This is a genomic window from Bradyrhizobium sp. ORS 375 (assembly GCF_000239775.1).
GTDB lineage: Bacteria > Pseudomonadota > Alphaproteobacteria > Rhizobiales > Xanthobacteraceae > Bradyrhizobium.
On the sequence record NZ_CAFI01000032.1, the window covers coordinates 1 to 45,336 of the forward strand.

Annotated in this window: 24 protein-coding genes, 1 tRNA gene and 2 pseudogenes; 12 read left to right on the forward strand and 15 right to left on the reverse strand. The window is 62.4% G+C overall.

The genetic code is table 11. From position 1 onward, the window contains the following. Window positions 1-153: 153 nt before the first annotated feature. From BRAO375_RS02890 to BRAO375_RS02920, 8 genes and pseudogenes are all read left to right on the forward strand, one after another. Window positions 154-228 (forward strand) — tRNA-Glu (locus BRAO375_RS02890). Between the two features lie 740 nt (window positions 229-968). Next, window positions 969-2,052 (forward strand): annotated as a pseudogene (locus BRAO375_RS35975) (IS21 family transposase); the annotation flags it as partial. 54 nt (window positions 2,053-2,106) lie between these two features. Beyond that, window positions 2,107-2,931, forward strand: coding sequence for an IS21-like element helper ATPase IstB (gene istB, locus BRAO375_RS02895; protein WP_035638631.1), 825 nt, complete (start codon window positions 2,107-2,109; stop codon window positions 2,929-2,931). 158 nt (window positions 2,932-3,089) lie between these two features. Beyond that, a complete protein-coding gene (locus BRAO375_RS02900; protein ID WP_009025951.1) occupies window positions 3,090-3,275 on the forward strand; it encodes a hypothetical protein in 186 nt (61 codons plus the stop codon). Between the two features lie 832 nt (window positions 3,276-4,107). Then, on the forward strand, window positions 4,108-5,208 hold the full coding sequence (locus tag BRAO375_RS02905; RefSeq protein ID WP_139031286.1) for a caspase family protein: 1,101 nt from the start codon (window positions 4,108-4,110) through the stop codon (window positions 5,206-5,208). Further along, complete coding sequence (locus BRAO375_RS02910) at window positions 5,205-6,272, forward strand: hypothetical protein (RefSeq protein WP_009025954.1); 1,068 nt, start codon at window positions 5,205-5,207, stop codon at window positions 6,270-6,272. The genes BRAO375_RS02905 and BRAO375_RS02910 overlap by 4 nt, the downstream gene beginning before the upstream one ends. 38 nt (window positions 6,273-6,310) lie before the next feature. Further along, window positions 6,311-6,940, forward strand: a complete 630-nt coding sequence (rpsE, locus tag BRAO375_RS02915) for a 30S ribosomal protein S5 (RefSeq protein WP_283806051.1) — start codon at window positions 6,311-6,313, stop codon at window positions 6,938-6,940. Window positions 6,941-6,959: 19 nt separating this feature from the next. Then, window positions 6,960-8,006 carry a ComEC/Rec2 family competence protein gene (locus BRAO375_RS02920; RefSeq protein ID WP_139031287.1) on the forward strand — a complete coding sequence of 349 codons (1,047 nt, stop codon included), beginning with the start codon at window positions 6,960-6,962 and terminating at the stop codon, window positions 8,004-8,006. 50 nt (window positions 8,007-8,056) lie between these two features. Here the strand turns inward: BRAO375_RS02920 and BRAO375_RS37155 are convergent. After that, window positions 8,057-8,263: pseudogene (locus BRAO375_RS37155) on the reverse strand (hypothetical protein); the annotation flags it as partial. 364 nt (window positions 8,264-8,627) lie between these two features. On the opposite strand from BRAO375_RS37155, the gene BRAO375_RS02930 reads away from it, so the two are divergent. Together BRAO375_RS02930 and BRAO375_RS02935 are read left to right on the forward strand one after the other, a co-directional pair. Continuing rightward, window positions 8,628-16,151: a sacsin N-terminal ATP-binding-like domain-containing protein gene (locus tag BRAO375_RS02930; protein ID WP_009025958.1), complete on the forward strand. Its 7,524-nt coding sequence runs from the start codon at window positions 8,628-8,630 to the stop codon at window positions 16,149-16,151. Further along, window positions 16,148-18,802: a DEAD/DEAH box helicase gene (locus BRAO375_RS02935; RefSeq protein WP_064742404.1), complete on the forward strand. Its 2,655-nt coding sequence runs from the start codon at window positions 16,148-16,150 to the stop codon at window positions 18,800-18,802. The genes BRAO375_RS02930 and BRAO375_RS02935 overlap by 4 nt, the downstream gene beginning before the upstream one ends. A 513-nt stretch (window positions 18,803-19,315) precedes the next feature. On the opposite strand, the gene BRAO375_RS02940 is transcribed toward BRAO375_RS02935, so the two are convergent. The 7 genes from BRAO375_RS02940 to BRAO375_RS02970 are packed head-to-tail and all read right to left on the reverse strand — an operon-like array spanning window position 19,316 to window position 37,999. Beyond that, window positions 19,316-21,451 carry a DEAD/DEAH box helicase gene (locus BRAO375_RS02940; RefSeq protein WP_009025962.1) on the reverse strand — a complete coding sequence of 712 codons (2,136 nt, stop codon included), beginning with the start codon at window positions 21,449-21,451 and terminating at the stop codon, window positions 19,316-19,318. Continuing rightward, a complete protein-coding gene (gene brxD / locus BRAO375_RS02945) occupies window positions 21,451-22,773 on the reverse strand; it encodes a BREX system ATP-binding protein BrxD (RefSeq protein WP_009025963.1) in 1,323 nt (440 codons plus the stop codon). Before brxD ends, BRAO375_RS02940 begins: the two co-directional genes overlap by 1 nt. Continuing rightward, the gene (gene pglZ / locus BRAO375_RS02950; protein WP_009025964.1) at window positions 22,770-25,544 is read right to left on the reverse strand and encodes a BREX-2 system phosphatase PglZ; all 2,775 of its coding nucleotides are present in this window, start codon (window positions 25,542-25,544) and stop codon (window positions 22,770-22,772) included. Before pglZ ends, brxD begins: the two co-directional genes overlap by 4 nt. After that, window positions 25,541-29,242 carry a DUF6079 family protein gene (locus BRAO375_RS02955; protein WP_139031288.1) on the reverse strand — a complete coding sequence of 1,234 codons (3,702 nt, stop codon included), beginning with the start codon at window positions 29,240-29,242 and terminating at the stop codon, window positions 25,541-25,543. The genes pglZ and BRAO375_RS02955 overlap by 4 nt, the downstream gene beginning before the upstream one ends. Then, the gene (gene pglX / locus BRAO375_RS02960; protein WP_009025966.1) at window positions 29,239-33,060 is read right to left on the reverse strand and encodes a BREX-2 system adenine-specific DNA-methyltransferase PglX; all 3,822 of its coding nucleotides are present in this window, start codon (window positions 33,058-33,060) and stop codon (window positions 29,239-29,241) included. Before pglX ends, BRAO375_RS02955 begins: the two co-directional genes overlap by 4 nt. Continuing rightward, entirely contained in the window at window positions 33,057-37,325 is a 4,269-nt protein-coding gene (locus BRAO375_RS02965) for a protein kinase domain-containing protein (RefSeq protein ID WP_009025967.1), read from the reverse strand. The genes pglX and BRAO375_RS02965 overlap by 4 nt, the downstream gene beginning before the upstream one ends. After that, on the reverse strand, window positions 37,325-37,999 hold the full coding sequence (locus BRAO375_RS02970) for a hypothetical protein (RefSeq protein WP_009025968.1): 675 nt from the start codon (window positions 37,997-37,999) through the stop codon (window positions 37,325-37,327). Before BRAO375_RS02970 ends, BRAO375_RS02965 begins: the two co-directional genes overlap by 1 nt. Window positions 38,000-38,423: 424 nt before the next feature. Here BRAO375_RS02970 and BRAO375_RS02975 point away from each other — a divergent pair, with 424 nt between their 5' ends. Together BRAO375_RS02975 and BRAO375_RS02980 are read left to right on the forward strand one after the other, a co-directional pair. Continuing rightward, window positions 38,424-38,795, forward strand: a complete 372-nt coding sequence (locus BRAO375_RS02975; RefSeq protein ID WP_009025970.1) for a helix-turn-helix domain-containing protein — start codon at window positions 38,424-38,426, stop codon at window positions 38,793-38,795. 13 nt (window positions 38,796-38,808) lie between these two features. Continuing rightward, window positions 38,809-39,819: a hypothetical protein gene (locus tag BRAO375_RS02980; RefSeq protein ID WP_009025971.1), complete on the forward strand. Its 1,011-nt coding sequence runs from the start codon at window positions 38,809-38,811 to the stop codon at window positions 39,817-39,819. 904 nt (window positions 39,820-40,723) lie between these two features. Here the strand turns inward: BRAO375_RS02980 and BRAO375_RS35605 are convergent. From BRAO375_RS35605 to BRAO375_RS03015, 7 genes are all read right to left on the reverse strand, one after another. After that, entirely contained in the window at window positions 40,724-41,047 is a 324-nt protein-coding gene (locus BRAO375_RS35605) for a hypothetical protein (RefSeq protein ID WP_139031289.1), read from the reverse strand. Window positions 41,048-41,148: 101 nt separating this feature from the next. After that, the gene (locus BRAO375_RS02990) at window positions 41,149-42,237 is read right to left on the reverse strand and encodes an AAA family ATPase (protein WP_009025974.1); all 1,089 of its coding nucleotides are present in this window, start codon (window positions 42,235-42,237) and stop codon (window positions 41,149-41,151) included. Continuing rightward, window positions 42,234-42,497, reverse strand: a complete 264-nt coding sequence (locus BRAO375_RS37850; protein ID WP_009025975.1) for a hypothetical protein — start codon at window positions 42,495-42,497, stop codon at window positions 42,234-42,236. Before BRAO375_RS37850 ends, BRAO375_RS02990 begins: the two co-directional genes overlap by 4 nt. Next, entirely contained in the window at window positions 42,494-42,802 is a 309-nt protein-coding gene (locus tag BRAO375_RS03000; RefSeq protein WP_009025976.1) for a hypothetical protein, read from the reverse strand. Before BRAO375_RS03000 ends, BRAO375_RS37850 begins: the two co-directional genes overlap by 4 nt. Window positions 42,803-42,889: 87 nt before the next feature. Next, on the reverse strand, window positions 42,890-43,156 hold the full coding sequence (locus tag BRAO375_RS38480) for a helix-turn-helix transcriptional regulator (RefSeq protein WP_009025977.1): 267 nt from the start codon (window positions 43,154-43,156) through the stop codon (window positions 42,890-42,892). Window positions 43,157-43,235: 79 nt separating this feature from the next. Further along, entirely contained in the window at window positions 43,236-43,979 is a 744-nt protein-coding gene (locus BRAO375_RS03010) for a hypothetical protein (RefSeq protein ID WP_009025978.1), read from the reverse strand. Continuing rightward, window positions 43,976-45,336: tyrosine-type recombinase/integrase (locus BRAO375_RS03015; RefSeq protein ID WP_035638628.1), on the reverse strand; the 1,361-nt coding region annotated here is incomplete at its 5' end. The genes BRAO375_RS03010 and BRAO375_RS03015, both read right to left, overlap by 4 nt.

The following is a 45,336-nucleotide window of genomic DNA, read 5'->3' on the forward strand; positions in this document are numbered from 1 at the left end:
CTATCGGATGGATCCCGCCGCGGGCGCCGCGCTGATGGCCCAGCTCCAGGCGCCGTGACGCCGGCGCCGACAACCGTTCCGCAACGCCGGCAATGAAATTTGCATCTCCCGTCTTGCGGCGCGGCGCGTTCAAGGCTATGCGGTTCACCTCACGCTCCCTTCGTCTAGCGGTTAGGACGCGGCCCTCTCAAGGCTGAAACAGGGGTTCGATTCCCCTAGGGAGCGCCAATAAAATCAATAACTTAGCCGACTGCAGAAAAAGTCGTCGAATATCCGTCAAATAAGCGCCCACGAACGGCGGCGGTTATCAGAGATCGGCTCCGAGCAGTGTCGGCTCATCGTGTACTCCTTCCGGCCACCGGTCGACTTCGTGTCCTTGATCGGCCGTCTGCGTTATCTTTCCCGTCCGCGGTGCCGAATAGGGATCGTAAAGGTTCAGATTTCGCCCCACGATGTGTACCGCCTTGTTTGTGACCTCGACGCGCCGGCCAGCGCGCGGAGGTGGTTGCGGCGGAAGCCGCTGATGTCCAGTCGGATGTGCCGGCGGGCGGTGCGGGCGCAGGTTCGAACCAGATCGGGGCTGATTGCCCAGTTGTCGGCATCGTTGAGCGCAGCCTAGCGCGTTCGACGTCAGCGCTGGCTTGTTTCCCGGATTGCCTTGACGCCAGCGAGGCGCTCCTTCAGGCCGGAAGCGTCGAGATCCGCGACGCGGGATTCTATGCTGCGCGGCGACAATCAGGATGAGAGAGCGCCGGCGGGAGCGGGACGAAGGGAGGGCGTAGCCCAAACCGGAGGACCGCTCCCGCCGGCGGCGCGTCCCTTCAGGCCATCTGGCGGCCGGGTGGGGTTAGCGCAAGCTGTTGATTTGTCTCGACAAGAGGGGATCGACGGCTTGCCTGGCCTCCACATCACCGACCACCAGATGAGGCTATACATGAGTTATCGACTGACGTTATCGGCCGAGGCCGCAGCGGCCAAAGCCGGGTTTTCGACGGCAAGCGCCGCTCGGCATCACCATCGCGGGCGTGGCGCTCGACCACCGGCTCTATCACTTCCGGCTGGCGTTCTCCGGCTTCGCGCATGCCCATGTCGTGCTCGGCGGGGAGAGCTTCGTCGCATTGGCCGAGGGCCTGCAGAACGCACTGTGCGCGCTCGGAGGCGTGCCGAGGGAGCATCGCAGCGACAGCCTGTCGGCGGCGTTCCGCAACCTGGCGGCTGATGCGCGCGAGGACCTGACGCAACGCTACGACGCGTTGATGAAGCATTACGGCATGACGGCGACCCGCAACAATGCCGGCATCGCGCATGAGAACGGTTCGATCGAGAGCGCATGGCCATCTCAAGCAGGCGCTGGAAGACGCATTGCTGCTGCGGGGAACGCGCGACTTCGCCGACCTCGATGCCTATCGTGCCTTCGTCGACCTGGTCGTCGGCCGACGCAATGCCCATTGCGTGAAGCGGATCACGATCGAGAAGGAGATGCTGGCGCCGCTGCCGAAGAAGCGCACGAACGACTTCGAGGAGAAGGTGATCCGCGTGACCTCGTCGGGCGGCTTCATCCTGCGCCGCGTGTTCTACACGGTGCCGTCGAAGCTGATCGGCCATCGTCTGCGCGTTCGTATCTTCGACGATCACCTCGAATGCGTCCTCGGCACTACGATGGTTGCGATACTGCGCCGTGGCCGCCCCGTATCGGAGAGCCGGGGTGGCCATGTCGTCGATTATCGTCACGTCATCCACGCCCTGCGGCGTAAGCCGATGGCGCTTGCCAATCTCGTCTATCGCGATCAGCTGTTCCCGCGCTCGGCCTATCGACGCGCGTTCGAGACACTGCGGGACAGATATGACGATCGTCATGCCTGCAAGGTGGTGGTCGAACTACTTGCTCTCGCTCACGAGCTGGCCTGTGAAGCGCAGCTTGCCGAAGCCATATCCGCCGACCTCGATGCGGGACGGCTGCCGGATCTCGTCGCGCTCCGCCTCCGCTTCCGCCCCGAGCAGGCATCAGTCCCCGACATCGCCGTCGAGCTTGCTCCGCTCGCCGTCTACGACGAACTGGCTTGCCTTGGGCTTTGCGCCGATGACCTCGAACACGGGAGATGCAGCATGACCAGCACGACGACACCCGTCGATGCCGCGCGCGTCGAACTGCTGCTCACCGAGTTGCGCCTGCCGAGCGTCAAGGCGATCTGGCCAAAGCTCGCCGCGCAATCGGACAAGGAGGGCTGGCCCGCCGCGCGCTTCCTCGCAGCACTTGCCGAGCACGAGGTCGCCGATCGTGGCCGCCGTAGGATCGAACGGCACATGGTCGAAGCACGCCTGCCTGCCGGCAAGACGCTCTCAAGCTTCGACTTCGACAGCGTGCCGATGCTGTCCAAGGCGCAGGTGATGGCGCTCGCCGCAGGCGATGTCTGGCTCGAGACTGGCGCCAATCTGCTGCTGTTCGGCCCACCCGGCGGCGGCAAGAGCCATCTCAGCGCGGCCATTGGCCTGGCCCTCGTCGAGAACGGCTGGCGCGTGCTGTTCACCCGAACGACCGATCTTGTGCAGCGGCTGCAGACGGCGCGGCGTGAACTAGCGCTGGAAGCCGCCATCGCCAAGCTCGACCGCTACGACCTCCTGATCCTCGACGACATCACGTACGTGTCGAAGGATCAGGCCGAGACCAGCGTGCTGTTCGAACTGATCGCCACCCGCTACGAGCGTCGCTCCCTGCTCATCACGGCTAATCAGCCGTTCGGCGAGTGGGGCCGCATCTTCCCCGATCAGGCCATGACGCTTGCGGCCGTCGACCGCCTCGTGCACCACGCCACGATCATCGAGATGAACGTCGAGAGCTACCGCCGCAAGGCAGCCCTCGGCCGCAAGCGCGGCGCCGGCAGACCGCCGGTTCACGCAACGCCAAAGGAGGTCGAAAGCTCGGCTGATTGACGCCGCGACACCGCTGATTGTCGCCCAGCGTCAATCAGCCCTTGCCAAGCCGGGAGCCGGCGACAATGATCACGGGACCCGGCCCCAATCTTCTCATCCAGATTGGCGCCCAGTTCTCATCCTAATCGTCGCGCTATAATAGCGTCGGAGTGCCTGTTGTGGCGCTGTTCGGTCTCGGTAATGCATTCTACAGTTCGGCCAAGTGCTCAGATCGGCGCTGGGTGCTGCTGGAGGCAGTCGATAATACTGGCGAGAACGGCTTCCAGCCGCTCGAGCTGGAGCAGGCGGTCCTCCGCCCTTATCAGCATGGGAACCGCGCCGGGCCGCAAGAGCAGCTGCTCTAAGAAGAAGGCCGCGAAGCGGTGGCGCGTGCGCTAGCTTTGACGGATGGGCCCCGGTCCGACTCAATTAAGACATCCTCGTAAGGCCGTCGAGTGGCCGACGATGCGCTCGGTGATCTGCTTCCCGTGGGTGGTGTATTGGGTGGGGCTGCGCCCGCCCATGCTTGGGTCGGGCCGCAGGTCGGCAAACTCATTGCTCGCCTTCCGCTCGGCGATCAGCAGTCGGTCGAGACGGGTGAAGCTTTCGCCGCCCGTCTTGCGCTCAAGCTTCGGCCGACTGCTCGGTCTACCGACCCGGCTCCAAGGCGACAATCTCGCTCGCGGATGCTGTGCGGCGGTGTAATCGCGGCGATGTTGGTGATGCGGCTGTCGTCCGTGTCACGCTCGGCGAATAGGTCTACCTCTTCCCGCAGTCGCGGTTGACGCCAAACGCCCGGGCGGACGTTAACAGCGGAGCCGACTTGAAAACGAGCGGCGACAGCCCAGGCATCCCCCGGCCAAATCAATTTATGGTTGATTTTTCGCCAATTCCCGGTTGGGATGGCTTCGACCTTTGACGCCCCGCGGGGACGGTATATTGGGAATGCAGTTATCCACAGCAAAGTGTCGCCAACGGCAACTGATTCATCATCGCATCGAATTCTCCATTACGGCCTTGATGCGGCGCAATGTAGGGTTGCCGTGGAATGATTCGGAAAGCGGGAGACCAGAGGCATGGTCGAGCGGGCTTCCCAAGGGACAGCCGCCTCCGATGTGACGAACAAAGACGCAGCGATCCTTCTGGTCGCTATCGAAGACATTCCGTTCCTCTCCTCACATTTCCAGTCTCGCTTTGATGAAAATCTCTCGCGCTCGATCCGGCGCCTGCCCAATCCACGTCCTCGTGGTCGTGGTCGGCAAGCACGCCGGTCATCCCTTTCAGAACGTCCAGGCATTCTGCGACGACATTATTCCGTTCTGGCTCGACAAGCCACATGACTTCACGCAGGGGATGTTCGTCAGCTCCGTGGAAGTGCTGGCGTCGGAGCCGGGGCGCTCGATCAGTTACTACGACGGGCAGACTGTACAATACGCGCAGGATCCGACGTTCGAGAACATCGCCGCGGCCTTCAAGGCCTGGACCGATCGCATCGTCAAGGAACGCGGAGCCGGCATCCTGCACTGGATAGGTCACGGTGCCACCAGAATGCAGGATGGCCCCGTTCAAATCTTGTTCACGCAGGGGCCGAAATATGATGCTCCGGCCGAGGGTATCCATTGGAGCGCCACAATCAACGACATCAACGCGCTGACGGTCGGCCGTCCTATGTTCTGCTTCATCGACAGCTGCAGAACGGGAGGCGACACGAACTATAGGTTTAATTCCGCATTCCACATGAACAGCGGTCCCGTGATCGACAACGCGACCGTGATCTTCAGCGCCATGGTCACTCAAAAGAGTCTCTGGGACAATAAGATCCACTTGAACGACCGGTTGGCAAAGGCCAAATTTCGGGGAGGACCGCTGGGGACGAGGGCCTTCCTCGAATGCCTCTCAGGGACCGGAGCCGAATTGTTCATCAAGGGATATCCATCGCACGAAGTCACGGCGGCAAAGATCGCCGAGGGCGCGGGTGCGCTCTTTCGGCGCTGGGCTATGCATCTGGGACGATCGTTTCGGCAGCACTGGAACAACAGGGCAGAGGTCTGCTCCGGCGGCGTGCACGATCCGCTTCTCAGAACTCCGAAGCCCGCCACGGTTCTGGATGTGATCGGCGCCAACGCAGGTTCTGCCTGTTCGGTGAAGCTTCTTCCCAACGGCCCGACCACGGCCGGCGACAAAGGCCCGAAGGGCTATGAGTTTCACGTCGAGCGCGGCGATTATGAATTCCTCGTCCGCGGCAAATCATTCAAGAAGTCGATCGTCCGAGCCCATCAAGAGGTGCCGGTTCCATGAACAAGGAGATGCCCGAGCTTCTCGAAGTTCCCCCACCACCTCTCTTTCTGGAAACTGTGGGCGCGGATGGAAAGATGCACAAGTGCATCGTGGAGATGGGCGAAGACGCACCGCCCTGGATCGATAGCAAATCCGACGCTCTTGTCGCCGCCCCGAACGGAGCTTCGGGCCACGGCACCATCTCAGTCGACGAGCTGAAATTCTACGAGGCATGCAGCGCCGTTCTCGGCAATGAAGCCGATTGGACCAATACTTTTCCAGAGGAACCGAACCGGAATGTTTGGTGGAGACTCTGGTTCGACGACAAGCCGGTGGACGATGGCAGCGGTCAGTTGCTTGGCAGGATGTTCAGATTCCATTTGCCCGAAAACATCAGGCACGCCCATCTGGAGCTCTCCAATCCGAAAGGGCCCCGTATTTTTGCTCGGATCGACTACGCTCTGTCCCTTTACGTCGATCTGCAACAGGACAAGGATGGACTTTTCCTTTGTCCACGAATTCTCACCAACTACGACCTTCCCGCCGCCTTCTGGGGGTTCCGCAGAGCGCTCATGCATGACGCGGCCGAGCAGACGGCTTGCAAGATCATCACGCAACTCGAATGCGACAAGAAATGGTCCGTCGACCGATATGTCGCGGCCGCTCACTCGGTCCTGCTGTTTCCGCGGCTCGCGGACGGTCACCTGCAATCCGTCTTTTCCGGGCTGAAGTCGATCTCGAAGGAGGTTTCGGACGCGGGAATCTGCATGGCGCTGCTCGCTCTCATGTACCCCTCGCTCAAGATCGGCGACGCCACCGGCTTAGCGGCCGACGCGATCTCCGCCGCCAACGAGAATCCGCCGCGATACGGCTGCACTATGGAGTTGCTGGACCGCTACATTGAAGCATTGGCCGAAGTGCTGAAGTTCAGAAAGCCCCCAGCGGACGAAGCGATCAACCAGATGATCGCGCGGATCCGGGCTACCTTCGGCAGGGGGGATACCAGCGTCACCCGAGGGACTTCTCCCTACACTCCAGACGAGAGGGCCATCGGGCAAACGGCTCAAAAAAAAAGCCTGATCTGATCCTCGACCATATCGAAACTCGCCTTCCTCTTCCTGCGGTGAGCCAATCGACCGCCGTTGAAGAGATTGAAGCGCCCGCGGAGCACAGGGTTCGGGCGCCCGCGTCCCCTTCCCCCCACCGCCTTCCCCGTAAGGAACGAGACGAGCGCGACTCTGAATTCGTCGACAAACTCGTACACATCAATCGCGTCGCAAAAGTGGTGAAGGGAGGGAAGCGGTTCGGCTTCGCAGCTCTTGTCGTGATCGGCGATCAGAAGGGTCGTGTAGGGTTCGGCCACGGTAAGGCGCGAGAGGTGCCGGAGGCGATTAAAAAGGCCACCGAATCTGCGAAGCGCAATCTGACCAAAGTCGCCCTCCGCGAGGGCCGTACACTGCATCACGACATCTTCGGGAGGCATGGTGCTGGTCGCGTCTATCTGCGTGCAGCCCCAGCGGGCACCGGCATCATCGCCGGCGGCCCTATGCGCGCTGTCTTCGAGACGCTCGGCATCCAGGATATCGTAGCCAAGTCCCTCGGGTCGTCAAATCCTTACAACATGGTGCGCGCCACGTTCAACGCGCTCAAAGGCCAGGATTCGCCGCGCTCAGTCGCAGCGCGACGCAATATCAAGGTATCAACGCTGCAGGCACGTCGACGGCCAAGTGAGGATGAAGCGGTTGCCGAGTGAGGGCGCGACAGTAGAGTCCGTGACCGAAGTCGTGGCCTTCGACGCCCAGGACGGGGATTGCATCCTTATCCGCTGCATCGGTGAGGAACCGTTCAACATCCTCATCGACGCGGGGCGACGCGGGACCGAGCAGGCCATCGAAGCTTACTTCAAGACTTTGGAGCCTACGGAAAGGTCGATCGACCTCTTCGTCGTCACTCACATCGATTCCGATCATCTTGCCGGCGCCATCGGCGTCGCCGAAAGTGCTTTCCTATCGCCGCTTGTGAAGGAGGTCTGGTTCAACGGACCTCAGCATCTTTACGGCAGCACCACAGACGTGACGGAAATGTCGGTCGCCGAGGCTTTCCGCTTCTGCCTTGCCATTCGAGCAAAGGGATGGTCGTGGAACGGCTGGTTCGACGAAGGGGCGGTACAGAGAGGTGCCAGCGTGAGCCCGGTATCCAGCCTCTCGCTCGATATCCTCTCACCAAGCCAGAAACAGCTTCTTAGGCTCGGCAAGCATTGGGAAAGAGAGCTCCGCCGAATGAAAAATCGGACGGTCAAGCAGGTCGTCGAGATGGGCCAGGGTGAGTTCGACGTCGCCGAACTGGCGAACGCGCCTTATTGTCGGGACACCAGTGTGGTGAACGCATCAAGTATTGTCTTGCTCATGCGGCATGGAGACCACCGAATCCTGATGACCGCCGATTGTCCTGCGGAGCTGCTACTGGAAGGAGTACCTTCTCCGGTCGAGGTAGATGTCTGCAAATTTCCTCACCATGGATCGGGTGGAAATTTCAGCCACGAACTGGCTGGTCGTATCAAGTCGAAGTGCTGGATCGTGAGCGCGAACGGTACTAATTCGCATCCGGAACCCGCCTCTATCGCCCGCATGCTCGTTGCGGCTCAAGGAGGAGCAATGGTCTTGTTCAACAACTCGCACGCCGAAGCGACGTTATGGAAAGACCCGTCAGTCGAGCGTCGCCACCTTCTTGTCACTAAGTACCGCGATCCCCAGTCACCTTGGTTGACTCTGATATTGCAAGATGGGGAGCTGTATGTTCGAGATGCGGCGCCTGATTGACGGATCGCGTTCCGCCGAGTGGATGGTGTAGCTGGTATTGCGGGCCACTGCTAATTCCGGTGCGGGCCGAGCTGATCAGCCTGCCACGGTGGGCAGGCCGGCGGTGGAATCGTCGCGCAAGAAGGTGCGATGGTTTCTAACGTTATGTAGCGGTCGCGCTTGACGTTCCGTTCGCTGTTTGGTTCGAGCAGGATGGCGCCGACCAGGCGAGCGATGGCGTCTTCATTGAGGAAGATGCCGACCACCTCGGCGTCTCTTGGTCTCGCTGTTGAATGGCGTCGGGCTGATGATTGACACTGCGCGTTCAGAGCCGGCGTTGATCGAAAAGCTCGGGTGCGGCATGGTTGTGGTCGCCTCGGCGGGAGAAGATAGATGACTTTCCGTGCAATCTGGACAAGGTAACCAATGAAGCGCTTGCGCGCTTCAAGATAGACCAACGTCTGACTGACGCGAACTCGCCGCTATCGGACTGTCGAAGCGTGCGCTTCGGGTATCCGCTTGACGACGTTGGCAAGGCGCACACGCTGTTCGACCGCCAGGGCTGTGCGTTCGTCGCTCTGGAATTAGGCGATCGAGTGTCAGTCCGGGCGCAGGCGCAAACGCAGAAAGAGCCCCCAGCCAATGCCTGACTATATCGACGATCCGATATCAAAGCTGGATCAGATCAAGAGCAATCTGCGAGATCGCTATGAATCTGGTTTTTCGATCCTGAAGGAACTATTGCAGAACGCCGACGACGCTAAAGAAGCCCGACGTTTCAGGCTTGACGCGCTGCCAGGCTGGAGGGCGGCCATGAATCCACTGCTTCGTGGGCCTGGGCTTTTGGTGATCAACGATGGCATCTTTCGCAAGGAAGACGAGCGCGGCATTCTCTCATTTGGCGCAAGCGGTAAGGCCTCCGACAGCACCGCGGCTGGCAAATTTGGTTTTGGCCAAAAAGCCGTGTTTCACCTTTGTGACGCGTTCATTGTCTATGCACATAGGGAAAACGGCGAAACCTTCAGTACTGTTGTAAACCCGTTCCTCCGGGTTAAGATCGAGGGCAATATCAGTGCGCAGTGGGAGCCGCCTGATGGCACGCTTGATTCCGCCGACATCGCCTTCTTGAAGGGCCAGATCGCTTCCGATTTTCCGGATCGCCACCTTGTCCTGTGGTTACCATTGCGTCGAGAAGGTATTCGTCCAGCCCCAGGAGTTGGATTCTCCAGCGACATTCCGTCGATAGAACAGACGCTCGAAGAACTCATCCGACCCGACGAATTGCGTGCCCTTCTGACGGCGCTTCGCCGTCTGAAATCAATCGAGATTCGGGAGAGCAGCAAGCTTCGCTGCGGGCTTGAGCTTGACGACACGCGAGGCCGTCTCCTGGGACCGGATCGTTTGAACGACAGCGTTCGCTCCTTTGGTGGCGCAATTCGAAACACCGCGGACAGGTCGACAACGCTATTCGTCGGGCGTGAGGCGATGGTTTTAGATGGGCGTCTCGCAGAGCTGAAATGCACGCCGCATTGGCCGCGCGCGATCACCGTTCTCAGCCCCCAACCCGTTCCGGAAAAGGGAGAGCCGCACGGGGCAGCGACGCTGTTGCGCATTCCTCAAAGAGAATTTGAGCGCACCACATCTGCGCAACTACGCATTTCCTGGGCTGTGTTCCTGCCGATATCCGATGTGTCCGACATAGTCATCTCGCTCGACGGCAGCGCGCTCGGCCAATTCCGATTGCTGTTGCACGGCTACTTCTTCCTCGACAGTGGCCGACGCCAGATCGAAGGCCTGGACGCTGCCATCGAAACAGGCATACCTGCTGATGCTGCGGCGCTGCGCCGCGCGTGGAATGCGGAGCTTCGTGATTCCGTGCTGCTCCCGCTCCTGCCGACTCTGCTGAGAGACGCCCTTGGTTCGGCGATGTTGACATCAGCCGAGCTCACGCAGCTCGTATCGGCACTCGCTCGTGACAACTGGTTTGGGCGCAACCGTGAAGCTATTTGCCGAGAGCACGCATTGGTGCGTGTGCTCGAAGGGCCAGCCACCGTTTGGCGTGTCATTCCGTCGGGAAACGCCTTGCGTCCGCTGCCGGCCTCGGTAGCGGACGCCCCTCAACGGATTGAGGAATTGTTCGGATCTATCAACGCGTGGGCCGAGGCGAGCGCTGCGCATCTCATTGTCGATGTGGGCGCCGCGCTGAGCGCGCGACCAGTAATTTGGACTCAAGCAGACCTCGACGCAATGTTCTCCGGAATTTCGTCGCGTGCGTTTCAATCGCGCGAGCTCGCGCGACTTCTTGTCGATTTTCTGGAAATGGCGGCGCTTGGCCACGCCGAGCATTCCGCGATCGGGCCGCACATGGTCTCGGCTCTGCGCGCTGCGATGACGGAAATTCAGGCGCTTGCTCCGTCTGAACTCGTTAAATCGGCTCTTGCCCACGTTCCACATGGCGCGTTGTTCCCGCTTCCACCATCCGTCGAGAGCCGGCAAGTCCTGCGTGCGCTGGCATCTACCCCGGCGAAGATCCTTCCAGTTCGTGGCGAATGGCTCGACGATGGCCGACGCCCTCCCCGACTGTTCGACGAAGACCTAAAGACGTTTCTCGCCGCACTTGAGCCGCTGATTGAAGGCAATCAGGCGGATCAAGCGGCTACCTCCGCGTTGGCGCTGCTCGCCCAAGCCGAGCGGAATATCTCCGAACTGGCGCGTGATCGCGATTTCGCATCCATCAAGGTTCTGCGGGTGCGAGATGTCCGTATTCGCGCCCCGATTGTGCTGTCGCTGCAAACGCTTGTTGAACGCTCCAGAGCGGGACTCCTGTTCTCAAGCTCGCCCCAGGCGAACGCATGGCTGCCGTTACTCGTGGAGGCATTGCCAGATGTGTCCCCTCTGATCGTGGATAGCGGCGCGATGCCCCTCCTTCGAGATGAAGCAAAGCTTGAGCTTCAGTCAGCGGGCAAGGAGTCTGCTTTCTCGCTTATCAACAAGGCTATGAGCTTTGGGCCGGCAAACGCCCGCCAACGGCTACTGGATGAGATTGGAATCGACAATGGAGACGATCCCGCGGCTGCCCGGCGCCTCTGCGTCGGTATCCACGAAGCAGGATACGCAGCATCGAAGCTTTGGACGCTCGACCCGAACCAAAAAAGGATAGAGCGCATTGCCACAGCTCTTGTTTCCCGAGGCCAGAACGAGTTTCTGGTCCCGACTACAATTGCAGACGGGCTTTCCAGGACGCAGCGAAATCATCTTCGCATAGAGGTACTCGACGCGACCAATCTGGAGGCTTTGTTCGAGAAGAACATCGCCGCCATTGAGCAACTTAGCGCCGATGCTTCACAGCGAGAAGCGGTGCTTGAGGCAGGGCTGTCCGATGGCTTGTTGATCCGGTTGCCCATCCACGAAAGGATGGACGGAACAGTTGGGGATGGAAAGGGCGTCTTTCGTGAAACGAAGGAATGGCCTGTGCCTGACGCGTTGCGGGCGGCCGTCTCTGTCGTCCGGCCATGCCAAAGCCAAAAGGCGCGGGAACAGCAAAGACAGCTTATCAAAGCATGGTCGCCGCAAAGCCAGATTGAGGTCGCGCTAAGCTGCGAGGATCCATCCCGCTTTCGTGGTGAGATACTCGCCGCTCTTGCGGAGTTGCAATCCTCACCCGATGGACGCTTATTGGAAGAACTGCACGCTAAGTCGTGGCTTTTTGCCGATGGATATCCGGTCAAGCCGCTGGATGTGCTCGCCCTTCCGCCAGCCGTCGATGAAGCGACACGGGCGCTTCTTTTGACGGCTGGAGAGGTACCCCCGTTCTTACCTGCTGCAAGGCTGGCCATCGATGTGCGCGAACATCGCGGCTTCGTTAATCTCAAAGAATGGGTTTTGCCGGACAGGCGCGCTTCGTTCAAAGCCTTGGCGCTGATGGTGGAAGATGCGGGCATAATCGGACGCCTTGGAGCGGCCGACGAGCTTCCAATGGACGATTTTGCGACATTGGCGAAAGACAGCGGCGATGTTGGGCTACCGGGTTGGCGTCTGCTAGCTGCGGTTCTGGCCTCGGATGCTGACGGCGCAGACGCGATGAAGGTTGTCTCCGCTTTCGCGGAGATTCATTCCTCCGCCGCCGATTTGGCTGCAACCCACCTCGACCACCTCGCGGCGCTGGCGAAGGAAAACGGGCGCAAGGGCGAGGCGGCCCGCAAGGCCTATCGATACGGGTTCAACGTCGTCGCCCGTTGGCCGGAAGAATCTCGCCGTCAAGTGTTCGCCGGAACGCTGGTTCCTACCGTGGCTGGAAATTGGCGCAGTGGCCTGGAGGTCGTCCAGGGCGGCGACGGGCTGGATTCGAATTATGTGTTGACGCGAGACTACGCATCCGCGCTTGGAAAGCGTGAGGGGTCACCTGCGGAGAGGCATTCCGCCGGATATGAAGTTCAAGGCTTATCTCCAATCGATCGTCACCGGGGGGAGATCAGGAATGTCGATCTGGCTGCATTGGAAACCCAGTGGGCAGACCAGCATCGGTCGCTCCTCGCCGCATGGCGGGGGCGAGTACCGTCCAATTTGATAATCGTGTATCTCGGCCTGATCGGCCGCAGCGAGCCTATCCGGCACCTTGCTAACGAATGGGCGATCGACGCGACCGCCGAGGTCGATACCCTTTGGGCCGAACTCGACAATCAATTTCAGAGAGAAATCCTCTATCCGAACTCGTTGGCTGATGAGGTCGATCAACGTCGTTTCGTGATCGAACTGGTTGCCGGCGAGCACGTGCAGGCCGTCGCGCTGTCGGGAAATGTGTTCGACGCGCTGTTGGGTGACCCTGGCCAGGGAATCCTCATCGGAAATCTGCACAAGAGCCATGAGGGCATCCGGGCCGCCGATGGGAAAGTGCGGTCATTGATCACGCTGCCAGTCAGGCAACTCGATCCGAGTGGATACGGTCAGAAAGAGGCCAGCGACATCTTTCGGCGTTTTGTCGAGACAGTCGCGGCGGACTGCCTGTGGCTCAACATGGAACGACAGCGTGTAGCGTTGCGGGAGTTAATCGACAGAGCGGTTGAGGTCGATCAATCGACGATCGAGGAAACGGAACGCCTGCTTCGAGACCGACTCCCGACAATTCTTGCTGAGCTGAAGCTCCCCACTGACTACCGCACACAGAAGGCGCTACGCGCATATCAGGCCGAAGAGAGCCGTCTCCTTCACCTTTCTGCGCCGGCGCAAAAGATGGAAGAGCTTAAATGGGACCTATGGCGAAAAATATCCGACAGCAAGCTAGCGACTGAGCTTCTGTCTGCGGTTCGAGCCAAGATCGGGGATCTTGGATATTCGGCCAGCCGAGTTCTATTCGAGCTGTTCCAAAACGCCGACGATGCCTATCGGCAACATGGCGAACCTGCATTGAACGCCCATTTCCGTCTAGAGCCACTGCCGGGCGACCCCGGTGGGTTTCGTGCCATCCATTGGGGCCGCCCGATCAATCACCTGGGGTATGACCCTGAGGAGGGGCGACGCGTCGGTCACGACCGTGACCTGCTCAATATGCTGCTGATGAATTTCTCCGAGAAACGCCCCGGGGACGATCTCACCGGCAAATTCGGCTTGGGCTTCAAGAGCGTCCATGTGCTGTCGGATGCTGTCTGTATCGCCAGCGGCTTCATCGCATTGCGCACGACAGGTGGCTTTTTGCCGAAACCTTGGCCGGAAGGCATCGGCATAGCAGAGGGACGAAAAGCCCCCAGCGGGCGAAAGGCGACAGTTATCGAGGTTCCATTTTCAGCGGAGACGACTGAAAAGGGCGCTGAAGCGATAGCGGCGTTCAAATCCGCCGTGACTTGGCTGCCTGCTTTCGCGCGTACCATCCGCCGCGTCGAAATCGATGACGACGTTCCTATGAGCGTCGACTGCTCCTTTTTGCCGCTCCTCGACGAGAGCCAGGTTAGCGTCGTTTCCATGTCAGCCGGGCTCCGCGAGCGTGCCCTGCGCCTCGATCTGTCGTCCGGTTTTGCTCTTTTGCTGCATATCGGCGCTGCAGGACCGGATAGATTTCCCGACGATCTGAGTCGACTCTGGAACCTGGCTCCGCTTGAGGTGCCGTCCCGCTCTGGCTGGCTACTCAACGGTCCCTTCGCTGTCGATCCAGGACGCACAGGATTGGCCGGCTCCATTGTTGACCAGATGGAGAAGTTCCGAACGCTCGGGCGGATATTAGGAGACCGCCTTCTGAAACTACACGATGTCGCGGACGCTGACTGGCGCCGGTTTGCGGTGAGCCTTGACCTGGATGCTTCCGACGCTTCCAGAACAGAGGCGTGGAGCACCTTCTGGTCCCACCTGTTCGATGTTCTCGCGCCGGATTTCGACGACGATCTGGCTCGACACCTGCACGCCGATGGTTATGGATACGGCCACCTCGTAGGTCTGCGGCAAGTCGTACCGACCCGCCTGCCGCCTCCATTCGCTGCGTTGATAAAGGCGTCAGACGCGGCCTGTTTCGTCGATGGCGCGTTGTCGAACGCTCCGGTGCTCGCCAAAGTCCAAAATTGGCCTGCCCTCGCGGAGCTACGAGACCGGACAGTCGCATCCGAGATAGCTGGTCAATTGAGAAAGCTCGGCTTTCGGAATGCCCAACAATTGCGTCTCGCAAGCCTTCTTCGTCAGCAGATCGGCGAAGAAAACCGTGTCAGTCCAGATTTGGCCAAGGCTCTTGGTCTAGCCCTTACACCTCAATCTATTCGGGAAGCACCACTCGATAGCGAACTTTATGAAATTCTGGAAATTGCCAGGCAAACCTTGTTCCTCGCGCAGGATGGGACATGGCGGATAGCTCAGCTTCCGAGTCCCGATGCGGCCGATGACCCCGAGGAGCGGAGGCTATGCGCGTTTGCGTCCGCAAAGCATCTGCTCGACAAGCAATATACTGGCGCGGCACTGGAGTTTTTCCGGGTCGCTCGCGAGCAATCCGGCTTCGGCCCTCAAGCGCGTGATCTCGGGGGCTGGGCAGCGGAAATCCCTGCTGAGGACCAAGGCCGTCAGACAGCGGCACTACGATACATCATTGACGGTCGTCAAGGCCGGGAATTGGGTGAGGAAATTCGCCGCCATCGCCCCGGATGGCTGCCTTGGCCTTCGTCACAGTTGCGGATCAGTCCGCTGCTCTCTGACTGGACCGAGGACGAAAAGGATGATCTCCTGTATGCGCTCCAGGGCCGTGACGCCTTCTTGCCGCAAATGCCTGTTCAGCCTCCGCCGCCTGAGCCTGCGACGGTTCTCGCAGCAATTCGTGCTTGGTGGCGTGCCGAGAGCGCAGATCTCCGCGCCTCCTACGCCGAGAGAACCTACCCAGAGTCCTTCTCACCTTCGCAGCTTCGCGAGTCACCGGACCGCACGGCATGGTTCACCATGTTCGCGTTGGCCTGTTTCCAGTCGTTCGGTCGCGCGCAGGATGAGCAACACAAGAGCTTTATCGACGTCGGCTTCAGAGAAGGCTGGTGGCAAGAACTGTCTGAGTCACGGCCTCCCGATGAGGTGCAGTCATGGGTTAAACGGCTCGAACGATGGAGCGCGCCCGACCGTTTCGATCAGCAATATCTGAGGTGGCGCCGCATATTCGTTGATCTGTACTCCGTGGCCCGTTGGCTAAACGAATATCGGGAGATTACGATCAAGCTACCGAGAATCATCGAGGAGTATGGTGCCATTTCTCTCAATGGCGCCTTGCAGCCGAGCTACTGGCCGCCAGCGATGCGTCTTTCCATCGACGCCGCACCTATGAACCGTTCTTTCGGAATTGGCATGAACTGGATGATCCGTGAGCTGCTGCGCCACGGCGCCTATGAGCTGCGCGACGAGGAACTGATGCTTCCCTATGTTTGGTCTCCGTCCCAGCGCGTCCGTATCCTGTTGAATGAATTAGGCGCCGATGTCGCTGAGTCGGCGGACAAGGAGGCAAGTCGGAAGATCTGTGATTTCGTAACGAAACATCTGGGAGACGACCGTCGATTTGATGGCGATTTCGATCTCCCACTTCAATTGATTACGCGGCGCAGGCACCGGAGTGCTTTGGAAGCGTGCTTCGCCGAGGTTGGCGGCGTTCCGGCAGACCTCATGGACGATGACGATGAACAGGAGAACGAGGGTGAGATAGGGGGGAGTGGCGAATGAGGGACGTACGACCATTGGCTGGGGGTATTCCCGTTCACCATCCTCGTCACGGCAACGGGCGCGTCGTGGCGGATATGGGTGCTACCGTCGTCGTTCGTTTCGGAGGGACGGTTGAGCAGGTTCTGGCAAGCGAGATTGCCGAGATACCGTCGCTCTACACGGCTCTCCGCAAGGGCACTGATCCAGATTCCATAGACGCGGTGATCCGTGCACAGGCACTCGCCATCCGATCGGTTAATGACCAATGGGGTGTGTTTTCTCGTTCGCGCGTGCAGTTGCTCCCTCACCAGCTATGGGTTTGCCGCAAGGTAACGCAGGAATGGCCCTTTCGCTGGCTTGTCGCTGACGATGTGGGGTTGGGCAAGACGATCGAATGTGGCCTTGTCCTTATGCCACTGATTGCGTCCGGGCGTGTGCGCCGAGTGCTGATCCTTGCGCCAGCGAAGCTCGTGCCTCAGTGGCAATTCCGCCTCAAGGATATGTTCGATATCCGGCTCCAACGTTATGTCGCGGAGGCGGACACCGCGCGCGGCGATTTTTGGGCTACCGCTTCGTTGGTGGCCGCGTCCTTCCACACGCTGAGAGATGATCGTCGCGGCGCACGGCAAAGACTTCTCAACGCCGATCCCTGGGATTTGGTCATCGTGGATGAGGCTCACCACCTCAGCGTGGATGAACGCACCGGAGAGACGCTGGCATACAGTCTCGTCTCCGACCTTCAGGAGCGGGGCAAAATCAACTCTCTGCTGTTTTTTACCGGAACTCCACATCGTGGGAAGGACTACGGCTTCTTCGGCCTGATGCACCTCGTGCGGCCGGACCTCTTCGACCCGGAGCGTACCCCATTGGAACAGCTCTCTCAGCTATCCAAAGTCATGATTCGGAACAACAAGGCGACTGTCACCGATCTCCAGGGGCAAAAGCTCTTCAAGCCGGTTAACGTCTTCAGCCGGGAATACCAATATAGCGACGATGAGACGCAGTTCTATCGAACGTTAAGCGAGTTCGTAATCGACGGTCGAGCCTATGCCGCAACCCTTGACGGACGTGCGCAGACAGCACGGATGCTCGTGCTGATAGCTTTACAGAAGCTGGCTGCCAGTTCGATCGCGGCAATCCGCAATGCGCTCCGTAAACGTCGAACAATGCTTGCGAACGTCGTTGGCGGTTCGAATGAGGCTGCCCCGCTCCTTGATGACGAGCAGACGGCCTTTGACGAATTGGCGGAAGCCGAAGAGGCGCTTCCCGGTTCGGCTTCCGTCCTGCTAATGGAGGATGAAATACGGCGTCTCGACGAGCTGATCGCTCTTGCCGACACCATAATCCGAGAGACCAAGATCGAGCGCCTGCTCCAGATGATCGGCGAGGAGTTTGGCCCGGACGAACTGATCCTGCTCTTCACGGAATACAAAGCAACCCAAGCCCTTATCATCAACGCGCTGCATCGCCGGTTTGGGTTTGGTTCGGCTGCGTTCATCAACGGGGATGAACGGCTGGATGGCCTTGAGCAAATTGCGGGCTCGGCAAAGACGATCAGCCAGCCTCGCGAGCACGCTGCAGAAGCCTTCAATGCAGGAAAAGTGCGGTTTCTTGTGTCTACCGAAGCTGGCGGCGAAGGAATCGACCTTCAACAGCGCTGCGCTATGCTGGTCCACGCGGATATGCCTTGGAACCCGATGCGACTTCACCAGAGGGTCGGGCGACTATCCCGCTATGGCCAGACGCGGCCTGTCTCGGTCTACATTTTGCGAAACCCCCAGACCGTCGAAGCACGCATCTGGGATTTGCTCAATGCGAAGCTGAAGCGCATTCAAGCTGCTCTCTCCTCGGTGATGGAGGAACAGGAGGATATCTCTCAGTTGGTCATAGGCATGGCCGGCAACTCGCTCTTCAACGAGCTGTTCTCCGGGAGCGAGGGGCTCTCCGGCGAGCGATTAGGAGCCTGGTTTGATCGTGCGACTTCCACCCTCGGCGGGCGCGATGTGATTGAAACGGTACGCGAGCTTCTGGGCTCCGTGTCGAGATTTGACTTTCAGCAAGTCGGAAAAGATCTGCCGAAGGTCGACCTTCCCGATCTAGAGCGGTTCTTCACTCAAACTGTCGGCAGGCATGGGCGCCGGATTTTCCGGCGGAGTGAAGGTCTGGAGATCAGGACCCCCGATGATTGGAAAGCGCGCAGCTACGCGCTCCGGGACAAGTACGAGGGACTAGTTTTCGATCGGAGCCTCCGTGGCGCCAATGCCGCCTCCCGGGTTCTAGGGATCGGCCATCCTCTGTTCGACGTTGCGCTGGACGATGCGCACGACATTTCAGCGCGAGTCGCTTCCGTCGAGGGTCTTGGCAGTCCGGTGCTGATCCTTGCTGTTGAGGACGAAGTCACCGGCAGAGGCTCGCTCGTTCACAGGTTGATTTTCGGCGTGACTGAGAAAGAGGGGACGATCGAAGTCTTGCGAGATTGGGAACTATTGCACTTGATGAACGCGCTTATCACCAAGGGTCCTCGCGGCGCCGTTCCTGCCACTTATGGGGCTGAGGCGGTGGTCGAGCGCCTCAAAGAGGCATTTGACGCCAGTCTCTCTTCCCATGCGGCCACGCTCCAGCGGCCAGTCTCCTGGCCGGAAATGATCTTGCTTCCGAGCACGGCAGCGTAGCGTTATATTTGTGCTATAGCTAAAACATAGTCTTCATCATCGCCAACGGCGATGCGCCGTCGCAATCCATTTTTTTGGTTGTATCCTCGCGCCGCCGAACAATCCTCGGGGCAACCGCCCGAGTTCCTCCGCCAGCACGTCAAGCTATCGGGAAAAGGTCCGCTCCAGGTGATCCCGATTGCACTCGATTGTGTGCTCGCTCCGACCTTTTCGGATCATGTGCGCGTCGCGATATCGCACCGGTGATTCGCTTGGCGTATTGCCAGTGGGACGGAGGAGCGTTGCGCCGTTCGCCCCGCCGATTGTGCGAGACGTAGCTTTGGAGGCCGGCCTCGGCTGATCTGCGTTGGATGCTCCTTAGTGGTCTTGAGCACCGTTCGGGTCGAAACTCCTTTGACATCGCGGATCGCAGCTGGAATGGAGGTCGCCCGCTTACCGTGCTAGCAAAGGTCGCCTTTGACGGTGAAAGGTCTCGTCCGCTTTCCGATGCATCAGTTTCGTTGATCTAATGCGTCATCCCTCTGGGCTTTTCCTGCCTCGCTTCCACTGTGCGACGGTCGCGTTCGCGTCGTCGATATTCATGGTCTCCCGGGCGATCAGGCCGTGCTCAATCGCCGCCGGGAGGCAAGGTTGAAATTTCGAGATGCGGGACCGCTGGTTAGAGTCGACGAGGCGCGAGGCGTCTTCCCAAGTTAGGGGGCGCGCTGCGAGCAGATCGATGGCTTGGCGGATCGCTACGACGCTCGCGGCAGCGCCATTCGAGAACGTTATGAAGGTGTTGCCGGACGAGACGCGCTCGCCCAGCTTAAGTTCGAGGAGTCCCGCGAGAACGCGGTTGCCGGCCCCGCCCCCGAAGGTCCACCAGCGGCAACGACCGTCGGAGTCTTCCTCGATGGGCACGGAACTCTCGTCAAGGAAGGCGTAGGACTCTCGCTGCAATTGGAGCTGCGCGATGGCCCGCTTGGACCATGACGGGTCGATCTCCACGGTCGTGAGAATGCGGCGCATTGCTTGGCAGAGTGAGCGGTTGAGGCTCACGGGCAAGCCAAACCACCGGGGGTAACTGCCTGCCTCCGCGGGCTCGACGGCACACGTCCCGCCCTTCCAGTCCACGCCGCTGATACGCCAAGCGCGGCCGGCAAGGACGAAATTGGGGCCTCTCTGCTCCTTGTCCTGGAGGAACGAGGCGTCGACAACGCCGACCTCCGAATGGCCGTGCATCACACGGAGTACCCGGGGCGTCGAGAACACTGCATAGAGCTCGAGGAAGTTCCGCGCGCCATAGAGCCGCTCGCCCCGTGCGCCAAGCATGAGCCGCGCATCGGCCTCGACAAGAATGTTGTTCTCGATCATGTGCCGCACGATGCCCTCGCGTTCCACTACTGAAACGTCGCGGTAAGCCTCACACCCGTCGAGCCAGTTCCACCAGCCATGCGACGCCGAGCCTTGCTCCTGCATTGCGAGCGCGATGGCCTGATGCGCGAGAACGTGGGGAGTCCACGTCGAGGGCGCCGCGGGTTCGACGTATCCCATCCTAAAGAGATCGATGATGGCGGCGGCACGCAGGAGCGCGTCGTCGTCGGTCGCGAGGAACGTGCAGTTCGGATTCAAGTCCGGGCGCCGACCCGTGCGGCCCATGCGCTGGAGGAACGACGAGACACTGCTCGGCGCGTCGATCTGGATGACATGGTCGAGATCGCCGACGTCGATGCCTAGCTCAAGTGCGCTCGTGGCGACGATGACGCAGTTGGTGCCTTCCTCGAACGCCTTCTCGGCGGCGTTTCGCTCCGAGAGCGCTAGCGAAGAGTGAGAGAGATAAACGTCAACGCCACGCTGTGAGAGCCGGTGGCCGAGTTCTTCTACGCGTCTGCGGCTATCGACGAACACCAGCCGCCGTGTTCCCGGGTAAAGCCGCTCAATGAGGAGCGCGGCGTTATCGAGCGTACCGACGAAGTCGAGGTACAGGTCGGGGACCTTGCGCGCGCCGCTCGGATCGACGACGCGCTGGGGGCGCATGCTGCTGCCGCCCAGCCAGCGCACGATGACATCGGGGTCCCCGACGGTTGCCGAGAGACCGATGCGCTGGATATCGGTTTCTGCGATGCGAGAGATGCGCTCGAGGAGCGATACGAGATGCGCGCCGCGATCGTCTCCTGCGAAGGCGTGCACCTCATCTATAACGACGGCGCGCACATGCGCCAGGAAGCGGCGCGCGGGCGTGCGAGTTGACAGCAGCATCGCCTCTAGCGACTCCGGCGTGATGGCTAGGACGTCAGGTGGGTCGTTGACCAGCCGCTTGCGCGTGGGTTCTTTCACATCGCCATGCCACTTGCCGGCGCGCCTGCCGATGAGGCCCGTGAGCTTCGAGAGCCGCGCCTCCTGATTGTTGAGCAGGGCGCGGATGGGGGCGACGTAGAGCACCGACACGCCGTGCCAATCCTCGACGTCCATCTTCGATAAGAGCGGAAGAAATGCCGCCTCGGTCTTGCCGCCTGCGGTGGGTGCGAGCACCACGCAGTTCGCACCGTCGAGGATCGCGTGGGTCGAGAGCGCTTGCACTGGACGCAAACCGCTCCAGCCCAGTCCGTTGGCGATCTGGTAGCGAACTGCTGGGCTCAACCGGTCGATGGCATCAGGACCGGGAGACATCACAGGTCGATCTCGATATCGTCGGGCCTCTTGCCGGCGGCGGCCGCCTGTTCTTCGACTGTGAGCTCCTCCACGTCGACGCGGATATTGAGGTCCTTGGCTGGGTCGAACTCGGGGAACAGGTCGACGCGATCAAGGATCGTCGCCACGAGCTTCCGCAGGAAGATTCGAGGGGCCACACCTACCTTGCCGCCTAGCTTTCCTGCGACCTCGTGCGCGACGCCAGTCAGCACTGCGTCAGTGACACGCGCCTTCATGTGCTCAGGATGTTCTGTTGGGTACAAGTCACGCACGCGGCGGCCGACCTCGATGAGCCGCTCTTGGTCAAACGGGAAGAGGCGCACCTGGACGTCGCGGGGGTTGTCCCACTTCGCATCCCCCGAGAAGTCGACGTACAGACGTTGAGCGAGCGGGGGCAGGCGCTTCACGCCGTTCGGCCCGTCGAAAAATGCGGGTGTGCCCGTGATGAGGACGTAGAGCCCCGCGAAGCGCCCGCCGTAGAGGTCATCGATCAGTTTTCGAATCGCCTCCAAGCTCTTGTCGCGGCTGTCCGAGCGGACCCGCTGGATCGTCTCGACCTCGTCGAGCACCAGCAGGAGGCCCGGCCGTCCACACTGCTGGAGCACCGCGAGGAGGCCGCGTAGGAAGCCGAGCGCGCCGGTGTGGTCAATCTCGCCCTTGATGCCTGCCTGCTTCTTGATGTCCGCGCTGACGTTGGGCTGGCCCATCAGCCACGCAATGAGGCCTTCGGAGAGCGCGAGGTTACCTGCGACTTCGGCGGCGTGGTATGCGCGCAGCACCGCTGCATATTGGGGCTGCACTGCGCTCACGTCCTTCAGACGTGCCTCGAGCAAGTTCCCCACACCTTCCGAAAGCGCCTTCATGTCATCGGGATCCCGGAGCGTACGCGAGACCTCTTCCTCGAGGCCCATTAGCCACTGCGAGATGATCGCGCGAAACGCGCCCGTGTCCCACTCCGCTGTGCGCAGACCTTCTGTCGCCCGGCGGTACACCGTTTCAAGCCGGTGAAGCGGGGTGTCGTTCTCGGAGATCTGCACTTCGGCAACAGCGAATCCGCGCGCGAGCGCTTGCTGTTGGTACCAGCGCGCGGTGAAGCTCTTGCCGCACCCGAAGTCGCCGCGAAGAGCTTTGAACACCGCGCCGCCCGTTGCGCAGCGTTCCAGCTCTTCTTTGAGCGATACGGAAAAGCGGTCGGTGCCGACCGCGAACAGGTCGAGGCCTCGACGCGGCACTGTTCCTCGGCGCAGCGCCTCGATGACGTCTTTGCGGAGGAGGACGCTCGGCCCACTCGTCTCGCTCATTCAGTCACTCCAAACTGCGATAGCAGTCTTGCCTTGTGCAGTACGACTCGGCGGCCTGCGACATCGTGCTCGACGATTGCGAAGCCGTCAGCGTTCAAAACACCCATCCGCGCCACGACGCCGCCCACTTGGTGGGGGCGCACGCCGCAGAGCCTCGCAAAGTCGGCGGCAGTCATGCTTCCACCTGCGTCTACGAGCACGGTCAGCCACGTGAGCACCCGCTCGACGTCAGCCTTCGGCACACCCGCGATCTGCAGCGTGAAGAGCTTGGACGTGCGCAGACGCGCGACGAGCGTGGGTTCTGTGGGCGCCTCTGGCGGCGCGATGGGAGTCTTTGCCTGCTCCACGGGAAGGAGCTCGAGCTGCGCCTTCGGTGTCTTTGGCTCCTTGATTGGAGCGACTGGAACGGTAGCCGGACGAGCAATTTTGAGCGCCCACCAATCAGGCTCGGGCAGCACCCGGCATGACAGCTCGACGTCGTCATCCGCGACGCGATCCAGCCACTCGGGACCAATCAGAAATGCCGGCGCTACGGCCTCTGCGAGAGAGAGGCCGCCGTGCTCGCCATAGTTGGGCGCGCGGTTCGCGAGCGTCGTGTCCCACAATGCGGCGATGCCAGCCGATCCGCGCGGCTTCCAGGAGGATCGCGGCAAGAGCACTTCGCCGTCCTGCGGCTGCTCCCCTTCGGCCAATGCACGCCACCGGGCACCGCCCTCGCGCCCAACTGGGATACGCCCGCTCGCGACGCGCATTGCGTCGCCAGCGGCATGCCCGTGATCCGCCACGAGCAGCACAGCTCTTTCGGCGCCGCCGGCGGCGGAGAGTAATGCCTCAAGCGGAAGGATGGATGTTTTACTGTAGTCGACGGCGACCTGGAGGCTGCCCTTGAGCTGTTCGTCGACGGCGTTGACGATCACCGCGACGACACGCTCGTCGTCCGCAATCGCTTTCTTCACCTCCTCGGTGAGCTCGTGACCGGCAAGGATCTCGCGTCGAAAGAACACATTGAGAGGTTCCTCACCGACGAGTTCGCGCACGTGCGGGTTCGAGGCCCAGCGCTCCTCGTCCTTGTCGGTGCCCTGGTCGCCGAAGCGTGGATCGGCGACGCCCGCGAAGAGTGCGGCCCGGCTAACCTGGGTGAGAGTCGGCGCCGTCGCCAATACAGGCGGGATCGGAAGTTGCCCGCTCCAGTTTGGTGTGCGCCAGGCGATGGGGCTCCACCTACGCTGGTCGCGCAGGCGTTGAAGGATCTGCACCGCCGTCGCGTAGCTCATGCCGTCCATCAAGACGAGCAGCAGGCGCCGATGCTGTCCGCCTTTGAGGAACTGCGCAACAACGCGCTTGGTAACGTCCTCGATAGGGAGCACCTCGTTCGAGGGCTTCCCGGCCGCGATCCACGACACGTACGCTTGGGCAAATCGCTGATCGTCGGCACGGGCCTCCGCGTCGATGGCTCCGCACAGTCGGTGGACGGCGGTCATTAGCGCGTCGCCGGCGCCGCGCATCCCGCGCGCGCTCTGGCGCGCCCAGTCGAGAAAGCCGCCCTCTTCGGTGTAGCGGCGCGCGAGCTCGATCGCCGGTTGCCACGGCGTGCCATGCTCGGCGAGCTGCGGGCGTACCCTCCGCGCAAGCAGCCAGGCCGATAGACGCGCTGCCATCTTCCGAGCTTCGATGTGTTCGGAGCCGCGAATGATGCGATCGAGGCGATGCGCGCTCAGGTGGTCGAACGCCGTGAGCACGGCTGTCATTGAGTCGGCGCTAGGCGAGTCGACGAGCGTAGTCAACGCAGCAGCAACAGCTTCCTCGCGCGCAGCGTGACCGGCGGGCAGCCAATCGCTCGCCGCCGCGAGAGCTGAAGCCCCGCCGCTCATCGCGTGCTGCTGGGCAAGCTCGAGGAGTCGCCGATCGGCCTCGTTCTCCACTGACAGCACTGCAGCGATTAACGCCTCTGCGGATCCGTGCTCGTGCGCGTCTCGCACTTCGTTCGCGAGGCCGGGCGCAATGCTCGCAATCTGTCCATTCACGAGACCCCGAAGGTAGGCGTCCTCGCTCTTCTCGACTGCTGCTAGCAGCAGGAGTGCCTCGATCGCGCGGTCAACAAGGCCGAGTTCCCAGGCGCGGAAGCCAAGTATGCCGACGGAGCCGAGCCGCTCGCCGACCCAGACGAACAGCTCGTGTCGCACCGCCCGCAGGAGGCCGTCGCCCTCGCACGCGCGCGCGAAGGCCGTTCCAGCATCTGAGTTGCGTACCCAGCGGAGCCATGCCGTCCCGGACTCGAGCGCGCTCTCGGGGGTGCCAAAGCGGGCTTCAAGCACGCGCTTGCAGAGGTCGTTTGTCGTGAGGCGGAGGCCCGTGATCTTGCGAAGCCCATCGACGCTGCCCGAGAGCACCAGCCGCGCAAGCGCGGTCGATACCAAGCCTTGATCGACTTGGCGCGCACCGAAGAGCGCGGCGAGCCGGGCATCGCGCGCGACGTGGTAGATGCGCCCGCCCGCGAGGCGGCACGAGACGTCAAGCGGAAGCGCGTCCTCAGCCCAATCTACCAAGTATACGCTGCCCGTTGTGGGTGGCGCGCCGGGTGCCGGCAGCTTCGAGCGAAGCTCCAGTTCACAAGACGTGGGGATGATCTCCCACTTCAGGCCATCGAGATCGATGTGCCCGAGCTGCCCTCGACCGAAGAGCGCGAGCAGCTTGGAGCGGTGATCGCGCCGGAACAGGCGCTCCACCTCCAACCGAATGTCCGCATCCGAGAGCAGCGGCGCCTCGGTCATTCCGGCCTCCGCTTCCAGGCCGTGAGCCGGATCATGACACGCGAGGCATCCTTGCCCTCGACCTCGATGCGCGCGGCCAGCTCGCGGAGCATCTTCGCGGCTGCCTTCGCGTCACCGAGATCGTTCGATGACTCGAGCACAACTTCCTCGCTGACCGGCGACTCCTGCAGTCCCCAATCCGTGGGCACATAGAGCAACTCGTCGGCACGGCGAGTCAGCTCGCTGAGTCCGTCGGCGAGCATCTTGTTCACCTCGTCAGTTTCGAGCAGCGTGGCGAGATCCTGGAGCAGCAGCTTCGCGCGCTGGCCCCGCTCGGCATCGCCGACGAGCCCCTTCACCTGCCGCAGCACGATCCAGCGCGCGTCCTCTTGAAGTAAGCGCTTGCTGGCCGCCGCGGTCGTGAAGTTGCGGCCCATCGCTGGGACGGAGGTCTTGGGCGTGAAGCTCGCAAGGTCGCGGACGAGGGATGCGCCGTCACCGTGCGAGAGCTGCTGGAGCAGCGCCGCCGATGCGTGCGCCGTCGCAAGCCGGTGCGCGTTTTCGGGCTCGGCCCAGTCTCGGATCTTCGACTCCAGTGCAGCGGGCAGCTCGGCGGCGTCGCCGACCGCCCTCAGCTTCTCCTTCAGCTTGTCGGCAAAGGCCGAGAGATTGCGTGCGCTCAGCGAGCGACCACCGATGGCGATGCCAAACAGCTCGCCGGCGCGGTTCAGCGCGTCGCTCCATTCGGCCGGCGTGGGCAGGTCGGGGCGCAGCAACTCGACGTCATCCGGGAGCTGGCCCGGTCGCGGCTGCGGGTAGTTCTTACTATCGCGCCGGAAAGTGCGCCCACTCCACGAAGCGTATAGCGAGATGAGCATATCCTGTACTTCGGTGGGCAGGCCGCGCGTCCGCTGCGGATCGAGCCAGCCACGCACGTTGCTGACGGTCGGCGTGTCGATGCCGCCCTGCTGGCGTTGCTGCTCGATCTCCTTGAAGGGGCGCTCGTTCAACAGCACCGCGACGTCTCCCGTCTCGGTGATACCCAGTGGATCGGCGTAGGCGCGCAGGTCGTTGCGCTCCCCTTTCTCGACGTTCATGCGACGGTCACGTTCATCGAGGAGCTTCTCTAGGAGCGCGCCGACCCGTTCCATGCGCGACGCCGATACGGGTCCGTCAAAGCGGGGGTGGTGCGGATATCTCTTCGACAGAAGTGTGTCGACTACCTGGCGGTAGCCGTCCTTCATCGTTCCCGCGAGCACCGCACGGATTTCGAAGTCGCTGAGCAGCGGGATGAAGTGTTCGTCCACTGTGCGCGACGGGTCGAGGTGGGGGCTGTATTTCGCCATCGCAAGGCCATAGGCCTGTGCGAGTGTGCGCTTCACGAGCGACTCTTTTTGGGCGCGGAGGCTCGCCAGATCGGCCCGCGTCGTCGGCTGGTCCTCCACGCGCAGATGGCCGAGGTACTTGCGCGAGTCGCCGTCGAGGATGTGCTCCAGGACCACCAGATCGCCGAGCTCTCGATCGAGCGCGTGGGAGAAGAACGTCGCCAACCACACCACCGTCGGGTTCGGTGGCGCGTCGGGGGAACGCGTGTCGCGGTACCGCTCGACGGTGCGCAGATCTTCGTCGGGCCCGTGACCGCGCTCGTCGAAGGGGTAGTCGATGATGAGCTGCCACTCGTGCTCGCGAGGGCACGTGAGCGTGGTGTCGTCCATTTCCCGCACGTTGCCATAGCGGACGCGACCCTTGCGGCGCGTGCCGTGGAACGACAGCTCTGCTTCGGCTACGGTGCCATCACTCTCAAGTTCGAGAGCCTGGAATAGAAGGCGCCGCATCGTATTCTTGCGCGCGCCCGCCGTGTCGGCCTCGGCGGCCTGCGCGAGGATTGGCTGGAGGTCGACACCCGCGAGATGGATGTTCACCTCGGGGTCAGCCTGCTCACCGAGCCGGAGCGCACCGACCTGGCTCGCCCAATCGCGAATGCGCTGCGCTACCACCTGCATCTCCGCGCCAGGGATGGGCGACGCGATGGTGCCGTGGTTCAGGTACGCGAGCCGCTTGACCGTGAGCCCCTTGAAGGGCTTGGCCTCCGGCGCGAGCGCCGCCATGAGCAGCGTCTTCGCGAGCCGGTTGTCGTTGCGGCACATCATCTGCTGGCAACCGCTGCAGCCGAGCCGACGGTCATGGTTCTCACGCAGTCGCTGACACGCGGCCGGGTTGTCTGTGTTGTGCTGCCGCCGGATGATCGGCAGGAAGCTCTCGCGGTAGAGATCGCGGGCGCGGTCAAAGCGCGCCTTCATGACCGGGTCATCGATGGGGTCTTCGCTCTCCGCAAGGGCGTCGAACGCGTCGCCCGCGGGCACCACGCGGCCGGTCTCAAGGTCCGGCAAGTGGTGCACCAGCAGCTCCATCAAGATGCGGATCGCCGTGCGCTCACGCTGCAGGCAGTCCGACAGTGCGACAAGCGCCTCGATGAGTGCAGGCGAAAACGGGTAGACCTTCTTGAAGTCAGCTTCGTCGCCTTCACTGCCGATCAGCACGCTCTGCGCCTGGCCGGCCGCGCGCCACGTTTTCGCGAAATCGTCGGCGAGCTTCTCCGCTGCCGACCGGTCTTTCGGGCGCACCACCCTATGTGCGACGATTGCGGGCAGGTTCGAATCTGCGAGCGTGACGGTCTCGAAACGACCATCGTGGTGCGAGAGGTTGCGCGACAGCTCGTTGCGGACTGCGCCCTGCGCCTGCTCGCCAAGGAACTGCGACAGGTCGCGCTGGCGCGCAATGAAGCTGACAATGGGGATGGCGCGGTCGGCATCCTGCGCCTCTTTCAGCTTCACCATCTTCTGCACCTCGCGGCCGACGAAGGGCAGATCGCTCGAGTTGCCCGCGAGCCAAAGCACAAGCTCGTCGAGGTAGAGCACGATGGCGTCGAAACCGAGCGACTTGGCATGGCGACTCATAACGCCAAGTCCCGTGTCCAAGTCAACAAACCGCCCCTGCTGCGCGGTCCAGGACTTGTAAAAGGTCCGCACGAGATCGCTGAACAGCTTGGCACGCGGGCTCTGGGCATCGCGATCGGCTTCGCCGACATACTGCGCGCCGGCAGCGGCTTCAAACGCGGCCGCGTCCCACTTGCGCGCCTCGGCGAGCTTGCCCCAGCCGCTCGCTGCCTGCTTCACACCCCCGTTCAGCTCTTCGAAGAACTTCTCGTCGCCCATCCGGCGGCGCAGGTCGCGCGCGTCGTCGAAGAGGCCCTGGTCGGCATAGATGGCGGGCGTCGGCGCATCGGGGTGGTTTTTGGCGACCCACGCGACATATGAGCCGAGGATCTTCGACTCCATGTCCTGCGCGCCGAGCATGTGGATCGGGAGCTGGAGGAGCTTCTTCTTGCCGATCCAGTCGTTCTTGCTGCGCAGCGCATGCAGCTCCCCGCGGCTCCATGGGGCCGGGTGGTCGGCGAGCATCAGATCCAACACCGCCATAAAGTGGCTCTTGCCCGAGCCGAACGAGCCGTGGAGGTAGGCGGCTTGGCTACGGCCGTCGCGCAGCGCGCTGCCGATGATCGACAGCGCGTGCTCGAAAGTCTGCACGATCTTCGACGTGATCGCGTAGTCCTTCATCGTGCGCTCGGGGTTCGAGATGCCGCCCGTGAGGTCCTGAACGAAGTCGCCCTTGCGAACGGCCTCGGGGAGGTTGAGCAGCTCGTGCATACGTGTCGTCATGCTTGATCCCCGATGGCCAAGTACCGAGCAGGGCGCCCGGAGAGCTTCTCAACAAGCCCGTCGGCGACGAGCTTCTTCAGCGCCTTGCCCACGAGCGCCTTGGTGACGCCCACGGCGCTGGCGAGCTCGACGTCGCTCGGTCCCTCGGGCGGCTCGACCTGGTCCCCGTTGTCCTCGTCATCTTCTTCGACCTCGGGTTTCCATGCTGAGAGTGCGGCGAGCACCTCGGCCGGGTCGATGGTAGTACGCTTCGGCGCAGAAGGCGGGGTCCACCTGCGAAGGTCGCCTACAGCTACGCCGAGCGCATGCGCCTCGCCCGCCACGAAGTCGCGGAAGAACTCGCCGAGCTTCATGCCGCCAAATTCCGCCGCGGGTTCATTGTGCCACTGAAGGAGCCAGGGCACGCGCTCGTCGAGGCCGGCGAGCAGCGGCACAAGGCGGTCCTTCTGCCAGCCGTCTTCGGTCTTGCGGCGCTGGTAGAGACCTGAGAGCGCCTGCGCCACCTGAAGGTGGTTCCAGCCCGCCCAGCCAACGAGGGGCGTGGTATCCTCGTCGGTGTTGCCGCCGGGGAATGAGACGAATCGCTCCTTCGGCACGTCGAGCTTTCCGCGCAGGCTCCAGAAGTGCCGTAGGTAGTCCTTCGGGCCGTACTTGTCCGGCACTGAGATGCTCTTAAGGTTCAGCCGCTTCAGCTCGGCAGCGAGTTTTTCAGGATCTTCATCTTCGATGCGCTGTAGCCGCCAGGTGTCCTCCCACGTCGCGCGCTTCTCCATGCCAGTCTCGGCGTAGCGGAAACCCGCCAAGAACGGAACGCCGTCGATATCAACGAGCTCGGAGATTAGCTTCGCGAGATCGAGACCGCTCTCCTCGGTGAGCAGCTCGTGCGCAGCGGCGATCGCCGGGTCGCGCCCGAGCTCTAGCGCGAGTTGACGCGCGGAGCGCAGCTCCGGCTGCGACTGGTCACGGAATGACGCTTCGATACGCGCGAGAAGCCACGTGCGCACGGCTTCCGAGAACGCCTTCTGGTCGTCGGGCACCGACCAGCGCCGCTTTGTCTCAGGCGTCTCGAGCAGGCGAAGATGCTTGCCGTGCTCGGGATCGTCAAGCAGGCGCAGCCGTTGGCGATACAGGTCGGCGAGCGGTCCGCCGACGTCCTTCGGGGCCTCGCGCCTGTGGACGCGGAACCACTCCGAGGCCGAGACATCGGCCCCCACCTTGCGCGCGAGGCGTACCTCGAAGGGGCGATGGTTCGGCTCGATGGGCACGCGCACGGTATCAACCGAGGACGCCTCGACGGTCGGCAGGCCGAAGAGGCCGTATACGCGCCAGTCCATCTCCTCCTGCAGCGAGGTGAGGATGCCGCGAAGGCGTGTGCGTTGGGAGAGGTTCTTCGTGCGCGCGTCCTGAAGGGCGGCGAGCTTGGGCGTCGAAGCAAGCGTTGCCGCGACGACCTTCTCGGGCGCCTGCTCTGCCATCTGACTCACGGTTTCTTCGGCGGTAATGACCAAGTCGAGAAGCTTGGAGCGCAGGTCGTCAAGCTTCGGGACCGGTAATTGTTGGAGCAGGTTGCCGGCGTATTCGAGGCGGTCTTGCCACGGCGTTTTCGAAAGCCGCGCGCCCTCGCCGACTTGGTCGCCTCCCTTTGGGAACATTATGAGGCGGCACCAGAACGCGACGGTGGAGGAGTTCAAGTAGCCCGCAAGTGCTTGATAATCGAGCTCCGTCCGCTCGTTGCGAAGGATAATAATCGGGGCCCCTCTATTGAAGGTCTTGCCACCGCGATCCACCAAAAAGTGGTTGTGCGTGGCGATGAAGGCGAACGGTATCCGAAATGGCGCCGTGAATCTGTCCGGGTAGTACATCGAGTACTCGTAGAACCGTCCGCCTTGTTCGAACTTCGTCTTAAATCCCTTTCCACGACGCTGCCAAAGAGCTGTACGGTGGCACCAAGCCAAGTTGTAGAGCTCACCGATCTCTGCTTCTGAAAGCGTGCGCGAGCCGTCGTAGGGAAAGGCTGCTCGAAGCGGCGTATTGATCTCCCAATCCCGGATGTAACTGCCGGTGACGTACGGAATGACGGTCTTCGTCGGCATTCGGAGCCAACGCGGTGCCAGAATGAAAACGTCATCGGCACGCATTACCGCGCTGGATCCGATGACCTCGCTAAGGTCTCCAAGTGTGTGACTGGTTCCCATAGCCAATTTTCGGAATAGATCACGTCCTCCGCCGCCGGACAGCACCCACGGATGCTTCTTCAGTTCAGCACGAGTTCCTCGCTCGACCGAGATGTACGTGCCCTCCCAGCCAACGGCGTCGTGGTGCCGCAGGATCTCGGTCCATACCGGGGCCGAGCTGGGTTCCGGCGGAACCTGTTGTTCGCCACGTTTGCCCAAGACGGCGGTCACCGCGTCAGAGTCTGCGGAGCGGTTGCGACCGAAGAGCAATACAGTAGGCGTGCCGTGTCCGGGCAGGTAGCAGCCCGAAGTATCTACGATTTTCTGGAGGTCGAGTTTCGGCAGCACCTCTTCGATTAGAGCCTTGCCCGAATCACGCTTCGTGAATGCATTGCTGACGATCACGCCCACGTACCCGGATTGTACGGCGAGTTGAAAGAAGCGCTCGACGAAGGGGGGGCCGAGCGGGACGTCGAACGTCGCTGCGGCATAGTCGTTGCGATAGCGGGCCTTCTTCGCGGAGTCCTTCTCTGTGATGTACGGTGGGTTACCAACGACGGCGTGGAAGCGTCTGCTCAGCAGCCGCTCCACGTCACTACGGTTTTCGAGCCGGAAGAGCTGGTCACCCCACGAGATGTCGTCCATCGAAATCTGCTCGGAGAACCGCATCTGCATGTTTGACTCGTTGCCAAAACGATGCAGCAGGCTATCTGCGACCACGACGTTCGGTTTAATGTCCGGCGCGCGCTCGAGGCGCCTGATACCCACCGCGTCGAGCAGCGCGAGCACGAGGCGGAACCGCGCAATGGCGACCGCGTAGGGGTTGATGTCGACGCCGTGGATCTGCTCAAGCGCGCGGCGCGCGAGGTCAGCGATGTTATCGGTCGGCGCTGCCTTCTGCCACCGTTCGAAGAGTCGGGTAAACGCACCGAGGAGGAAGTGGCCCGAGCCGCAGGTCGGATCGATAAGGCTCACGTCCTTGAGCCCGAACTCCGCAATGGCGGGGTCGAGAGTCTGGTCGAGAATGAACTCCTCGACAAACTCCGGCGTCTGAAGCAGCGCGTAGCGTTTGCGGACCGTCTCGGAAAGATCCTGGTACAGGTCGCCGAGGAAGCGGGTGTTCTCGCCCGTGAAGACCAACGCCGGCGCGCCGTTCGAACCGCGCTTGCGGAAAAAGTCGAGCAGCGCCTTGGCGCCCTCGCTCGACGGCGAGAGCACCCAGACCGGGTTATGCTTGGCGTCGAAGACGTCATGCGCGCCGGGGAGCTTTGATAGCTCGCGGAACACCGCAAGCAAGTACTCGCGCGGCCCCAGGAAAGGCGCGACTTGGAGGTACAGCGCCTCGCGGTCTTCGGCGGTGCGCAACGCATCTGCGGAGACGCCGGCCACGCGTGGTTCGATGTAACCGCGGTCCTCGAGCGTGCGCACAAAGACAACCGACAAGATCCAGGCGACGGCGAGCTGGGTGACGCGCTCGCGACGCCAGGGCTCAAAGCTAAGTCCAGTCTGCCCGGCCTTCTGCTCGTCCTCCCAGGCCTTCCTCAGGCCGGCCTCAACGCTCTCGGTCTTCGCGCGCGCCAGAAGATCCTTCTCGAGCGCCTTGAGCGCGGGCTGCAGCAGTTTCGGCAAGTTCGCGATGCTCATCCCCAGAGCGTCTCCGCAGCTTTGTGCTCATTCCTAAGCCACGCGTCAGGCATGACGAGCCGTTGGCTCGGTAGCGGCGCGGGGACGGGCAGTCGACCATTAATGGAAGGCGCGGCGCCGTCGGCGTGCGATGGAACCACAAGCAGGATGGCGGGGGCATTTCCGCGCTCCGCCTCGTTGACGATGCGCGCGAGTGCGCCGGACAGCCCATAGCGCGCGAGTGCCCCGGGCCATGCCAGGACGAGTGTTGGCTCGCGGCGGCTTAAGAGAGTGTCGATGGCGACGTCGCTTGCCTGACGCACGAGCTCCAGAAGCAGCGGCCAGTCAGGGCCATCCGGCCCCGCGCGGTCGGCTGCCTCGATGTTTGCCCATTCGACCCGGAGCTCAGCAGCGGTCTTTCGAATCGCCGTGAAAAGTTCAACGTCCAGCGAGATGGCCGTCGTTCTCAGTGCAGAAGCGAGTTCGTCCGTCGCGCGGCTCGCGAGATCGGCGCGCACTTGCACGACGCGAAAGCGGCCTGCTGCGACACCGCGATCGAGCTGGTCCTGGAAAGCCGCCGCGCGTTGCGCATTGGGGCTGCGCCGCTGCGGCGGCGCGGGCGCCGTAGTCTGGCGCGAAGGCACCGCCGCAGTCATCGACGTCAAGGCATATACGCCCGGACGCGTGTACTCGCCCGGGCCGATGTCCGCCATGAACACAAGACCGTGGGGCGCGAGCAGCCTGTCGAGCGTGGGGCGCTCAGGAAGCGGTGCCGCCTCGGGGTATCGCGCCGCGACGCGCTTCATCACAACCTCGGGCGTCAGGCCTGTACCCGAGAGCGCAGCTAGGCTCAGGTCCAGCGCGCGCGCCGCATCCATGTTGCGTGGGTAAAGCTCTAGCCGAGCCGAGGCGGCGGCGTTCGTGCTGGCGCGCGCAGCGAGGGTAAGGCGCTGATCCGCCGGCAGAGCCGCGAGCGGCGTGCCCTCGGCGACCTCGGCGAGCTTGCTGCGCACCACCTCGGAGGAGGGAAGCGGCTCGGTAGCAGCAAGACTGTCGGCCGTTTCCGACAGCGCAGCGAGTGCGTCGAGGACCTCGGAATCGCGAGCGACCCACGGTGTGCCGCTGATTCGGCGCCAAACGGCAGGTGGGTTTGGACGCAGCTCGAGGCCCACCCGCACGAGCGCGGCAGCGATACGCACCTCTTCGCCGCTCGGCGTTCCGGCGGTGCGCGCCTTGGCCAGTGCCGCCGCTAGGTCGAGGAATGGCGCGGCGGGCGCAAGCGCGTCCAGGGCCGACGACAGCGCTTCGGTCAGCGAAGCCGCGGCTGTACTATCCGTCCACCGTTTGTTGCGCTGGAACTGGAGGCTCGAGTGGATCTGCGCCGCATCGATACCGAACGCACCGGCTACCTCGGACACGGTGCGCGCCGCCGGGATTCCGGTGTCGGGGCGTTCGTCGGGCAGCGGATCGAGGCCGACGAGCACGCGCAGGCGTTTGTTGGCCTCGCTTTGGCTGGCGCGGCCGATCAGCTCGCGCGCCCAGTCGGCAAGTGAGCCGGGCGTTGGCTCCGCCGCCGCAAGCGCGGTGAGCCGTTCACGCAGCGCGTCCGCGCCGGATTTGCCGAGCAGCTTCTCGATGCGCGCGGTGTGGGCCAGAGCCGCGTCGACAGTAGTCTTGATGCCCGCCGCGACGAGACGGCCGACCGTGGTCGCATCGATGCAGGCCTCTGGCTCCTCGAGCAGCAAGCGCGGACGCGCGAACCCGGGCATAAACGCCGGGCGCTTGTCGACCTCGAAGCGGGCGCGCAGCTCGTCCGCGATCTTGACGATGTCGCGAGCGACCTGCGTGCCGACGCCGCGAACGACCGAGAGCTGATTGCGCGGTAGCAGCAGAAGTTCCGCAACGGTCGAGACGCCCGCCCGGTCGAGTGCGTTTCGTGCGCGAGCTGAGAGCGGCAATGCGTCGACCGGCGTCTCCGTGCGCACCTGATCAAGAGCGATAGCGGACGCGCCATCGTCGGTCTCGGCCTCGACCGAGAGCGCTTGTACCCAAGCCTGGCGCATCGCCTCGGCACTCGCGAAGCGCACATTCACGTCGCGCGCGAAAGCCTTATGGAAGAACGCGGTCAGCCGGTCGCGAACGGCGGCGTCGAAGCGCTCCGCCTCGACGACGATCTCGGCGGTCGCGTCGCCCTGCGGGAGCCCCGGACGGGCGGCCGTCAGCGCGTAATAGAGAACGGCGGCAGCTGCGTAGCGATCGGCCTCGGCCCCCCAGGCGCCGCGCAGGTAGAGCCACGGATCGCGCCACTCGGCGGTGCCTGCGGTGATGGCGGTTGGGTCTGCCGATGAGAGCGAAAAGTCGAGAAGGAGCAGGTGGCTCTGCTTCTTTGAGAGGCTCGTGAAGCCGACGTTCGTCGGCTTGATGTCTCGGTGAGTGACGCCGGCCTCTTCGAGGTACTGAACCGCCGATAGAAGATCGTCTCCATACCGCCGCGCGAGCTCGAGTGGCAGCGTGCCCTGCTCGCGCAGGACATCTCCGAGGCTGCGATCACCAGCGAACTCGAGTAGCAGGCACGGTAGCCCTCCCAGTGTGACGACGTCGCGTAGCGCAACGATGTGCTCGTGGCGCAGATCGCGGAGCGTCTTCGCCTCGGCAAGCAGGCGCTCACCGCAGCCCGCGTCGTGCGGGACCTTAAGCGCGAAGTCACGCCCCTCGCGGCGAACGTGCAGCACCAGCGCCGTACCGCCCGAGCCAAGGCGTCGCTCGACACGCAGGCCCCCTTGCAGCGTGTCTCCCTTCTGCGCCTCGCGGGGATCGGTCCCGGCGCTCGCATCGGCGGCCGGACCTGTAAGCGGCTCGAGCACGAATGTGTTGAACCACTCGGCAATGTCGTCGGCACGCGCGTGGAGATTCGGCTGCGTCGCGGAAGCGATAGCTTCATCAAGGATCGCGAGGTCTGCGCGCACCGCGGAGGGGCGCAACCCTCCTTCGCCATCCTTCACGCCCTTGATACGTTGCTCGCGCTCCGGGACCGTGGCGGCTGGGTGCTGCCCTGTGAGCACCAACCACGCGAGGCAGCCGACCGAGAATACATCGCTCTCGTAGGTGGCCTTCTCGGGATCGGCCAGAACTTCGGGCGCCTGATAGAGGCGGTCGACGTCCTGCGAAAGCTGGTGGAAGTGTCGCGTGCCCACGCTTGAATGCTCGATCCACGCGGCGGTCTGAAAGCGATGAAGGCGCACGTGGATGCGCCCGTCGCCGCCCCGCCGGACAAGCACCGAGGCGGGCGACAGGTTGCGGTGCAGAATGCTTGAGCGATGGCAGTGAGCGACCGCTTCGACGATTTGTTGCAGAATGTCGAGGCGGTCGTCGAAGGTGACGTTCGGCTCCTGGCGAATGAAAGCGTGGAGCGGGAGCGAGTCTTCGAAAGCCTCGAAGAGTACCGCCGGACCGAGCGGCGCGTCGTCGACGAAGGAGCGGTACGCAAGGATACCGGGGTGCTGACCGATCTGCGCAAGCGTCTGCGCCTCGCGCTTGGCGGCACGATGAAGCTGCGAGCGACGTTCGACCGAGGTTGCCGCAGGCACAAGGTAGCTACGCACGCGCGCTTGGTCGGACTCCACGACTGTATTCTTCGCGAGGTGCTCTTGGTACCCCTCGCCATCGTCAAGCAGGAAGCCGAGCTTATAACCTCCCACCACGCGCGCGGTCGTGCTCGGGCGGAGACCGATCCTGTGGGCAGCCTGAAGGAGATCCTTCATCATCGGCCGATTTACGATCCGCCGGGCGTCGCGGCCACCCAGCCCGTTGACGAGCTTGCTGCCCACATCGTCTGGGAGCAGCAGCCATGGGGGGCGACCACCATCCAGCCGGACGTCGGTGACGTTGGAGAGGAAGACGGCGGCATGAACGTAGGGGCGATCCGTTCCAAGCTGTCTTTCGATCAGGTCGCCGAGCACCTTCGCCTTGAGGTTTGCGCTGGGGTAGGGGCACTCGATCGTACGGCGGCGCCCGTTCTCGGTAATCGTCCAGTCGACGATATCACCCGTAAGAATGCCAGAGTGGCTCTTGATCTCGACGAGGAACAGGCCCTGCCGCGAGAGGAAGAGGAGGTCGATCTCGTAGAGACGGCCGGACGACGGATCGTAGAGCTCGTGCAGCTCCCACGCCTGATGCGGATCGGTGTCTGACAACGACGTGTGCTTGTAGATGAGGTCGAGCGCCCGCCGCTCCCACGGAAATGGAGTTGGTCGACCGCGATGGATGCGTGCTTCCGGGAGCGCCACTACCTGCCCCCCAGCTTCCGCGCAAGTTCGGCGGCTTCAGGTTCGGCGTCGGGCGAGATCACCGCCACGTCGAGGTGGGCGAAGCCCGTATTGCGCAGCGCGCTTTCGGCGCCTTCGACCGCGCGGACGAGAACCGTCCTACCGCGTGCACCGAGCAGTACCGCGGCGAGCCCCGCGAGCTGTCGCCAGGCTGGCTTATACGCCACGACCACGACCTGGTCCGTCCACGAGAGCGACTTGTTCTCGGCGAACGCCGTGGCGACCGAGACGATCGCGGTGCCGCCTGCGACGACGAGCTTGGTCGACGGCGTGATGTGCGGGACGGAGACGCTCTCCGCTTTCACACCGAGCCCGAATGCGATGTGCTCGAACGTGGCAGGCGCGTCGGGCTCGGCGAGCAGGCGCTTCGCCGACTGGTCATCGATGGTCTTCCAGTCGGGGCCAAAGGGCTCATCGTCAGCAAGGCCGAAAAAGTCGAAACACTCCGATGGCGAGAACGCGGCCCCCCATGTGCCCGCGGCATCGCGAAGCAAGATATCGATGCGGTCACCCATCCCTAAGGCGCCGGCGAATTGCGCCCACCGCGCCTCGGCATCGACACCAAATCGGCGCGGCGTGGTCTCGCGAGCGTCCAGAGCGCGAAGCCCAATCACAGCCGCGCCGTAGAATGCCATTCGATCCCGGGGCGTGAGAGTTCCCGTCACTTCTGAGCCCCCTCGCCAGCGGCGCCTCGGGTTTGGGGCGCGATCCAGGCATCCAAGGTTCTAAGGCGTAAACCCAAGCTGCTGGGCAACCTGCAGGCCGCGCCCTTAGCCGGTTGTGCTGTCGCGTAAGCGGCCTCTTCGGTGACCTTTAGAAGCTCGGCCACCTCAGGGGCTCTAAGTATCTCATCGGTCACTCTCTAGGCCCCCACCGCCGCGAACCGGCACCTGTTTTCAAGCAGTTTCATGTACGGGAGGGGATGGTAAAGTCGCAAGATCGATCTGAAGAAGCGTGATCGCGTCCCCTGGTTTCGGTTTTTGTCCCCTTCCGCTGATGCGATGAGCCAGGGAGAGCGTCCTGCTTGACCGTCTCGGGAGCGTTGTCTATTTACGCAACATGAAACAAGGTGCTCAAGTCGGCAAGTTTGGCGACCATATCCGCGGCCTCAGGGAAAAGCGGGCAGGTTTCGACAGCGCGTTTTCCCTCCGTCAGGTTGCGACCCGCTGCGGAATTACCCCGGCCTATCTCTCGAGGGTTGAGCGCGACGAGGTGCCTCCGCCGGGTGAAGAGACGCTGGTGAAACTGGCCGACGAGCTGGATGAAGACCGCGATGTGATGCTGGCGCTTGCCGGCAAGATATCGAGCGATCTGCGCGCGGTGATATTGGCGCGGCCTCGGCTATTTGCAGAGTTGATCCGCGCCCTCAAGTCCGCGCCCGAGCATGCCGTGCTGCGCATCGTGCGGGAAGTGCGTGACGGTGACTGGTGAGAAGGAAAGATCGATGCCGACTCTTGAAAGCAACCGCCTGGTGTTTCGATTTCCTCACATCGAGGAGAGCGCACAGTTCTCAATCGAATTTCAGCGCACGCTTCGCATTCCTGATACCGACAGAACTTATAGCCTGCCGCCTGGCCTCGGCCTCTTTCCGTTGCGCCATGTCGAGGATTTTGCGGATCGGCTCGATCACGCGACCATCTCGCGTGGGGGCGTCGTCATGCCGATGTGGCAGGCTGAGGCAATGTGGCTGAACTTCCACAGCCGCCGGCCATACGACGGGCCAAGTTTCCCTGTTGCGATCAAGGTAGCGGCCGGCAAGATCAATGCCGTGAGCGGCGAAACGTGGAGGCCGGGTCTCAATCGGCATCCGCAGGACTACATGGTCTCGCCACAGCAGCCATGGCTGGATGGGTTTGCCGTCAAGCCTGGTGTCATCCGCCAGTTCGTCGCCATGCCGCTGGGGGATGGCTATACGGTCGAGCACCAGATATCCGGCACGGAGGAGTGGGGCGGTCTGCAGATACAAGTCGCCCCGCTCAAGAACCATGCCTGGCAAAAGATACGCGCGGCATGGAGGGAGAAAGTGCGTACGCCACATTTCGCTGAGGACAGGCTTTGCGATAGTAGCAGCCGCCTTATGGGATTGGGAGCTGGCGGCCTGATGAAACAGGCGATCTATCCAGATCAATTTCAGCTCGACGATTGGGATCTCGAATCGATGGATCGTGTTTTCGTCACACTACTCCACGCAAGAGATTGGAAATCTACCACTGGAGAAAGCGCGCCACATCATCCACCGACAGCGCAGGAGTATTCCAAAGCCGGTTTGCCGTGGTTCGACTATTATGGTTGCGACCAGGCTTCGCTTCCTGGAGGCGAGAAGCTGGCGTCGATCGCGTCGGTGGGCGAACTGTTCAAAAAGAAGACCGGGGCTGCGATGCCGAATTGCGAAGATGTCGAAACCGGAGTCCCAAAGATCGTCGGGCCGCGGCAGGTTCGTGTGGGCGAGTGGTAGGCTAAGGTAGGGCCGTTGCGTTTAAGGAAACCGAAGCCTGCCCGGGCACGGAGTGATGTCGTCGACGATCAGGAGATCAGACGTCGGCGCCTGGCATGGTGGCTTATCGCGCGCTTGCGGCCGCCGAACGAGATCAGCCGTCTGCGTGAACAGGAGCCACCAGCCGTTCCCGGCAAGAGAAAGCCTGATTGCCGGGCTCCGATGGTGTTGCCACGCCTTCCGCCGAACAGCAGCGGCTCGGGGCCGCTCTCGGGGAAGGCCGGAGGGACGTATACAGCGTATCCTACAACGGTCCTTTCGTCCGCACGCTTTAGCAATGGATAAACGTCGCTGTTGACGGGCGGGCTAAGCCTAAGACGGGTGGTGGGGAAGGGGTTAACCCTACCCCCACCTACGCGCGCCCAAGACCTCTGGTATGCAGTCCGGGGCGGGAGCCGCAGAGCCGAGCATAACTGCCGATCTAGCGAGAACCAAGGCCTCCTCCGACGGCTTATGGCACCTCGAACAGGCTTGGGAGGGCGTGCGTGCCGACGAGGTGCGCAGCCGCAGCAATTCCCTCAAGGTGCGAGCCCTGCCGCAGCAACCTTGCCACGACGGTCTCGCGTTGATTCTCGTTGGGCATCTGTCATAGGGCTCTTGATGAAGATAGCTGCGCTGCATTCGCGGTGGCGTATGCCGCGCACGGGTCTGGATCATGCCGACAATGCTAGCCTTCGGCGCGGCGCAATTCCTCTGCCCGGGGCTTAACAGCTAGCCGGTGCTCTCGGCCCGCTTTTTCGCTATCTTGGGGCGCGGCGCCGATCTTGGCGGTCGTCTTCCCGATCCGATCGCTGGTCTACCGCTCTCAAAGAGGCTTCCGGCGGTTACGCTGCCGCCCTGCGACCTTACTTATACGACCCGAGGGTTACGTTATGCTCCTGCCCTGACTCTTGCGCCACTCTGCGGGCGCAGCGTTTATCAGGGCGAAACGGCGCGCATGGATGATATGAGCTTCATTGGCGCCGAGCATGTCGGCTTCGAGCTTATAGACGCGGGCGGCCTGGCCTCTCTCTACAGAGTCCAAAAATTCCGGGTATCGCTTCATCCAGTTGTGAACGGTCGCGCGGGCGATGTCCATCGCGCCAGCCGCGGCGGTAAGGGAGAGGCCCTGAGACATCAAGCGGTACACGACGTTCCCGATTTCCGGGGTGTAATTGGTCGGTCGGCCACGCCGTGCTTTGTTGGTCATCACCGGACCCCTGTCGCGAATAGCCGCGAACAATGACACGTTACGTTCGGTTACGGCCTTATGGAGAAAACGAACCGAACGTAACGTTCCGTGCCGCGGCGTCAGGCATGGTCAACGCGCCATCGGCCACCGCTTTCCCGAACGAGCTGCTTATCGCGCAATGCCTTCCGTAGGTCCAGCAAATCGGCCCTGCGCCGTTCGCCCAATCCTGCCTGCCGTGCCTGCTCGTTCCATTGCTCGAGGGTGAGGCCTTGGCCACCGGCGTCGTAGAGGATGCGGTAGAACGTCTGCTGATTGGGCGTCAGTCGAACAGATTCTGAACCACCCGACCCAGTTTCGATCGCTTCCGGGCTTACGATGTTGACCGTTACAGGGTCGCCATCCTCGTCAACGCCCAGCTCGATGGTCTCCGATCGGAAGGAGAGCAGAGGGCCCTCGGGCCGATCGTTCGCTTTGGTTACGGTCGCGGTCTTTACCTGCTCGCCTGATATCTCCACCATGACATCCACGTCTCCATAGCTGGCATTGGAGCCGCGCATGCCCCGCGCTTCGTCCTTGCCGGTGTGACCGACAATCGCGACATGCACCCCCGTGGCGTTCTTGATGCGTGCAAGGTTGGCGAAGCAGACGCCCTGATCTTTGGCGGAATTTTCGTCGCCACCACCCGCTGCGATGGCTTTGGCGAAGGTGTCGATCACGATCATGCCCACCTGGTGCGGATGGATGCGCTCGTTGACGTCCTTGATGATGGCGATGACCTTGCCGACCGTGCGGACATCCATAAGGTTCATGGTTTCAGGCACGACGGCCACGGGCGGATCGCTCTCGGCCGGCGGCCAGCCGGCCCGAAGCCTGCGCCGGACGAGATCCACCCGCTCGAGCGCGAAGTAGACGACTCCACAGGCCGCCTTGCTGCGATTGCCGCGCCAATCCTTCCCGCCGGCCACCGCAAGGCAGAGGTCCGCCATGAGGGCCGATTTCAACGATCCGGGCTTGCCGACCCAAGCGGTCGTCTCGCCCTTCGCGATGATCCCTTTTAAAATCCAGTTCTTGCGCAACGCGTGGGGGCCGAACTCCGACATCAGTTCGTAGCGAAATCCAGCCCGACTCCGCTCCTGTTGCTGGTCTCGGCGCAACGCAATCAGATCGAGAGCGGCGTTGTCGAGGTCGCTACCATCGAAGTATTTCATGTGTGCTCCTCTGTATTGAGGTGCTCTTCCATGATCTGCTCGGCTCTTAGCGGCCCGCAATGTCGGATGATCTGGTCGTACGTTGATTTGGTCCTCAGAATTTCGACCGCTTGACTTCGAGTGATGAGTCGGCGCCTCACTTTTTTGCACAGCTCGCGAGTCTGCCTCTCGAACAAGCCGAGCGCCGATCGGGTGACGACCCGCGCGAGATAATCGTCCATGGCGACGAAATTGGTCGCGCCATAATCTTTGCCGGTCATCGGGCCACCTCCGATTCGAAGGCGGCGGCGATGACGCTCTGGATTTCATCGCGCCCATATTCGTTATAGAGGTTGTTGTAAAGCGCGGCCTCATGAAGCGTATCAACGCCGTCTTGCTTGGTAATCAGGCCGCTGCGCACCAATCGAGCGACGTAACCCGTCGCGTCGACAAACTCGTTGTACTTCGCGTTCGCCACGCCCATAACGATCTCGACCTGCAGAGGATTCCATTGCGCCGGATCGCCAAAGATGTAGGGGCGGCCGATCGGGTTGTAGGTCCCGATGAGATATTCCAAAGGGAGCATTTGAATTTCCTGGCCCGCGTCCGATGGCATCGGTGCGGGCTTCTCTTCGGGAGAAGCCCGCCACGGGTGATGCTGTTGGAGGAAGGGCTAGGACGAGGCGGCAGGCAGCGAGCGCAGCCATTCCTCTGCGTCGGCGCGAAGGACGATAGTCTTCTTCGCGCCGACCTTGCGAAATTTCAGGTGACCGGCTTTCGCCTGGGCGTAAGCCATCGTACGGCCGATACCGGCCCACCTGCAGAACGCGGGGATCGTCATCGCTGCTGGCAGGTCAGAAATCTCAATGTGATGCGCGGCAGGCGGGTCTAGATGCTCCGCCGTCGCAATCAAGAGTGCCTTCGCAGAAGTAGAGTCCATAGCCATCTCCTCGTTCGGGATGGCTCGCTATTGAGCGCAAACGTCCGGCACTGTCGAAAAGACAAGCGGAGGAGAATTCTTAGGCCTTGTCCGTTTGACCGATCAGCCCGGCCCTCTGCAGCGCCTTGTATAGCGTGGCGTCGCTCATTTCCGGCCTCATGGCGACGTGGTACACGGCGCGGACGAAAGCGACAAACGGCCCGCCTGGCTTGTTGTATGTCTTTACAATCCCAGATAGCGGGTCGCCGTCCAGGTATTCTTCGTAGATACTATCGAGACTTTGAATCAATGTGGATTGCTTCGATGGACCGTCCATATCCATCTCGAATCCGCCGGCCCTGCCAAACTCCTCCAGAAGTTTCCTCGCGGACGAAGCCCTCCTGGCCACGAGCTGCAGCGAGGATTTCAGAGACTCAAACAGGCTAGATCCGTCGCAGTCACCTTCATCGTCCGATGTGCGACGATCGGGAGCTACAGTCGTGGCCATGAGCCGCAGGATGGGGTCGTTGCCCATATCGTCCAGAATGGAATTCGCTTTTGTTTCGATCGACCAGAGTCGTTCTATGCGCCGTTCCCAGCGCATATCCGACTTAAACTCCTCATCGACCAGCTCCATTGCACAAGCCAAGGCTAGCGCACGTCCAAGGCGCGTTCGCTCGGTGCGTGCGGCTTCCGCAGGGGAGAAGTAACGGCCAGGCACCGTACCTCCAGCCTCTTGAACTTGGGCGAGCAGATAACCGATCTGTTCGTAGTCCCATTCGCCTGCTTGCTTTAGCAATTCCGCAAGCCAATCCTCCAATGCCAAAGCGGCCCGTCCGGTCATCGCCCGCGCCCCGCGATCGTAACCACATTGCCGCTCTGCTGCGGCACCAGCGGCACGACCGCGGCGCGAGCGAGGGCTTCCAGCGCGGTGGCGATGTATTTCGCGTAATGCCGCTCGATCATCGTCACAGACGTATTGTGCAGCTTTGCGACCTGCTGGATGGGCAGACCGTTTCGCAGGCCGCGGACGATGCTGGTGTGGCGCAGGCTGTAGGGGATGACCTCGGGCAATCCCGCGCGCTGGCGGATCGCGCGCCAGGGGCGCGTAAGCTCCGCAGTCTTCCAGGGACCGCGCCCTGACCTCTTCCAGGCGATGCTGTGAGGCTCCTGCTCGTAACTCCAGCGCTCGAACAGCGGGGCGTCCTTCGGCCGGCCGACGATTGCGGGCAGCAGGGCCTCGATCACGTCGTCGCCCACCGGAATTGGGACCGAGCCGCCGTTGCCGCCGCGCCCCTTGTAGGAGCCCGGCATCATCAGGCGCCGCTCCTTGAGTTGGGCATCGCTGACGCGCATGCGCCGCACCTGCGCAAACCGTGCGCCAGTGGCGGCAAGGCAGATCACGAGCCGGTAGAGGTCACCCTCGCTCTCCTGCTCGGCATCGACCTCGCCTGCCGCGCGAAGCAGGTTGCCGACCTGCGCGTCGGTGAGGATCTGGTTGTCCCGCGCGATGGATGCGTCGTCATCATCATCGATGCGCTCGGCCTTGAAGCCATCTTTGACGATCGCGAGAAAGGTCGGGTTCAGTTTCTTCTGCTGCGCGGAAAGCCGCGGCCATGCTGCATTCAGCGCGGCCTTGAGGTCGTTCGAGAGCCGGTGCTTCGTCGTGGCTTTCAGTTCTTCGGGCAGTTCGTCGCGCCAGGTCAACAGGTCGTCTTCCTTCAACGCGTGCAACTCGACAGCGGCAAGAGGGGCGGGCGCAATGGCTTCCTGATTGCCACGTTTCTCCTGGCCGAGAACATAGCGTCGCAGCCGATGTCCGGCGTCGGATCGAACTTCACGTCCCGACCTTCGGCTATCGCGAGCATTGCGCTCTTTGATGTAGGCCTCGACCGCCGTTTGCACGGTCGGCGCCGGACCGGCGGCATGCGCCGCGGCTTCCGTTCTGGACCGCGTGACACAGTCCCGTGCTTCCTTCGTCGCCTGGTCGAACGTCAGCGTCCCTTCGGCGGGCTTGTCGTTGATGTCGTTGGCGATGCCGATCGGCGCTTGCTTGTAGTCGGCTCCCTCATAGTGATTGCGCCAGCGCACCAGCCACACCCCGCTGCGCTTGCCCTTGCGATAGCCAAGGTGAGCTTCGGTATCGAGCCGACGCCAATGCACGCCGAGGCCCAGCCTCGATCGCGCCTTCGCGGTCGTGA

Coding starts and splice junctions, on each gene's coding strand:
- BRAO375_RS02910 (WP_009025954.1), top strand. CDS start 5,205: ATGAACAAGGAGATGCCCGAGCTTCTCGAAGTTCCCCCACCACCTCTC.
- pglX (WP_009025966.1), bottom strand. CDS start 33,060: ATGAGCATCGCGAACTTGCCGAAACTGCTGCAGCCCGCGCTCAAGGCG.
- BRAO375_RS02980 (WP_009025971.1), top strand. CDS start 38,809: ATGCCGACTCTTGAAAGCAACCGCCTGGTGTTTCGATTTCCTCACATC.
- pglZ (WP_009025964.1), bottom strand. CDS start 25,544: ATGACCGAGGCGCCGCTGCTCTCGGATGCGGACATTCGGTTGGAGGTG.
- brxD (WP_009025963.1), bottom strand. CDS start 22,773: ATGAGCGAGACGAGTGGGCCGAGCGTCCTCCTCCGCAAAGACGTCATC.
- BRAO375_RS03010 (WP_009025978.1), bottom strand. CDS start 43,979: ATGACCGGACGGGCCGCTTTGGCATTGGAGGATTGGCTTGCGGAATTG.
- BRAO375_RS35605 (WP_139031289.1), bottom strand. CDS start 41,047: ATGACCAACAAAGCACGGCGTGGCCGACCGACCAATTACACCCCGGAA.
- BRAO375_RS38480 (WP_009025977.1), bottom strand. CDS start 43,156: ATGGACTCTACTTCTGCGAAGGCACTCTTGATTGCGACGGCGGAGCAT.
- BRAO375_RS02970 (WP_009025968.1), bottom strand. CDS start 37,999: ATGGCATTCTACGGCGCGGCTGTGATTGGGCTTCGCGCTCTGGACGCT.
- BRAO375_RS02975 (WP_009025970.1), top strand. CDS start 38,424: ATGAAACAAGGTGCTCAAGTCGGCAAGTTTGGCGACCATATCCGCGGC.
- istB (WP_035638631.1), top strand. CDS start 2,107: ATGACCAGCACGACGACACCCGTCGATGCCGCGCGCGTCGAACTGCTG.
- BRAO375_RS02990 (WP_009025974.1), bottom strand. CDS start 42,237: ATGAAATACTTCGATGGTAGCGACCTCGACAACGCCGCTCTCGATCTG.
- BRAO375_RS02905 (WP_139031286.1), top strand. CDS start 4,108: ATGAAAATCTCTCGCGCTCGATCCGGCGCCTGCCCAATCCACGTCCTC.
- BRAO375_RS02940 (WP_009025962.1), bottom strand. CDS start 21,451: ATGTCTCCCGGTCCTGATGCCATCGACCGGTTGAGCCCAGCAGTTCGC.
- BRAO375_RS37850 (WP_009025975.1), bottom strand. CDS start 42,497: ATGACCGGCAAAGATTATGGCGCGACCAATTTCGTCGCCATGGACGAT.
- BRAO375_RS02930 (WP_009025958.1), top strand. CDS start 8,628: ATGCCTGACTATATCGACGATCCGATATCAAAGCTGGATCAGATCAAG.
- BRAO375_RS02955 (WP_139031288.1), bottom strand. CDS start 29,242: ATGACGACACGTATGCACGAGCTGCTCAACCTCCCCGAGGCCGTTCGC.
- BRAO375_RS03000 (WP_009025976.1), bottom strand. CDS start 42,802: ATGCTCCCTTTGGAATATCTCATCGGGACCTACAACCCGATCGGCCGC.
- BRAO375_RS02935 (WP_064742404.1), top strand. CDS start 16,148: ATGAGGGACGTACGACCATTGGCTGGGGGTATTCCCGTTCACCATCCT.